Raw genomic sequence first — 57,671 nt, 5'->3', positions numbered from 1 at the left:
TCGTCGACGGGGGTGACCTCGGCCCGCGGGGCGAACTGAGCGATCGCTTCCTCGATGGGCATCTGGGGCTGGAAGGACCCGAGTGCCAGGGTGCGGCCCTGCGGGCCGAGGACGGGCCGGGAGCCGCCGAAGACGTTGCCCGGCAGCCACGTGCGGTTCTCTTCGTCGAGCATCAACTGCCCGTAGATCGACCACAGTCCGGTATCGATGACCTCGGCGTCCGGCACGAGTTGGCCGCGCACCGCCGAATTGATCCCGTCGGCGCCGACGAGAACGTCCGCGATCCAGATGCTTCCGTCCCGGCAGTAGGCCACCACCCGGTCGTCCACCAGCTCGTAGCGCTCGAACTGCTTGTCGAAGAAGATGTGTCCGGCCATCTCGGACATCAGGATCTGGCGGAGCGTGTGGCGGTTGACGACGATGCTGGCCGTCGCCTCGTCCACGGGTCGGGCGGGAACGGCGGAGTGCAGTTCGTTGAGGTTCTCGTCAAGTGTCACGCCGCGGGACTGGTAGGGCTTGTTCGCCGTCGCGGTGACCAGCTGGTAGTGCTCCTCGTCCAGGCAGTCCGCGAGCGCGGCCCGGCCGTGTGCGTCTATCTTCAGCCGGAGGCCCTGGGCCCGGGCGTCCGGGGCGACGTCCCGTTCCAGCACCACGACTCCGATCCCTCGTTTGCGCAGTCCCTGGGCGAGGCACAGCCCGCCCACGCCGGCACCGGCTATCAGTACGTGCATCTCATCCTCCAGAGGGTCGGTCGTGTCGACGCCGGTCGGCGGTTTCTTCTCCTGCGTGCGCTTGGCGACGGCACCCGCACGCCGCAAGGCCCGGTTGCGGCATCACTCCGGGCACTGCTCGGCGCGTCGGGTGGCGAGGGAGGCACCGACCAGCCGAACGGTGCCGGCGGTTCCGTCCACCTCGACCAGGTCGCCGTCGCGCAGGACGGTGGTGGCGTCGCCCGTGGCGACCACCGCGGGGATGCCGTACTCGCGGGCGAGGATCGCCGGATGGGACAACAGGCTGCCGTTGTCGGCGACGAGGGCGCCGAGGCTGGGGAAGAGCACCGCCCACTGCGCGGTGGTCTCCGGGCAGACGAGCACGTCACCCTTGCGCACCCGGCCGAAGTCGCGTGGGCCGCGGACGATACGGGCCGGGCCGGTGGTCCGGCCGGCGGAGGCGCCGAGCCCGCCGAGTCCGTCCGTCTGTGGTGCCTCCCGCGGTGTGCCCTGCATCAGGCGCGCCACCCACATGGCGACATCCGCCACGTGTCGGACGTCTGAGGGAGGTTCGGTCGTCTCCGGCTCCTGGGCCGGCCCGGCGGGCGGGGTGCCGCGGAATCGCGGCCCGGGGTGGGCGAGGGCCCAGTGGTGCTGCGCTCGGCCACACCGTACCTCCTGGCGGAGGTCGGCGGCGTCGCCGAGTGCGGCCAGGGCCCGGTCGAGCGGGACGTGGAAGACGTCCTCCCGCCGGTCCATGCGGCCCGCCGAGACCAGGCGGGCACCGATTTCCAGGGCCGCGTAGCGGAGCAACGCCCATACGGACACGGCGAGATGGGACTTCTCGTCGCGGAGCGGCGCGCTGAGCTCGACGGCGGCAAGCGCCGCGGCGAAGGTCTGCTGTTCGGCAGCCGGCCGGGAGGCGAGCCGGCGTTCCAGCTCGACGCGCGGCGGGCGGCCCCGGCGGGCCAGGGCGGCGCGGTGGTCTTCGAGGTCGAAGGGTTGGTCGAGTTGCGTGGCCACCATGGCGAGTACCGTGGCGGGCCGTTCGGCGAAGGTCGGCTCGGTGAGGTCGAAGCCCGGACTGCGATGGCCGTGTTCGTCCAGATACACCCGGAATGCCGCAGCGAACGAGGGGTTGAGCGCGTCGAGGCGTTCGACGGCGCCCGCCGGGTCGCGTCCCAGTTCTGCGCGGACGACGGGATCCGCGGCGGCCTGCCTGGCCAGGTCACCCAGCGCGATGACGGCGCCCATGTGTACGCCGACCAGCCCGCCGCCTACAGGCAGGAGGTCGCCGGGCGGCCAGTCGACAAGTCGCTCTGCCAGCAGGCCGAGTTCCGCACTGAGGAACATGGAGGCTCCGGCGAGCCGGAAGTAGACGTCGTGGAATTCCGTGAAGAGCGCGGCCACCTCCTCGGTGTGGGCCGTCAGCCCCGGGTCGCGCAGTCCTCGGAGGTCCCGTTGGCGCAGGCCCCTGATGCGCGCCGCGTAGGTCGGCTTCCACTCGGACTCCCAGCGTTCGACCAGGGCGAGGGGCACGCCGTCGGCAACCTGTTCGGCGATGCGGTGAGGGTTCCGGGGATCCGCGGCCCCGGAGTTGAGGTACACCCAGCCGCCGATGTCCGTCGCGGTCAGCGCGGCTCCGGTGGTGAAGGCGAACAGGTGCCGTGCGGAGGACGACAGCACGGGCAGGTACACGGAGGACTCCAGGCGCGGCCTCGGGGCCGGGGATCTCGGATCCCGGACGTGGAAGCCCGGTGGCACCTCTACGGTTCCCGGCGTCGGGTCGCCCGCGAGCGTGGTGACGGGGCGTGCCTGGAGCAGCCACAACGTGCCGTCGGCGAAGGCCCATTCCACGTCCTGGGGCGTGCCGAAATGTTCGGCGGCCCGGTCGGCGAGACGGGCCACCTCACACGCCTGCGCCACGGTGACCGCCTTGCCGGGGCCGGAAGCCAGTCGGGCCGTGCCGTCCCGGACGGACCACTCGTCGGCGACGCTCTCACCCGCCATCAGCCGGTCGCCGAGACCTGTCACGGCGCTCACCAGGGTCTCGTCCCGGTCACCGGTTACGGGGTTGGCGCTGAAGGCCGCGCCCGCCGCGGTGGCGGGGACCATGGCCTGGACGAGGACGCCGACGCGTGCGGAGGCGTCCGCGCCGTCGCGGTAGGCGGCGAGGTGGTCGGAGAACGCCGAGGCCCAGCAGTGCCGGAGCGCCTCGGTCACGGCGTCGGCGCCGACCACGTTGAGCACCGACTCGTATTGCCCGGCGAACGACCGTTCCGGCGAATCCTCCTCGACCCCGGACGACCGGACCGCTACGGGCACGCCGCCGAGTGCGTCCAGCGCCGCCGACAACTCCCCGTACAGGGCCGACGGGAGTGGGGCGGTACGGATGCGCTCCACGGCGGCACGCGGGTCGTCGCCGACGCCGTCGAGCACGTCCGCGAGCACCTGCCAGGGCACCGCGAACCCGTCGGGCACGCGGAAGCCGGCGTGGTGTGCCTCGCCGAGTACCGCGGCCTTCCTTCCGACCTGGTCCGTGTCGTCGAGGCGGATTCGGGCGAGTGGTATGAGGTGGGCCATCGGCATGGTGACTCTCCCGTCGAGAGGTGCCCCGCGCGGGGCGGGAGTGGCGTGTCATGAGCGCATCGCGGCCTTCCCTCCTGGGTACCGCGCTCCGGGCCCCGGTGCGGCCGTTTTGTCCGTTCAGGTGCCGACAGCGCGCACTATGGCGATTTCGCCGTTGATCAGGTCGTCGATGAAGGAACGGACCAGCGGAGGCATGATGTAGCTGCCCGGTCCGATGCCGGCGGCCACGGAGCGCAAAAACCGTAGCTGTTGCAGCTGAGCGAGAACACGGTCGGCCTGGAGACGGCTCCAGCCGCATAGTTCGGCGATCCGCACCGACGTCATCGAGGTCAGATTGGAAATCGCCATCATGGTCAGGGCCTTGCGTCCCTGGCCGTCGAGCAGGCGGTATCCGACGGAGTAGGTCTCGCGGATGTCCCACTCCCCGAAGCGGAGTTCCTCCAGCCGGGATTCCGGTTCGGCCAGCCGCTGCGCGGCTTCCGTCAGCGACGTGTAAACGCCGGTGGTCAGCTTTGCCGCCACGATGCGCAGCGCCACCGGGAGCTGGTCGCACAACCGGGCGATGTCGCGGGCGAGGCCCTCTTCGCCGGCCATGCGTTCGGGGCCGACCATCGAGCTCAGGATTGCCACGCACTCGTTCAGCGAGGGGGCGTCCAGCCGGAACGAGCGCGCCCCTTCCAGGCCGCCGACGGCCAGTTGCGTTCCGGTGATGAGGACCGCGCTGCCCGGTCGCGACGTCAGCAGCGGGCGTACCTGGGCGCGGGAGGCCGCGTTGTCCAGCAGGATGAGGACCTCGTGCTGCCCGGTCCAGCTCCGGAACAGCTGGGAACGCTCGTCGAGATCGGCCGGGATCTCCTCGCCCTTGAAGCCGGCACCGCGCAGGAACCGGCCGAGCACCTGGTACGGCTCGACGGTGCCGCCGCCGAGGTCGGCGTAGAGCTGGCCGTCGGAGAAGCGCTCCCTGATTTCGTGGCACACCCGGACCGCGAGCGCGGACTTTCCGGTGCCCGGGCTGCCTGTCAGGGTCACGACGGTCGGCGCCAAAGTGTTCTGGTCCGGTGTCAGGATGCGGCCCAGTCGCTCTATCTCGGTGGCCCGGCCAGTGAATTCCACTATGTTGCCGGGCAGTTGCGCGGGGACGATCGTCTCCCGCGTCTGCCAAGCGGACTCGATTTCACTGACGGTGCTGGAGTCGGCGTTCAGGATCTTACTCTGGAGTTCCTGCAGGCTGGCTGAGGGGTCGATGCCGAGTTCGTCCTGGAGTTTCCTCCGGATCGTCTGGTAGACGACCAGCGCGTCGGAGCGTCTACCCGTTCTCTGCAGGCTCACCATGAGTTTCGCATGAAGATTCTCGTGGTACGGGTGCTCGGCACAGAGGGATTTCAGTTCGGCGACGATTTCCTGGTGGTATCCCAATCGCAGCTTGGCCTCGATCCTCAGTTCCACCGCCTGGAGCACGGATTCGGCAATCTGACCCACACAGGAATCAATGATCTCGCCTCCGATCACGTCGTTCAGCGGTGGCGTCGGACACATGTCGAGCGCCTTGGTCACGACGTCGAGGGCGGCTTCGTCGGCGCCTTCCTGAAGATGGCCCCTGGCCTGGTCGACCAGGTTACGGAAGATATCCAGGTCCAGTTCGGTGGGCCCGAGCCGAAGCTCGTACCCGACCGGCTTGGTCAGGAGGATCTCCTTGCTGTTGAGGCCACTTTGCGTGATGGTCCGCCGCAACTGGTACATGTAGGTCTGCAGGGTCGCCGTGGCGCTCACCGGCGGGTCCTGCCCCCAGATTTCACTGACCAGCGATTCGATCGCCACCACCCGGTTCCGGCGGAGGGCGAGGTAGGCGATGATCGTCCGCAGTTTCGGCGCGGTCGGTGTGACGTCGACGCCACCGACGGTGAGACTCAAGGGACTGAGCACCGAAATCATCAACGGCGACGCGCCCGCCTTCGCGGTTCCACGGTTTACCCGATGACAGTCCGATTCATTTCTGTTGCCGTCGGCGACAAACTGGTCGCCCGGCGCTTCTCTATACTTCTGCATATCGAACAGTGCTCCCCCGTGCCGCACTTTCTGCTGGTGGTCACTCTCAAACGTTGGGGCAGTAGTGGATTCGGCCATGTATACGTTCGACACCTTCTGGCCGGCGGCCAATGAAAACCAGTTTCCCTATGCATCAAAGATCTCATACGTGCGTGAGTTCCCATACGCACATGGCTCGATAGCTTCCTCCGCAGCCGACAGTCGACCCGTCGGTCAGTGACCCGCGGAGGGCGCATCGTCCGCCTGCACCTGGCGAGTAAATAGGCTTAAATTGGACAAAACGAGGAAGCTCCTGCAAGTCTCGGCGTTTTTCGTGGCCGGGCACCGTCCACCGACTCTCATCGCCATTTGCATGCAGTTACCACGTCTTTGCGAGGATGTTAACTTGGCGTTCAATATCAGCCTTTTGACGTTCAGATCCTGCCGCAGGCCGCGCCGACCCGACTGAGCCCGTTCCCGTCCACACCCGGCGAGGGTCATCGCACCGGGTCACCAAACGCCGTCAGGACCGCGTCCACTTCCGTCCGCCACAGGCCGGCGAGGCGTGCCGCGCGCCGATGGTCGAGGACATCGACGCGGTGTTTGATCCGCGCGGTGGTCCTTGGGCCGAACCACACCTCCAGCGTCACTTCGAACGCGGTCTCCGGCTTGAGCCGCGGTACGTACACACTCGCGGCACCAGCGAGGCACAGGGTGAGATCGGTCTGCTCCTGCGAGACGAACGCCGCCTGGCACAACGGAGTGCGCCGTGCGTCCCGGGCGGCGCCGTCTCCGAGAATGCGTTCCAGCGGGGCGAATTGGAAGCGCAGGGTCTTGGCCAGTCCGGCCACCGTCTGCCCGAGGTCGCGCTCGACGCCGCCGAGGGTCCGGAACCTCAACGGCACCACCGAGACGAAGCATCCGACCGCGGACATGCTCGCCAGCGAGGTGCGCCCGCTGACCGGTAACCCGACGGCGAAGTCGGTACCCCCGGTGAGCGCACGCAGGGCCCGGACCCACGCGGTGAGCAGCAGGGCGTTGGGCGTGGTGGTCGCGGCCCTGGCGGCCCCCTCCAGCAGGCCGGTGTGGCGGGGTGACAGGACGACCAGCTGTTCACCGAGGGCGCCGGGCGTGGCGGGCACGGGGCCCAGCGGCAACGGCAGGTCGGGCACGCCGACGAGGTCCTGGGCCCACTCCATCAGGTCGCCGCGGTCGCGTTCGGTCTCGGTCTCGCTCTGCGCGCGCCATATCCGCGCGTAGTCGCTGGGCGGATCGCCGGGCGGGGCATCTCCGTCACACAACGCGCGGTAGATGGCGCCGAGTTGGGAGAAGAACACGGTCGCCGACCATCCGTCGAAGGCGGTGTGGTGCACGGAGACGATCAGGTGTGCCGGCCCGTCGTCCGTCGTGCCGCCGGTCAGCAGCAGTGCCCGCACCGGCAGGTCCCGGTCGAGACGGAAGGGGCGACAGGCGAACGCGCTCAGAGCCGGCTCGTGCTCCGGCGGCGCCGCGCGGCGGATCTCCAGGACCTCGCCCACGGCGTCGGGGTCGAGGACCGTCGCGACGAGCCTGTGGGACTGCCTGCTGATGAGGGTGCGCAGCGCGGTGTGCCGGCCGACGACGGTGCGCAGGGCCGCCCGCAGCGCCGCCTCGTCGATCGGGCCGGTGATCCGGAACGTGAAGGAGTCCATCGCGTCCGGCGATCCGGGGCTTGCCTTCTCCCCGAACCAGTACCGGGCCTGCGGCGCGGGCAGGCCGCCGAGCCACCGCATGTCGGCGGTCACGACGGCACGACCAACGACGAGAAGCAGGCGACCAGCGCGCGGTCCATGGCGGTCTGGAACGCCGAGAAGGCGGCCGGGTCGAAGCGGTCGACGGCGCCCTTGGTCGCCGACACCACGAGCCGGGCGGCACCGTCGAGTGTGCTGTAGGCGTGGCAGAGGTAGCCGGGGACGCTGCCGAAGTGGCCGATGCCGGTGCGGTCGGGGGCGAACTGCCGGCGGAACAGGCCGGGGCTGATGCCCGGGTCGGGTGGCGGCGGGGTGAACGAGGTGATCTCGGCGAGCGCGCGTGGGGGCAGCAGTCGGCCGTCGAGCAAGGCGGCCAGGAACACGTCAAGGTCCCGGGCGCTGGAAATGATCTCGCCGGCGGCCCCGTACCAGGAGGGGTTGGAGCGGGTGACGTCGGCCACCTGCGGCTGCCCGTCCAGCCGGTAGCCGAGGTAGCCGTGGGCGTGCGGGCCGGGGATGGCGGGGTCCTGCCCCGGCACGGTGGTTTCGGAGAGGCCCAGCGGCCGCACGATCCGCCGGTACACCTGCTGTCCGTACGGCTCCCCGGTGATCTCCTCGATCAGCATCCCGAGCAGGACGTAGTTGGTGTTGGAGTACGCGAAGCCCGCTCCGGGCGCGAAGTACGCGGGCCTGTCCAACGCGAAGCGAACCAGCTCGTCGGGGGTGTAGGAGGTCGTGAGCTGCCGTACGTACTGGTCGCCGCTGGTGGGGAAGATCCCGGGCTCGACCGTACGGTCGAGCTGGTGCTTCCCCGAGTAGTTGTACAGCCCGCTCACGTGGATGAGGAGCATCCTCACGGTGATGCGGCCGTCGAGGCCGAAGCGGGGAAGGTAGCGGTCGACGGGGTCGTCGAGGTCCAGTTCGCCCTCGGCCGCGAGCATCAGCACGACGGCCGCCACGAAGGTCTTGGTGACGCTGCCGATGCGGAACCGGGCATGCTCGGGGACGGGGTCCGGCCGACCGCGCCGGGCGACGCCCGCCGTGGCGGTCCACCCGCCGAGCCGGTCGTGCACCCGCACCAGGACGCCGGTGGCCCCGGCGGCGATCATGTCGTCCATGGCCCTGGTCAGCGCCGCGCGGGGGCCGCCGTCCAGCGCGGCGACCGTGGCCGCCCGGGCCGACTGCGTAGCGTTCAACTCCTCGTCTCCCGTCCGTCGAAGGGCGCTGTCGGTCACCCGCGGCCGGCGGAGATCCAGTGCGGGTCCCGGGATCGGGCCCCCGCCACGGTCTCGGCCACGGCGTCCAGTCGCCGGATGTGGTCCTCGGTGAGCACGGCGCCGGCCGATGCGAGGTTGTCGGCCAGATACCGCCGTTGCCGGGTACCGGGGATCGGCACCACCGGCAGGCCGAACTCCCGGCCCTTGGCCTTCAGCCAGGCAAGGCTGACCTGCGCCGGGGTCAGTTCGGTCTCCTCGGCGACCGCGGCGATGGTCCGGGTCGCGGAGACGTTCACCGCCAGGTTGTCCTCGCTGTAGCGCGGCATCAGCACCCGGCGCAGGTCGTCGGCCGGCAACGAGCATTCACTGACCGTGCCGGCGAGCATCCCGCGGCCGAGCGGCGAGTACGGTACGAACCCGGCCCCGAGCTCGGCCGCCGCCGGGACCACCGCGGCCTCGACGTCACGGCTCCACACGCTCCACTCGGACTGAACGGCCGCGATCGGGTGGACGGCGTGGGCGCGCCGCAGTTCGGCCGCGGTGACTTCGCACAGCCCCAGATGGCGCACCTTCCCGGCGGTGACGAGTTCGGCCATCGCGCCGACGGTCTCCTCGATCGGCACGTCCGGGTCCACCCGGTGCAGGTAGTACAGGTCGATGGTGTCGGTGCCCAGCCGCCGGAGGCTGGCCTCGGCGCAGCGCGCCACGTAGGACCGGTCGCCGCGGGCGCGCCGGGCCCCCTGGAGGTCGCCGGTGATGCCGAACTTCGTCGCCACCGTGACGTCGGCGCGCCGGTCGACCAGCAGTCTGGCGACGAGTTCCTCATTGGCGCCGTTGCCGTACACATCGGCGGTGTCGAGGAAGGTGACGCCGATGTCGACGGCGTGCTGCAGGAGCGCCAGCGCCTCGCGCGGGCTGACGGGTTCGGCGGCCGGGCTGAAGACCGACATCGTCGTGCCGAGGCCGACAGGGCTGACCCGCAGGTCGTCACGGAGAAGAACAGTCATGATGGACGCAGCGTGCCGGGGACGGCTCGGATACCGGTCCAGCATCGCTGTTCCCCCTCTCGACGGGCGCCTCGACGCGGGCACGGATCGTCTTTGACGGGCGCGTACCAGGGTCGGTGGCGGAACCGAGGAGACCGGAGGCCGGCACATGAACGCCCCCAATGGACGCGGAGACCGCCCCGTAGCGGGGGACACGTGCCCGGTGGGAGCCGTGCCCGGGGGCGCGCCGCTGTTCCCGATGCGCCGACCCTGCCCGTTCGGGCTGTCCCCCGCCTACGCCGAGATGCGCGAGCATGCGCCGGTCCGGCGGGCGCGCCTGGCCGACGGTGCCCTGGTGTGGCTGGTGTCCCGCTACGAGGACATCCGGACTCTGCTGGCCGACGCCCGGCTCAGCGCGGACCGGTCGCGGCCCGGTTTTCCCTTCCTCGACAGCGAGACCGCCCAGCTCGCCGACATTCCGGTGTTTCTCAGCATGGACGCGCCGGACCATCTGACGCACCGCCGCATGTTCCTGCCGGAGTTCCGGCCCGGGCAGGTCGACGGGCTGCGGCCGTTCGTGCGGCACTGCGTCGACGAACACCTGGACCGGATGGTCACGCAGGGACCGCCGGCGGACCTGGTGACGTCGCTGGCGATGCCCGTGCCCGCGCTCACGGTCGGCCGGATCCTCGGCGTGCCGGAGGGCGAATTACCCAGGTTGGAGCGGTTGTCGGTGGCCGCGCTCAGCCACCGCGACACCAGGGCGTACGAGGAGCTGTTCACCTTCGTCAAGGAGATCGCCGACGACGCGGCCGGCTCCCCCGCCTCCGCCGGCATGATCGGCAGGGTGCTCCGGGAGCACGTCGCGGCCGGTCGGCTAGACGCGTGGTCCATGCTGGCCAGCGTGTTCGTCATCTTGATGGCGGGCTACGAGACGACCGCGCACATGATCTCGCTGGGTGTCCTGACGCTGCTGCGCCATCCGGAGCAGCTCGCCGCGATCCGCCGGGATCCGGCGTTGGTACCGCAGGCGGTCGAGGAACTGCTGCGGTTCCTGTCGGTCGGTGAGCTCGCCGCCGTACGGATCGCGACCGAGGACATCGAACTGCACGGGACGACGATCCGCGCCGGCGAGGGCGTGGTGCTGTTGGGCGCCGCGGGCAACAGGGACCCGAGGGTCTTCGAGGATCCGGAGCGCTTCGACATCCACCGCTCCCCGGCACGGCACCTGGCCTTCGGTCACGGGCCCCATGCCTGCATCGGGGCGCGGGTGGCGAGGCTCGAGCTGACCGTCGTCCTGACCACTCTGCTGGAGCGCCTGCCCGGTCTGCGGCTCGCGCAACCCGTCACCGACGACGCGGTCGACTACGAGGCCGTGCTCTTCGGGCTGAAGAGGTTGGAGGTCACGTGGTGAACGCACCACAGCAGGCGGTCCTGCGCGGGGAGGCGGCCGAGCCGCCCGCCGACTGGCCGGCCACCCTGAACGCCGCACTGCTGCACGCGGTGGACGGCGGCCGCACCGTCACCACCATCGATGCCCACGGCCACGAACTGGTGCTCACATATGGCGAGTTGGTCCGCGCCGCGAGCCACGTGCGGTCGGCACTGCGCGCGGTGGGCGCCCGTCCCGGTGAGCCTGTCGTGCTCGCGGTACGCGACAACACACGCTTCCTCACCGCGTTCTGGGCGTGCGTGCTGGAGGGAGTGGTACCGACGCCGTTCGCGCCGCCGACGGCGGGCCGGTCCGAGGAGGCCGACCGGCGCCGACTGGCGGGGGTGTGCGAGCTGTTCGGCGGGCCGTTGGTCATCGTCGACGAGGACTGGGCCGGCCAGGACGCCGCCATCCGCCGCCTCGACCTGCGCTCGCTGCCCCCGTCCGGCGGCCAGGCGACCGAACCGCATCCCGGTGAGGCCGTACCGCGGTGCCCGGACGATGTCGCGGTGCACTTGCTGACGTCGGGCAGCACCGGCGTGGCGAAGTGCGTACCGCTGACCCACCGGGCGTTGGCCCACCGCGCCTGGGCCGCGGCCCGGCACAACGGGTTCCGGGCCGACGAAGTCGCGCTGAACTGGATGCCGCTCGACCACGTCGGCGGCCTGGTCATGTGGTGCCTCCAATCCGCCTTCCTGGGATGCCACTACGTCGATGTGGACACCCGCCTCGTCCTCGGCGACCCCCTCGCCTGGCTCGACCTGCTCAGCGCGCACCGCGTGACGATGACCTGGGCACCCAACTTCGCCTACGGCCTGGTCAACGGCGAACTGCGCCAGGGCACCGGGCGCCGCTGGGACCTGCGAGCGCTGCGGCACGTGCTCAACGGCGGTGAGGCTGTCGTCGGCTCGACCGCCCAGGAGTTCGCCGTCCTGTTGGCCGACCACGGGCTTCCGGCGACCGCCGTGCAGCCGAGCTGGGGCATGTCGGAGACGGGTTCCGGAGTGGTCTACTCGTGCCTGGACGCCACCGACACCGCGGTGGGCATGGTGCATGTGGACACGGCCTCCCTCGACGGCGAGTTGGCCTTCGTCCGCCCCGAGCGGACGAGTTCGCTTCCGCTCACCGTCACGGGCGTCCCGCTGCCGGGCGTCACGGTCCGCGTCACCGGCGAGGACGGCGAGGTACTGCCCTGCGACTGGGTGGGCGAACTGGAGATCAGCGGGTCCACGCTGTTCCGCGGCTACGTGGGCGACGAGGAGGCGAATCACCGGGCGTTCACCGCCGACGGCTGGTTCCGCACCGGGGACCGGGCGTTCGTCCACGAGGGCGAGCTGACCATCGTGGGCCGGGGAACCGACGCCATCATCGTCAACGGCGTCAACGTCCCCGTCCATGACATCGAGGCGGCGCTGGAGTCGGTACCCGACCTCAGGCCCGGCTTCGTCGCGGTGTGCGGGGTGCACACGCGCAGCGGACGGTGCGGCACCGTCGTCTTCGCGGCCGGCACCCCCGGCTCCACAGCGACGTCGGAGGAACTCGGCGCGGCGGTACGCGAGGTGACGGGACGCGAGTTCGGTTTCGCACCGGACGACGTGGTCGTGATCCCGGCGGAGTCCTTCCCCAAGACCGCGATCGGCAAGATCCAGCGGAAGCGACTCGCCGAGGAGTACGCCCGCTCCGAGGACCCGGCCTCCTGGATGTGTACGGAGATCTGGGACCCCACCACGGCGCCGCCGGCCGAGGGGACAGCGCCAGGGGGGTTGGAGGGGACCGGGCCAGGGGCGCTGCTGCTGTTCGGCGACGCGGAGGATGCGCGGATCGCGCCGCCCGGCAGCGTCGTCGTCACCCGCGGCCCCGCCTTCCGGGAACTGACCCCCCTGCGGTACGAGATCGACCCGGACGACGCCGCCTGCCACGCGGCTGTCCACGCCGCCCTGGACCGTCACGGCCTGCGTCCCCGGTCGGCGGTCTACACCTGGCTGCCCGGCCCGGAAACCACGCCGCCCGGGACACCGCGGCCCGAGGTCCTCGACGGCGGCGGGCCCGCCTCGCTGCTGGTCGCCCTCCAATCCGCGCAGCGTGCCCCGGCGCCCCCTGAACGGCTTCTCATCGCGACCCGCCACGCCTGCGCGGTCCGTGCCGACGAGCCGGTGAACCCCCTGGCGGCGACCGTGACCGGGCTGGTCAGGACGGTACGGACGGAGGGCATGCGGCTTGACGTGCGGCAGGTGGACTTCGGCACGGCCGAGACCCCCGCCGCCGTCCTGGACGCCCTGCGTCGGGAGGCTCGTAGCGCCGCCGGTGAGGCCGTCACTGCCTATCGGGACGGCATCCGGTATGTACCCCGCAAGGTCCCGGTGAAGGCTCCGGCTCCGGCTGACCGGGGCGCCCCGTCCGCGTTGCGCACCGGCGCCACCGCACTGATCACCGGCGGCCTGGGCGATGTGGGGTACGAGCTCGCCCGTCACCTCCAGGACCATTACGGCATGAACCTGGTGCTCGTGGGACGCACCCCGGCCCGCGTGGGCGGTACCGGGGAGCGCGCGCGACGCCTGACCGCGCTGGCGGAGCGGGGCCGCGTGCACTATGTGTGCTGCGACGCCGGCGACGAGGTGGCCCTCGACCGGGGCGTCGCCGCGGCGGAGGCCCGGTGGGGCGGCACCGTGGGGCTGGTGTTGCATCTCGCGTCGCAGGACGTGGGCGGCAACTGGCTGGAGCCGGAACGGCACGTGGTGGCGAACGAGCCGGTGGACACGTTCCGCTCCGTCCTGCGGAACACGTTTCTGACCGCCTGGGCCGCCGCTCGACTCGCGGCCCGGCGCCCCTCGTGCACGCTGGTGCTGTTCTCCTCGCTCAACGGCGCCTTCGGGGCCTCGCCGTTCGGCTCCTACGCGGCGGCCTGCACGGGCGTCGACGCCTTCGCCCGCGGCCCGCGCCGGCCCGGGTCCGGGGCGGCGCACGCCCTGGCGTGGAGCGTGTGGTCCGGCCTCGGCATGAGCCGCAAGGCCGCCGAGCTCGACGTGGCGGTCCGCCGCCGGGGCTTTCGGACCATGAACCGGGACGAGGCGGTCGACCTGTTCGAGAGCGCGCTCGGCGCGGACGAGCCCTACATGCTGCTGGGATACGTCCCAGGACAGAACGCCGAGCCGCAGGACGCGGACCGGCATGCCCCGCGATCCGCCCTGGCGACCGCCGGGGACGGGCGCCCGCTGACGACATGGCAGGACACCGTCGTCCGGGTGTGGTCGCAAGTGCTGGAGCGGCGGGACGTGGGGGTCGACGACAACTTCTTCTCCCTGGGCGGGACGTCGGTCATGGTGATCCGGGCGGCCGCTCTCCTGTCCGACGGCTGCGGCGCCCGCGTCCGGGTCGCCGACATCTACGAGAACCCGACGGCGCGCGCGCTCGCCACCGTTGCCGAGCGTGCCGCTGACGGGCCCGTCCCATCGTGACCGCCCAGGGGCCGTGACGGCAGGGGAACGCCCGCCCGCCACGCCGCCCTGACGCCGTCGGTCAGGGACGTCCGCGCCTGCCAGCCGATGGCTTCACGGGCACGCCGGACGTCCAGCCGGACATGGGCGCGGTCGAGGCCTCGGGACGGTACGTGTTCAAAGGCCAGGGGGCGGTCCACCACCGTCCGTACCACGTCGGCCAGTTCGGCGAGCGAGGTGGACCTCCCCGAGCCGACGTTGAGGACCAGTGGGTTTCCCCAGGCGGCCAGCAGCTCGCTCCGGTCGGCGTACAGAAGCCGGTGCATGCAGTCGACGACGTCGTCGATGTACACGTAGTCCCGGGTGGAGGCCGGGTCACCGATGATCCTCAGCGGCGTACCTTCGTGCACCGCGCGCAGCCAGTGGGCCAGCACGCCCTGCCCGGCGGTGGCGCGCTGCCCGGGACCGTAGACATTCGACAGGCGCAGGATGATGCCCGGGATGGTGCCGGAGTACGCGGCCAATTCCTCCTCCAGGGCCAGTTTGGCGGCGCCGTAGGAGGACGTGGCGCGGGTGGACGAGACTTCCGACAACGGCGGGCGGACGTCCGGGTCGTAGACCGTGCCGCCGGAGCTGGACAGCATCACCGCGGGCGGATCCGGCATCTGTGCCAGCCGGCGGAGCAGTTCCGCGAACAACCGGTGGTCCGCCCGAGCCCGTTCGGGGTGCCGTTCGCCGAGCAGCGGGTTGATGCTGCTGGCGAGGTAGAAGACGACGTCCGCGGTGCGCAGGCAGTACGCGAGCCCTATCGGCGATATGAAGCCGGCCTTCCTGGTGAAACACGCGGTGTCGATGCCGGTCCGACGCAGTACCTCGCTGAGCTCCTTGCCGATGAATCCGCCCGCTCCGATCACCACTGCCCGGCGTACGGTGCTGTGCTCCGTGCGGGATGCGTGTCCGGGCATCTCGTACGCCCCCTTTTTTTGTGTTTGGCGCAAGCTCGGTCATACCGGAAGGCCAGTACAGAGGGCGTCGCTCCAGCGCCGCTGGACGGGTGTCGGCGTCCGCTCCTGCACGTGGGTTCTACCGGTTCCCGAGACGTCCTGGTTAAGTCCCCGGAGTGATCAGGCGGCCCGGCGCAGGCAACGGGTGATCTCGTGGCCCCGCTCCACCGCGAACCGGATGATCGCGCACACCGCGGTGATGTCGGCGGCGGTGACGCACTCCCCGGTGGGGAGCGCCATGACGCGGGCGGCGATGCTGTCGGTGCCCGGGAACAGGCGGGGAGTGCGGTAGGGGGCCATGCGGTGGCATCCCGGGTAGAAGTAGCGGCGGGCGACGACGTTCTCCGCCGCCAGGACCGCCAGCAGGTCGTCGCGGTCCAGTCCGGTGACCGCGGCGTCCACATCGAGGACGACGTACTGGTAGTTGTTGGCTTCGCGCTCGTCGATCTCCAGCACCCGCAGTCCCGGCGTGTCGGCGAGCTCGTCCCGATAGCGCCGGTAGTTCTCCCGGTTGCGGCGCACGAAGTAGTCCATGCCGTCGAGGGATGTGAGTCCCATGGCGGCGCTGGCCTCGTGCAGCTTGGCGTTGGTGCCCACCGAGACGACGTCGTCATGTCCGGAGATGCCGAAGTTTCGCATCTGGCGGGCCCGACGGGCCAGTTCCGCGTCGGAGGTCACCAGCGCGCCGCCCTCGAAGGAGTTGATGAACTTCGTGGCGTGGAAGCTGAATACCTCGGCGTCGCCGAAGCCGCCGATGCGCCGGCCGTTCCAGCCGCATCCGAAGGCGTGCGCGGAGTCGAAGACCAGGGCGAGACCGTGGCGCCGCGCCAGCGAGGTCAGCTCGTCCAGCCGGCTGGCTCGGCCCCAGATGTGGACGCCCAGGATAGCCGTGGTGTCCGGGCCGATGAGGGCTTCGGCCTCCGACAGCAGCAGCGAGCCGTCCTCGGGGTCGACGTCGCACAGGACGGGAGTCAGCCCGATCCATGACAGGGCATGTGCGGTGGCCGCGAAGGTGAAAGCCGGCATGATCACCTCTCCCGTCACGCCCCGTGCCCGCAAGGCGAGCTGAAGCGCGGAGGTGGCGTTGCACGTGGCGACGCAGTACGGGGTGCCGGCCTCTTGGGCGACGCGCCGTTCGAACTCCTCGCACAGGACGCCGCCGTTGGAGAGCCATCGGCTGTCGAGAACCTTCTCCAGCCGGTCGTAGAACGCCTTGCGTGAACCTATGTTGGGCCGCCCGAAGGTCACGGGAGTGCCGAACGCCGGCGCGCCCCCCAGAACGGCCAGGCTCCCGAGCGTCCGTTTCACCGCCGCTCCCACACGAGCCCCGGGGAGCGGGCGGCCCGGCTCAGCGGGACCGGCGACACGACATGCGGCCTCCATGCCCATGTGGTGACGAGCACACGCATGAAAGGAACCCCTTCTCTCAGGTCCCTCACGATGGATCGCACCGGTCGAGGACTGGTGAAGGACCGCGCGAGTGCCTCCCGCTACAACCAGCCGCGGTCGCGCGCGATCCGGATGGCCTGGCCCCTGTTGCGGGACGCGGTCTTCGCGATCGCCGCGGTGATGTAGTTGCTGACGGTGCTCACCGACAGGTGCAGGTGTTCCGCGATGTCGGCAAGGGTGTCGTGGAACTGCCCGGCACGCAGCACGTCACGTTCCCGCCTGCTCAGCGGGCAGTCGCCCGACTCCATGGCCAGCCGCACCTGCTGGCCCGAGAAGAGGAGTTCGCCCGCGGCCACCCGTCGGATGGCGGCGGCGATCTCGCCCACCGGCGAGTCCTTGGTGATGTAGGCCCGCGCCCCCGCCTCCAGCGCCCGCCGCACGTACCCCGGCCGCTGGAATGTGGTCAGCATCATCACCAGCGGTGGGTCGGGATGCCGCTTGAGCGCCTCGGCGACGTCCAGGCCACTGACACCGGGCATCTCGACATCCAGCAGGAGGACGTCGCATCCGGTGCCCGCGAGGGTCTCCACGGCCGTGTCCCCCCGGCCGAGCTGGGCCACGACCGTGATATCGGGCTCCAGTTCCAGCAGGGCCACGATGGCCGAGCGCAGCATCGCCTGGTCCTCGACAATCGCCACATTGATCACGAACTCCCACTCTCCCTCACGTCGGTGCCCTCAACGGATCTGCCCTATCACGAGATCTGCACCTCGCTGTGGTCGCCGAGGATCAGCCGGTTGCCGAACGGCTTCCGCGCGGCGGGGGTCACCCGCGCATTGCGGCCGATGAGGGATTCCCGGAGCCGGCGCACGCCGTCCAGGCGGGCCTCGCGCAGTACGACGGAATACTCGATCTCGGTGTCCCGCACCCGGCAGCCCTCCGCTATGGAGGTGTACGGGCCGACGTACGAGTCGCTGATGACCGTGTTGCAGCCGATCACGGCCGGGCCGACGATACGGGAGGCGCGCACCTGTGCGCCGGCCTCGATCCTGACCCGGCCGATCACCTCGCTGTCCGCGTCCACCGTGCCCTCGGTCCGGGACTCGACGTTCTCCAGTACCGACCGGTTGGCCTCGAGTACGCCGGTGGCGTCGCCCGTGTCCTGCCAGTAGCCGGGAAAGCGTGTCGACCGGACCTCGTGTCCGGTGTCGAGCAACCACTGGATGGCGTCTGTGATCTCCAGCTCGCCACGTCCGGACGGAGCGATGGCCCGCACCGCCTCGTGCACGACCGGCGTGAAGACGTACACGCCGACCAGGGCCAGGTCGCTCTTGGGCCGCGCCGGTTTCTCCTCCAGACCCAGGACCCGCCCGCCGTCGGCCACTTCGGCCACGCCGAAGGCGGTCGGATCCGGCACCTGGGTGAGCAGGACCCTGGCGTCGGTCCGGTCGGCACAGAACTCGCGCACCAGGCACGCGGCCCCGCCGATGGCGAAACTGTCACCCAGGTACATCACGAAGTCGTCGTCGCCGAGGTAGTCCCGGGCGACGAGGACGGCGTGCGCGAGTCCCAGCGGCCTTTCCTGGGGCAGGTAGGTCACCTGCAGACCGAACTTGGAACCGTCGCCCACCGCTTCCTGGATCTCGAAGCCGGTCGTGCCCACCACGATCCCCACCTCGGTGATCCCGGCTCGTGCGATGTCCTCGAGGGCATAGTGGAGGACCGGTTTGTTGGCCACCGGTACCAGTTGTTTGGGCGAGGTGTGGGTCAGGGGCCACAGGCGCGTGCCCGAGCCACCGGCCAAAACGAGTGCCTTCATGCGGCGGGACGTTAAGACGGCCTTCTCGGATACCGCTGATGGCCCGGTCGACATGACGTCTCCCCACAGGCGCGCGGCAAGAACACATCCGGTGGTGTGACGCTCGCCCGGCACACTGTCGGGTGCTTCTCGAGTGGTCTTCGACCGGTTCGATCCATGGTCGAGGGAACTACTCGTAGAGGAAGGCGACCGCTTGTGCGCGTTCTCGTTGCTACATGGGCATGGCCCTCGCATCTGCAGCCCATGGTTCCGCTGAGTTGGGCGCTGCGGGCCGCCGGGCACGAACTGGTCGTCGCAAGTACCGAGGGCCTGGTGCCGGCCATCCGGGACGCCGGACTGCCTGCCGTGGTGCTCGGAAGGGAACGTCCCGACACCATTCGCCAGATGACCGGGTACTACTTCGACTGGCTTGCCGGGTTGCCGGGACCCGCGACGGTCGAGGATGTCCGGGAGCTGGGCCCCCATGCCGTGGCGATGTACCGGGCGATGGCCGAGACGACGATCGACGACACCTTGCGATTCGCCCGGAGGTGGCGACCTGATCTGGTGGTCTACGATCCCACCACCTTCGTCGGACCACTGACCGCCGCCGCCGTGAACGTGCCCTCGGCACGACATATCTGGGGGATGGACTACACCTCGGTGACCAGAGAATCCGAGCCGGAGGCACTCGCGGAACTGTGTGCGCGCATCGGGGTCGCTCCCATGGACACCCTGGGCACGGTCACCGTCGACCCATGTCCGCCGTCGTTGCAAACCAAGCTCGATGTGACACGTCTGCCGATGCGTTTCGTGCCCTACAACGGCCCGGGCGTCCTCCGGCCCTGGCACCTGGACACGCCCACGCGACCGCGCATCGTCCTGCTGGCCAGCAGCATCACCGGGCTCAACGGCGATACGGACACGGCCGGGGAGTTCTTCGCCGCGGTGTTGCGGGGCCTGGCCGGGCTGAACGTCGAGGTACTGGCGATCGCCGGCAAGCGCACACACGCGGTCCTCGATCCGCTGCCGGCCAACGTGCGGGTGATCGACCCGACCCCCCTGCACCTGCTGCTGCCGACCTGCGAGCTGGTGATCCATCAGGGTGGCGGCGGGACCGTCATGACCTCGCTGGCCTACGGTGTGCCGCAATTGCTGCTGCCGATGTCGGTCGACCACGTCTGGAATGCCCGGCGGCTCACCCGTAGCGGCGCGGGAAGGTGGCTGTCCGCGGAATCGGTCACCGCCGAGGCCGTCCGCGACCACGTCGAGCGGCTACTGGCCGACCGAGGCCATCGCGAACAGGCACTGCGGCTGCGGGCCGAGATGGCGGCCCAGCCCTCCGCGGCCCGGGTGGTGGACTCGCTCGAGCGCCTCGTGGCAGAGCGGGGCGTCGGGTAGCGGAGCGGGCGGGGCCGCACCCTGGCGGTTGTCGGAACGGTAGTACCTGTCAGCCAAGCGGTTTGCGCAGCGCGACAAACTGGCTGAGTACCGGATAGTTCCAGCCGATGAAGAATTCGTCGATCCGGTCCGCGATGCGCTGCGGGTCGAACTCCGGAAATCCGCACAGCTCGGCCGGGTCGCCGACCTCGAGCGTCAGATCGTTTCGCGACAACAGGGCATGCACGTCGGTATTGCGTCCCCATATGTTCTTCTCAACCAGCCCGAAGGGCTTGACGTCGAGGAAGAGGTCGATGCTCAGCACGATCAGGCCACCGGGTGCCAGTAGCCGGCACATGGTGTCCACCATCAGCTCGGCCTCGTTCTGATCCACGTGCTCGAGAACCGAGATGGCGAAGATCCGGTCGAACGAATGCGCCTCGAGGTCGGCGTCCTGCAGGCGTTTGCCGACCAGCTTGACGTCCACGTCGAACATCGAGGTGAACCAGCGGTGGATCTCCCCATGCGCGTCGTTGGTCTTCTCGACGCCGATCGACCACTTCTCGTCCTCCGACGGATCGACGTTGACGACCTCGCACCCCTGCTTCGCCAGAACGACCTGGAGCCCGCTGAGCCAGCCGCCGACGTCCAACACCCGCATTCCCGGCCGCGGGTCGGCGGTGAAGAAGGCCCAGGGATACTCCATGGTCCTGGTGTGGCTCGTCGGCTGAAAACCGAAGGGCCCATAGCGCTCCGGGTTCTCGACGCTGAACCTCTGCAGGTTCACCTGCGAGTTGTCGACGTGGAAACCGTAGGGTGCCCCCCAGCGCTTGTTCCACTCCCGGTATTCGCGCGGGATGTCCTTTTTCGCGAGCATGCCGAATTCCTCTCCTGCCGTTCGGGGCAGCATTACCGTGCTGCCTCGAGGACCGGTGGGAATGCGGTGGGGCGGGGCTCCGGCAGGGGTCCGGCGGTGCTCCCCAGTCGTTTGCGAGCAGCCCGGCCAACCATTGGGGGATGCGCGCCTTGTTCATCACCTGGGCTTGGAACACCCACTTCTACCCCATGGTCCCGCTCGGTCAGGCACTGCGGGCTGCCGGCCACGAGGTCATGGTGGTCAGCCAGCCCTCTTTCACCGGCACCATCACCGACGCGGGCCTGCCCGCCCTGCCGGTCGGCCATGACATCGACATGCAGGGTCGGGTCACCGCGGCGTACCGAAACTGGCGCCCACGCGTGCCTACGCACGGTTCGGAGGGCACGCCCAAGGGCCCTCGGGGTCGGCGAACCTACCAACTTGCCGCCGACTGTGCCGCGGCGATGGCCGACGAGACCTTGGCCTTCGCGCACTCGTGGCAACCGGATGTCGTCGTGTACGAGCCGATGGCGCTGCTGGGGCCGCTGATCGCCGCCCACCTGGGCGTCCCCGCGATGCGGCTGCTGTGGGGAATGGACTTCTCGCGCGCGATCACCCTGCTCGGCGACGAACTCTTCGGCGGCCTGGCCGAACGGCTGGGCGTGGACGAGTTCGCTCCGCTCGGCGGTGTGACGCTGGATTCGTGCCCACCGCGGCTGCAGGTCCCCGCCGACGACGTCACCCGCCAGCCGATGCGCTACGTCCCCTACAACGGCCCGGCCCAGCTGCCCGCCGTGCTGCGCCGCCGGCCCGACCGGCCACGCATCGCTGTCACCTGGGGGAAGACCCTCCTTCCCATCGGCCTGCACGACGGCACCCTGGGTCCGCGTATCGTCCGCGCGCTCGGCCGCTACGACGTCGACGTCATCGTCGCCACCTCCGCCGACCAACGTCAGCACTACACGGAGCTGCCCGACAACGTGATCCACGTCGGGCCCGTTCCCCTGGACCTCCTGCTGCCCAGCTGCGCCGCCATCGTCCACCACGGCGGCGGCGGTACCACCATGACCGCCATGAGCCACGGTGTCCCTCAGCTGGTCCTCCCCTGGATCCCCGATGGTGTCCTCACCGCCCGGCAGCTCCAGACCACCGGCGCAGGACGCCACCTCGAACCGTACGACCTCGACGACACCGCACTCACCGCCGCACTCGACGCGTTCCTGGGTGACCTGCCCGCCTACCAGGTCCACGCCGACCGACTGCACCGGGAGAACCGCGCGCTGCCCACCCCCGCCGACGTCGCGGCCCTGCTCGCCGGCCAGCTCGGCGACCGCACCGGTCCCTGGGCCCAGGTCCGTCCCCAGCCGGGTACCAGTCGTTCCCCAGCTCGCTGCCCGAACATGACCACGGACCGAATAAGTGGAGGCACACGCTGATGCGCGCACTGTTCATCACCTGGCCGTGGAGTTCTCATTTCTACCCGATGGCGCCGCTGGGCTGGGCACTGCGCGCCGCGGGTCATGAGGTGATGGTGGCCAGCCAGCCGTCGTTCGCTCCCACCATCACAGGATCCGGGCTGCCCGCACTGCCCGCGGGGCCGGACCTCGACATCGTCGACCAGCTGTCAGAGATGTACCGGGACTGGCGCCCGGAGAACGACCGCGCCACCGTGGAGAACAGCCCACACAGGCAGAACGGCATCGTCTCGCTGTACCGGATCGCGAAGTCCGCCGAGGCAATGGCCGAGGAGGCAACGGAATTCGCCCGTCAGTGGCGGCCGGACTTCGTCGTCTTCGAGCCGATGGCCTTCCTGGGCCCGATTCTCGCCGGTGCGCTCGGGGTTCCCTCGATGCGCCTGCTGTGGGCCACCGACTCGGCCGCGAAAATCGCCCGCATCGAGGACGAGATGCTGGGTGGGCTCGCCCAACGGCTCAAGGCGGACCGGGTGAACCTGCTCGGCGACCTGACGCTGGACCCGTGCCCACCACGGCTGCGTCGGGTGCACCCCAAGGTGAACAGCGCGCCCATGCGCTACATCCCCTACAACGGTGCCGCCGAGCTTCCGCCGTGGTTGCGCACCCCGCCCACCCGGCCGCGGATCGTCGTCTCCTGGGGCGGGTCGTTGTACAGGTTCGGGTGGAACGAGGGCATTCTCGCTCCCCGCGTCGTGCGGGCCCTCGCGGACCAGGACGTGGAGGTCGTCGTCGCGGTACACGAGGAGTACCGCGAGATGTTCACCGACCTGCCCGAGAACGTCGTACACGTCGGCCCGGTCGCGTTGCATCTGCTGCTGCCGAGCTGCGCGGCCATCGTGCACCAGGGCGGCGCGGGCACCACGATGACGGCCATGAGCTGCGGTACCCCGCAGTTCGTCGTGCCCTGGTGGCCCGATGCCATCGTCAACGCCCGGCAGGTCGAAGCCACCGGCAGCGGACGTCACCTGTGGCCGGTCGGCCTGGAGGACGCCACCCTCAAAGAGGCGCTCAGCCGGTTCGTCGCCGATCTACCCAGCTATCAGAGGGCCGCCATGCGACTACGGGACGAGCATGTGGCCCTGCCTACGCCGGCCGAGGTCGTCGCCGGGTTCGAGCGGGACTCAGCGGCAGGCACGGGCGCGTGGGCCGCCAGGAAACCGACGTTCTCCTCATCCAGAGGGTCCTCATCCAGAGGGTGAAAGGGAGGTCAGATGAAGGCTCGTCCGCTGACTCTGCAGGGTGCGTTCGAGGTGATACCCGACCGGCATCGCGACAAGCGGGGCGTCTTCCTCGAAGGGTTTCGCGCCGACTGGCTGCGCGCGGCCACGGGGCACACGTTGGACGTCGCACAGGTCAACCTGTCGGTCTCCCGGCTCGGGGCGATCCGTGGTCTACACATGACAAAAACCCCACCGGGACAGGCCAAGTACGTCACCTGCATGACCGGCGCGATCGTCGATGTCCTGGTGGACCTGCGGCTCGGCTCGCCGACGTTCGGACAGCACGAGACCGTGCGACTGGACGCGGCGGAACACCACAGCGTGTATGTGCCCGAAGGCTTCGCGCACGGGTTCTGCGCCCTCACCGAGGACACCACCGTCGCCTACCTGTGTTCCACTTCGTACGCTCCGGCCATCGAGTACGTGCTGAACCCGCTCGATCCCGAACTCGGCATCACCTGGCCGGTCCCCCACCCGATCCCCTCGGATATCGCGACCGAGGGCCGCGGGCTGCGCGACTGCCTGGATGAAGGGCTGTTGCCGACGTATGACGAGTGCCGGACTCTTGCCGAGCCGGACCCGGGCAGGCCGACATGACCGCTTCGCAGCCCAGCGCCCTCGTGCTGGGCGGCACCGGCTACCTGGGTCATCGGCTGTGTGCGGAACTGACCGCGGCAGGCTGGTCGGTGGTCGCCGTAGGGCGCCGACCGGCACCAGTCACCGCAGCCCGGTTGCTGGTGGCCGATCTGACCAGTGACAACATTTCCGACGTGCTGGCCGAGGCACAGCCGAGCCTGGTGGTCAACGCAGCCGGTGGCGTATGGCAACTGAGCGAATCGGAGGTGATCGATTCAAATGCCGTACTGGTCGACCGGCTGGTGGCCGCGCTTGCCAAACACCCCCGGCGGACCCGTCTCATTCAGTTGGGTTCTGCCAAGGAGTACGGCGACGTGCCTGCCGGCATGGCGGTCGCCGAAGACGCCATCGCACGGCCTGGGAGCGTCTACGGCAGAAGCAAGCTGTCGGCCACCCGAGCGGTGCTCGCGGCCACCCGGCGAGGCGAGGTGGACGGTGTGGTCCTCCGCCTGCCCACCACCATCGGACCGGGCAGCCCGCAGGTGAGCCTGCTGGGTATGGTTTCGGCGGCGCTGGCGACGGCGGTACGGGACAACCGGACCGCCGTACTGCGGCTGTTCCGCCTGACGGCCCAACAGGACTTCTTGTCGGTGGCCGATCTGGCCCGTGGCGTCCTGGCGGCGGCGCGGACCAGGCAGGCGGTCGGCCGGATCATCAACCTCGGTTACGGGGAGGCGATCTCTGTGCGATCACTGGTCGAGACGCTCGTGGCGGTCAGCGGTTGGCCGACGGAGATCCTCGACGACGCGCCGCCGACGGGAACCGACCGGGTGGAATGGCAGCGACTCGACATCTCGACGGCCGCCGAGCTGCTCGGCTGGAGGCCTCGGCAACAGCTGCGCGACGCGCTCACCGAAGTGTGGGCCGCGGTGAATCCTCAGGGCGGTGCCAGCTGCACTGACTGCCGGCCGACGCATTCCAAGTAGTCGCCGTGGATGTGCGCAACCGGCTCGTACGAGACGTCGAGCGTGGAAGGGTACGGAACCGACGTAGCCCCGCCGTCGGTGTCATGAGTGGAACCACGACACCGACGGCGGGTGCTTCGGTATGCCACCACCGACCCACCTGACCTGCAACGCCACCCCAAGAGGCGGGATGGAAGAGGCTCACTGAGCGGCTTCGGCTTTCAGCTGTTCGACATTGTCGAGCACGATCCGCCGGGCCGGCATGACCATGGCCCGCGCGACGAAACCGATCAGCACGAACATCACGATGCCGGCGCCGTTCGACAGCAGGAGCGAGAGATCGATCCGCGTGGCGGGGAAGACGTAGATCACTACGATCCGCAGCACAGAGTCGACGACCATGATGGAGCCGATCGCGGTGGTCATGGCTCGTTGCGCACGCCGATAGTCGGGGCTCTCCTGCCATGCCATCTCGAAGGCCTTGGCCCGGACCGGATCTCCGAAGGTCGCCGCCGACCCGATGAAGGTCGCCGTCAGCGGTCGGGCCGCGAGCAGTGTGCACAGACAGAAGACTCCGCCGATCAGCACGTACAACGGCTGGCGGCATGCCGCGATCCGCACGTCGCCGGTGGTGAGCGACAGCCCCAGCGTCGCAGCCAGTTCGAGCAGTACGAGTATCCCCATCGCGTCGAGTCTTCTGCGACGAATCGTGCTGCCCAGCGCGATGAGGCCGACCACGATGCCGGGAATCGCCAGCGACCAGATCACGCCGATGCCAACCGCACGCAGGCAGTAGTACCCGGCGATGGACACGACCAGCTCGAGGATGATCGTCAGCAGACCGCCGACTTGTGGCCGAGACTGCGTTGCGTTTGCCATATGCCCTTCCCAGTGCTGTTCTCTCACGCCGGGCCGTTGTGCCCGCCCGTCATTGATCGTTTCACTCGCACCGAGTGCCAGGCAGAGGCGGAACTACGGAGTTCTTCAGGAGTTTTCTCCTGTGCCTGTTCCGGTGCGGCTCACGCACCGGTCGACTGGTGCGGCCGGTCGGTGGGCCCCGGATCAGGACGGCTTGTCCGCATCGATCGGCAATTCCATCGTCAACCGGAATCCGCCGCCCTGCCGGACTCCCGCGGTCAGGTCGCCACCGAGTTCCCGCGCACGTTCCCGCAGGCCCATCAACCCGTGGCCACCCGAGCCGCCGGTCTCGACGCTTCGGCCGCCCAGATCGTCGTTCACGACGTCGAGCCGGACCGATCGTCCGGTCGACTCGACGGTGATCGCGCATTCGCTGGCGTCGGCGTGCCGGAGAATGTTCGTCACTGCTTCCCGCACGCCCCAAGCCAGCACCGAGTCGACCGGGGATGGCCATATCCGATCCGGCATGGTGACGACGACGCTGTTGAGCAGGGGATCAAGACTCCGGCTTGCCCGGTCGATCTCGTCAGCCAATGAAGTCGACCGGTAGCCGGTGATTGCCTGCTGCACTTCGAGCATGGCGGTCCGTCCCACTGCCTGCACGTCCTTGGTGGCCGCCGCTGACGCTGCCGCATCCACGCCTGCCAGCCGTTCCGCCAATTCCGCCTTCGCCATCATGGTGACCAGGCTGTGCCCGAGCAGATCGTGCAGATCTCTGGCGAACCGCAGCCGCTCATTATCGACCGCTGCTGTGGCGTAAGCCTTTCTGCTGGCCCGGGACCGGGCGATCTCCAGTAGCAGACGGCCACGCAGGATGGCGATGGCTCCGGAGGCCACAACCAGCGCTGCCGCTGAAAGCGGCACACCCGAGAGAAGGCTCAGCAGCGTGACAGCTGCTATGCCAAGGACCGAGCCACGCATGTGGACCAGCAGATTCGCGCACGCAACCGCCGTCAATACGGCGGCTGCCCACCAGCCCGGTGCAAGCGCCCACTCCCCCCAGGCTGTCATCGCGGTCAACCCCGCATAGCACGACAGTCGAAGAGCGAGCGGATACTTGGGGGTGATCCACTGGCTCACGGCGAACAGCGCCGCGAAGATGCCGAGGGCACCGGAATTGAGCACCGCGAGCCCAGTCGGAAGGCCCATCGCCGTATAAGCGGGACCGATCAACAGGGGGAGCAGGATGAAAAGCCCGCCAGGGTAAGGATCACCGGCGGTAATCATCGGGCCGTACCAGGGTCGTGGACGTTCCGAGGGGAGCACCACCTCATTTTGCGGGTGCGTCAGGCTGCTCACGCCAACCTCCTAGCTGCGTCCGCCTGCTGGTATCGGTGATCAAGTCGGAGCCGGGCATGGCCCGTAGTGTGGATACGGCAGCCGTAAGTCGTCATTCGACTGCGTGGGGGCCGCCCGTCAGACGCCGGAGCGTTGAGGGGATTGCGCACATCGCCGTGCGCCTGGCGTCTGGGCGCGCGTGACGACGACCGTGACTACGAATGGGCGATGTGCGTCGTCCGCTCGGAGGATCCCCTGCTGGCGATGAGGTAGCGCACCCGGCGGGCGAGTCGGTGCTGCCGCGTCCCGCCTGTCCACCGGTCGCAAAGCACAGCCCCACCCCCCATGGTCGCCTCCGCGATCTCTTCGCCGGGCCCTTCTGGCCACCGCTCACGCGCAATCGAGCACCTGAACATGGTGTGCCGCCGACAAGCTGCTCAGCTGCGTCGGCGCAACAGCATGATGAACACGGTGTAGGCGATCCCGGCCACTATCACCATCCAGTAGTAGGGATTGCCGCTGCGGCCAGACGCGAGTTCGCCGATGAAGGCGCTCATGTTTCCCACCGTGACGATCACGCCCACGCCGGCCAGGGCGCGCACGTTGATCGAGCGGGAGCGTTCGTCGGGATGATCGACGGCCTCGCGGTAGCTCTGACTGCGGTGTGCCAGCACGAGCAACGTCAGGCCGCACACCGCCATGACTCCGAACACCACAAGTCCGATGCCAACATGGCCGCCAACGGACGCAGTCACCAAGCAGACAACACCGAAGCCGAGGAAGAACGCCGGTAAGGACCACTTGGCCGGGGTCCTAGTCATGCGCTTTGTCCCCGTCGGCATAGAACATCTCCTCTACGTTGCTCTGAAAGAACCTGGCCAAGGACAAGGCAAGCGGCAAGGACGGCGTATACCGCTCGGCCTCGATGGAGTTGATCGTCTGCCGCGAGACCCTGACGGCCGCCCCGAGTTGTGCCTGGGAGAGCCCGCGCGCCAAGCGCAGCTCCCTGACCTTATTCCTCACATGGAAAGTGTGCTTTCCTTCCTCGCCGGATGTCAAGTGAGCTTTCCACCAGCCGCGTAACGTCCAGTGCGGACAGCTCGAGCGCCCGGACCTCATGGCCAATCAGGTCATCGGTGAGGGCGCCGGCGAGCCGCAGCCCGGGGCGGTTCTGAGGTCACCCTGACCGACCTGAGAAACATCCCCGAAGACGGCCTCGAAGAGACGATGGCCATCCTGTGCAAGGGCTGCCCTGCATCGAGAACCTCCTGACAGGAGCGGCGGCATGGGGGTAGTACCGACAACCGGGTCGTCATCGACGCGCCGCTGGATCATCAGAGCAGGTGCACCTGGTCCGGCGAGTGCGTCGTCGCCCAGCCGACGGTGTTCCGCCAGGACGGCGAGGAGGACTTCGCGATGCTGCGGGGGCCCGCAGCGGAGCTGGCGGCCACCGTGCGGGCCGCCGTCGAGGGCTGCCCGGGGCAGGCCACCCGACGTGAAGGCGGACTTGCGGGCGAGCTCGAACGCGAGTCGAACGAAACCTGATCGCCACGGGATGGACTCAGCCCGGGCGACCGGGCCCGCACGCACTGGTGAGGAGGCGCACGATGCATGCACGTCCTGCCGCTGTCTGGCCTACGCCGCGGAGCACCTAGGGAACCCGTGGCGGCCGTCGCCGCGTACGAGGACGCCATGCGCGGCTACGCCCACGAAGGGGCGCAGGGCTCGATGCGCGGCGTCGAGACCGTATTCCGCGCTGAGCGGCTCACCGGGGTCTGAACCCGACGGATGCTGCCCGGTCCTGAAAGGAATAACTCGTGAAGTTGTTGACTGTCCTGCGCGGGCCCGCCGCGCGTACCGCGTATCCACTGCTGCTCGACATGGCGGCGCCCGCGGTCAGTTTCTTCGTCCTGCACTTCGTCTTCGGGGCGGGGCCGGTGCTCGCGCTGAGCGTCGGCGCGGCCGCGGCGGGGCTGCGTACCGTCGTCGGCTGCGTCCGTACGCGCCGGCTGAGCGCTTTCCCGCTGATGATGATGGTGACGCTGGTCGGCAGCCTGGTGCTGACCTTCATCACCGGGGACGCCCGGCTGGTGCTGGCCAAGTCGGCCGTGGTGCCCGCGCTGGGCGGCGTCTACGGCCTGGTCACGACGTTCTTCGGACGCACCGTGATCAACGATGTGGTGACGCCCTTCATCACCAAGGGTGACCCGCGGCTGATCGCCGCCTGGGACGCCGCCTGGGCCGAGGACCCGGCTTTCGTGCGCCGGTTCCGGCTGCTCAATGTGCTCTGGGGTGTCGGCTTCGTGGTGGCGGCCGTGCTCCGCGTGGTGATCGTCTACACCACGCCGCTGAACGTGGCGGTGGTGGTCTCCCCGCTGCCGACCCTGGCCGCACTGATCGGCCTCGCGCTGGCCAGCCGGGTGCTGGGCAGGCCGTTGCTGGCCACGATGCGGGCGCGGGCGGCCGCCGCGGCGCGGGCCCGCCGGACCGGGCTGCTCAAGGCGGCGCCCGCCAGGGCGGAGGGCGCGGTCAGTAGCTGAGGGGAAGTCCGCCCGGCGCGGTTGGTGGGTACGCCGGCTGTGGCGATTCCTCGGCCGGCACCGCTTGGACTTGGCGCTGGTCTTCCTGGCCGCCTGCGGGGCTCCCCACTGTCAGCGGTGGGCGGTTTCGGCGCGCTGCTGCCCCGGTGCTGGTCTTTCTTGTCCACCGGGGCGGCCGGGAGCTGACCAAGGCGGCCGCGCACGCGCAGCAGTGGCAGGGTGAGCTGACCCAGGCGGTCTCGCAGGCGCTCGCCGGGGTCCGCGTGGTCAAGGCCTACCGGCAGGATCCGGGCGGGCCGGGTCTTCTAGGTGCTCGACCACGGTTGGCACCGGCTGGTGCTGCGTCCCACCACCTCGGTTGGCCCGGGCGTCCACGGGCACCACCTGCTCGGCAAGGTGGACGAGGCGCTCTGCCCGGGAGGCGGCGACACGGGTCGACCTCTGGGTGCAGCCGGGCACCGGGGAGTCGACTGAACTACGGGATCCGTCAATCGTGGGTAGAGCTGAGGAAGGGCGCCCGAAGCGCGCCCTTCCTCCATGAGCCGTTGTGCGCTGGTCAGGCTGTAAGCGCCTTGCGGAGGCGGCCACGGTCCGCGTCGCTGACGCCCAGGCCCTTGGCGAGATAGCCGTCGAACGAGCCGAAGGACTCGCCGATCTGCTCGAAGGCGGTGTCCAGGTACTCGGTCCAGGCGTAGGTGGCGCCGAAGGCCAGGTTGCTCAGCAGGAACTCCTCATTCACCTGGTCACGGTCGACGCCCAGGATCGTCATCAGCACGGCAGTAGCCCAACCGGTGCGGTAGGTACCGGAGCTGCAGTGCAGATAGAAGGGCCTTCCGCCGAGCGCCGCTATCTCGCGGACGGCGAGACCGAAGGACACGTGCGCCTCTTTGAGTGTGACGTAGTCACGGAACTTGGCCAGCACGGCCGGGTCGGGCTTGGAGGCGTCAATGCCGCCGGAGTGGCTGTTGCTGCCCCCGGGGTGCTCGACGGGCGCCGAAATGGTCCGCACACCCTTGGGGAGCCGGTCGGGCTTGGACTTCTCCATCTCGCCGCGGCTGAGGAAGTTCACGTTCACGGCCAGCTTGAGGGCGGAGAGCTGGGTCAGACCGGCGTCGCTGACCCAGCCGAGCGCGCCGCCGCGGTAGAAGACGCGCGGGGCGATCGTGCCGCCGGAGGCATTCCAGCCGCCGACATCCCTTATGTTGAAGGCGCCGTCCACGTCGACGAAGCGATTGTGCGGATCGCCCGGCGGGAAGTCGACGGCGTGCGCGGCGGGAACGCGGCTCACGGCGATACCGAGAACGGCCGCGCCGATGCCGGCCAACGCACCTCGGCGGCTGATGCGGCGGCTGGTGCGGAACGCGCTGGTATGAGCTGGCACTTGGACTCCTCGTGGGTTCGGTGGGCCCGCCGTCCGGCGGGCCCCTCATCAGCGACAGCCGATGATCAGGGTGTTGGTGTGGCCGAGTGGCCAGGTGGGGACTTCTTGCAGCCCGCGTCGGACATCCACTGCCGGCACTCTCGGCGGCGGTGTACTCCGGGCCGCCCTTGGTGACCAGCAGCGTGTTGAGGCTGACCAGGGGTCCGCGCCGGGTCCGCCGGCTCCTCGGCCAGGACGGCGTTGTAGAGGAGCAGCGCACCGTTGGGCCGGGCCGCCGGCGGTGACCGACAGCGGCTCGTCGGCGACGAAGTCACCGCCGTGGAAGGCGGCCCGGCCGGCCATGCCCAGGCGTTCGGTGCGCCCCGCGAACGCGTCGGCCAGCGGAGCCAGGTCGTACACCGCCGCGCGCAGGTGGGGGAATCGGAGCAGGAGCGGTGATACCAGATTGCCCGGGCAGCCGCCGATATCGAGCACCTCGCCGCGCCGGCCGGTCGTATGCCTCCGCCAGGTGCGGGGCGACCAGCCCGTTGGCCGAGTCCATCATCTTCAGGTATTGGGCATGCTGGGCCGGGCCGCCCAGCATGCGCAGGAACGCGCCGGCGTCCTGCCCGTCCGTGGTCTGCGACCGGTCGGTGGTGCCGGCGTCGGTGAGCATCGCGCCTGTGGGCGGGTTCCAGTGTGCCCCTGTCTGTCGTGATGGGCGGAGGCCGTATGCGGGTACAGATCCGACTAGAGGACGCCGGCGCAGGCGTTGGCGGGCGCGGCTAGTACCGCCAGGGCGGTGCGCAGCGACGGACGTTCCGCCAGCGCGTTCGGGACCCTGCGGTTGATCGGGACGTTGCCGAACTGGGAGATCACCGACACCCTGGCCAGCAGCAGCGCGCCGGCGAGACGCCGGCCCCGCGTCCCGGGGCCGGCCGGCCACGCTGCACAGCACGAGGGGCGGCATTTCCTTGTCGAAGTGCCGGCCCACCAGCTGGTGCACCCGCGCATTGTCCGCGGGCGGCATGGCGAGGAACGCCGGGACGACGCTGAGCGCGACCGAGAACAGCACTCCGGCTACGCCGCCGCAGCAGACCAGGACGGCGATGCTGATCAGAGGTGTCATGGCAGCAGCCTTGGGGCACGTGTTAGAGGCGGGTTCGAGATCCGCTGGCGGGTCGCCCGGTCGGTCCGGGCTTGATCGTCGCTCCAAAGGAGACCGGCGTCTCAGCCGACTCCTGGCAGCGCTCGGCTTCCGGCCACGGGCTGTCAGCGGCCCGTTCGTCCGTCTCTTCGAGACGGTGGGCTTACCCGCCAACATCTTCGTCACCACGCGCACTGTGTACGGCATGGCTCTGTCCGGGAAGGCGCCAAGGGCCCTAGAAGACTGATGAAGATCTTGGGGTCCGGTGGTGAGGGGCCCGCGATGTCTTGCTCCGTGGCCCTTGCCTGAGTTCAGAGTTGCGGGCGTGATGGGTCGGTCGTGGAATGAGCCGGTGGGGCCGGATGTGTGGGCGACGTGCAGGGAGTTGATCCCGGCCGGGAGTGTGTTCGCGTTCCTGGCCGAGCATCGCGAGGCACTATCGAGCCGGCCGGCGGCTCCGACCTTGGGTGATCAGGTCGTGGACAGCGACGTGCTGTCGACGGACCCGCGTCGAGAGCGTGATGTTCTCGATTCCGACCTCCGAGCGGCACGTACGGCTGGAACCGGCCTCGTCGAGTGCCAAGTCACTGCCCGGGCCTGTGCGGCGATCTACACGGCCAAGGAACGACGCCTGCACGTCACCTTCAGCGGCGAGGACGGCGCTCGCACCCCCGAGCAGAGGCTCATTCCCCACATCACCACGCGGCAGCACCGGCACGAGCCGGCGGCGACACGTCGGCTCGCGTCACGATGTGTATCCCTGGCGCAGACTGGAACTGCGGTCGCCCCAGGCCTTGCCGCTGTTACCTCGGTCCATTGCTGACCTTTTGCTGACCTGCCCACCTTGCCTGAGTGGCTGACCTGCGGGAACGCCGATTTCCGGCACCTTGATGAGCATTTTCACGGGGGCTCCTCGGGCGAATGGCTCAGCAATCTCGGTTGAGATCGGCCCAGCTATCAGAGACATTACGTCGTTGGGCCGGAGGCATGACGAAGACCCGAGTCGACTTCTACTCGGGTCCGCCTGCCCCTTCGCCTGAACCACCGCACAGTCACTGAACAGGAGCCATTCGTGGCCAACACTTGGCAGACCACCCCCGACGCCCGTGTCGAGGATCGCAGCAGGCAGGACCATCCGGATCACCCCGCGGCCTTCGACGACGCGGCGATACGCCAGGCCCGCAACTCCGCCGCGTTCTGGGCCGCGATCGGAAACTCCCGCGGCCACGAGGTGATCCGCCGACGCAGCTTCCTCGCCGTGCTCGGCGGCGAGCGCGCCGGGACACGTATCTTGCTGCAGGAACCCGACCTCGAGGCGCACGAGCTCGCCGAGCTGACCGAGCTGGCCGGCCGGTCGACCGGACCGGTGGATGTCGAGGATCCGTTCAGTTCCACCGACTTGAGTCACCTGGGCATGCGCAACTGGCAGATGCCGATCATGGTGCGCCCGCCCGGCCCTGTCGCCGCCCCCGCGATGGAGGTGAGCCAGGCCCAGCGGGCGTGCGAGCTGCAGACTGCCGAGCAGATCGTGATCGAGGGCTTCGAGCTGACCAGGTTCACCCCCTACCGTCCTGGCGAGATGTTCCCCACGACACTGACCGAGCAGCCAGGCGTGGACGTCTTCCTCGCCGTCCTCGACGGCGAGGCGGTCGGAGCCGGTGTCACCGTTGTCCACGACGGGGTCGGCAGCCACTATTGGGTCGGCACGGCGTCGGCGCACCGCTCCCGCGGCGCCGGGCGGGCCGTCATGCTCGGCTCGCTCGCGCCCATGGCGCACCTTCCGGTGACACTCACCGCCTCACGGCTCGGACGGCCGCTGTACGAGTCCCTGGGCTACACCGCCGCCACCTCGTCGACCTGGTGGTCCTCACAATGACCACCACCGAGGTGCCGGCGTTCACGTCGTTCCGCGCACCGCAGCGACCGGGATGCGGTCGACTGCCCCTGCCCAGGGATGCCGGAGTCGTGTACTACCTATTCCTGTGGTGCCGAACGCCCAATGATTCCCTGGAGGTACGGTGAACGATCTCGCGGAGTCCATCGAGTCGGTGGAGCAGCTGGCTGTGGTCTGGCGGGCCATGGTGCTCGACCGCGATGCGGGTGCGGATGTGCGCGATCTTCCGGGCATCGCCGTTCGCTGGGCCGACTGCCGGTTCGCCTTCTGGAACTGCCTCACCTTGACGGATGTGGGTGCGGACGCGGAGCTCATCGGGCGTCGGCTGCGCCGGGCAGCGGAGATCATGCGCGCGAAGAAGTACCCGGGCTTCCTGTGGCTCTTCGAGGACCTCCTCGACGAGGAGGCTCGTTCGGCGCTGGGGACGGCGGTGGAGGAGGCGGGACTTCAGTACGCCTTTCCCGCCACGGGCATGGCCGGAGATCTGCTCCCCGTCCCCGAGCCGGTCCACCCCGACCTGACGTTCGTGCGGGTGTCGACCGACGAACAGCTGCGAGCGTATGCGGACCTCAACTCGCGCGCTTACGACTTCACCTTGGACGAGGGCCGTGACGGGCTCGTCGGATCCAGGCTCTGGAAGAACGAGGTGTTCGCCTACCTGGCCATGCGAGGAGACGTTCCCGTGGCGTGCGCCGGTGCGGTCGAAGCGGAAGGCCGCCTCTTCGTCGCGCTTGTCGCCACAGATCCGCGGTGGCAGCGCAGGGGCTACGGCGAGGCGGTCACGCGCAAGGCGCTGTACGAGGGCGCCCGGGCCACCGGGCTGACCCGCGCCGTTCTGCACGCGACCGCCGCAGGGGCCCCTGTGTACCCGCGCATCGGGTTCAAGCCGAACTCACCGATCCACTTCTACGCCCTGAAAGGCTGACCGGCTCAGCCGCTCCGGGTGCCGGCGCCGCACCACCAGCAGCACGCCCACCCCCAGCGACAGCCATGCGCCCACGGCCGCGCCCGCGTACGAGACCGGTGGCTGGAGCGGGGTGACGAAGGAGAACACCGGCAGCCCGGCGGCGGTGAGCAGGGCCGGTACGAGGGCGGTGCTCGCCAGGGCGGGGACGAGGAGGTGGCGTACCGGGCGGAGCCCCGGACGGCGCAGGAAGTACCCCGCACAGGCCAGGTTGGCCGTGATGTACACGCCGACGACCACGATGACGACCCCCGTGGCGATCAGATAGAAGGCGGTGACAGGGCCGTACGCGAAGCCCAGTGCCAGGGCCACCGCGACGGTCACGACGGTCTGTGCCGCGAGGGCCGTCACCGGGGAACGGTGCCGGGGGTGGACGGTGGCCAGGGGCCGTGGGAAGAGTCCGGCACGGCCGAACGCGTAGGCCGTGCGCGTCGCCGCGTTGGCGCCCGCGTTGGCGTTGGCGACGCAGGAGTTGACCACCGCCAGGAACACGGGCAGCCACATCAGGCCGAACGCTCCGCGGGCCACCCCGTCCCACGACGCGTCGCCGTCCGCGCCGAAGCCCGCGAACCGGCCGGGTCCGTAGTAGACGGTCATGGCGTAGGTGGTCAGGACGTAGAAGGCCCCCACGCCCAGGGCCGCGCCGACCACGGCTCGCCGGATCGTCCGCCGGGGCCGGCGGGCCTCCTCGGCCAGCGGGGCGGCGGCCTCGAACCCCGCGAAGGCGAGCATGCAGTAGACCGATCCGGCGAGGACCCCTCCGGCGGCGGACTGGCCGGGGGCGGTGTGCGAAGGGGTGAAGACGGACAGGGTGTTGGCCTTCCCCGCCTGGACGATCAGCAGCGCCGCGAACACGACGAGGGCGGCGATCTCGAAGACGCCGAGAACGGTGCCGAGCCGTGCGGAGGCCCGAATGCCCCGGTATCCGGCCGCGGCGACAGCCGCCGCACCGGCCAGGACCCACGGCCACCACAGGTCCGCCGGGTACGCGGCCCACTGGCGGTGCAGCGTGCCCGCCATGGTGAAGCCGAGCTGGAGCAGCACCAGCGGTGGGACGAGCGCTTCGGCGAAGACGTACCCCCAGGCGACCAGGAAGCCGGCCGCGGGATGCAGTCCCCGGGCGGCGTAGGTCGCCACCGAGCCGGCGGCCGGCAGGTGCCGGGCGAGTTCGCCCAGCGCGGACGCCGTGAGCAGCGACGCGGCCAGGGCGAGGAGGACGGACAGTGGCAGGCTGCCTCCGGCGAAAGCAGCCCCGCCCGGAATCGAGGCCACCACGGCCGCCGCGGGCGCCATGGCCGTCACGCTCTGGAACAGCACCGCGGTCCCGCCCACGGCATCCCGCCGCAGCTCGGCTCCCGTACCACTGCCTTCTGCGTCCGCCATGCCCGCCTCCCCAGCAGTGCAACTGTTGGCGCGGGGGGTCACGGTAGTGGGGTGGTTGTGGGGCGGGGAAGGAGGCGTGCGTCGAGCCATTCCCTGATCGCCCGCGCCGTCGTGTGGGCGTGCTCCTCGGTCATGCTCCAGTGGTTGCCGGGGACGTCCACGGCAATGTGCGGCATGGGCCAGGAAGTTCGCGGCAGCGCGTCGGTGGCGCGGAGCAGGAGGGTGGGGACGTCGGCCGGTTCCGGCTGCCAGCCGCGGGCGATGCGGGTGTAGGCGCCGAGGGCGGCCATGGCCATGTCGTCCACGGCGGTGTCGAAGCGCTCGCCCATGCGCAGGGGGAGACGGGCCGGCAGGGCGAGCAGCCACGGCTCGTCCTCGAGGTCGGGGGTGACGTGGTAGGTGTCGATGAGGACGAGGCCGATCGGTGGTGTGCCGGTCGCCGCGAGGCGTGCGGCCACCGAGTGCGCCGGGCAGCCGCCCATCGAGGAGCCGAGGACGGCGTACGGGCGGTCGCCGAGGTGCTCGCGCACGGTGCCGGCGTGCAGGTCCACGAGGGTCTCCCAGTCGCGTGGCACGGCGTCGCCGTGGACGATGCCGGGGTGCTGGATCTCGAGGACGTCCCGCTCGCCGCCGAAGGAAGCGGCCAGCGTGGCGTGCCAGGGCCTGCCGAGAGTGGGGGAGAAGCCGGGCAGACACACCAGAGCGGGACCGGTGGCGCCTTCCGCGAGCTTGAGGGGCGCGAGCTCGTGCGGGGCGCTGTCGGCGCCTCCGAAGACAGGCACGGCGAGCGAGGCGGTCACCAGCAAGTGCATTGCCGACACCACGTCGCCCGCCTCGCACACGCGCCGGTAGAGGGAGGCGAGGCGCTGCGCCGGCCGTGCCGTTCCCGGTGGGGAGGCGGGCGCGGTGGTGGCCTCTTCGAGCAGGGCTCCGGCCAGTTCGTCGTGGAGATGGCCGGCCAGCTCCGCGGCGCTGGGCCGCTCGAACACGACAGAGGCGGGCAGCGGCAGGCCGGTGAGCGCGCTGAGACGGTTGCGCAGCAGTACCCCGGTCAGGGAGTCGAAGCCCAGCTCGGCGAAGGGGCGGCCGGGGGGCACAGCGGCCGCGCCGGTATGGCCGAGCACCGTGGCGACTTCCTCGCGGACCAGTTCCAGCAGGGCCGGTGCCCGCTCGGACGCGGGCAGTGCGGCGAGCCGTTCCCGCCAGGCCCGGGCCGCGATCGTAGGGTCGTCGCCGGCTCCGGCCTCGGCCCGGGCCGCTGACTGACGGGTCGTGCGCAGCAGCCCGCGCAGGGGCGGCGGCACCGGCCGCCCGGCGGTCCCCGACGGCCGGGAACGGTCCAGCAGCAGCGGGGCGAGCACCGTTTCGTCGCTGCCCAGCGCCGCGTCGAACATCGCCAGCCCCTGTGCGGGGGAGACGGCGCGCAGCACGCCGTCCAGGGCCTGGTTGTGGCCGGTGGTGCGCGCCGCCATTCCCTCCCCGCCCGCCCACGGGCCCCATGCGAGGGAGAGGGCCGGCAGACCGAGCGAGGCGCGGTGGTGCGCGAGCGCGTCCAGGAAGGCGTTCGCGGAGGCGTAGTTGGCCTGGCCGGCGGTGCCCAGCAGTCCGGCCGCCGAGGAGAACAGGACGAAGTGCGACAGGGGCAGATGCCTCGTCAGCTCGTGGAGGTTCCAGGCGGCGTCCGCCTTCGGCCGCAGCACCGCGGCGAGCCGCCCGGGTGTCAGGGACTCCAGCACGCCGTCGTCCAGGACACCGGCGGCATGCACGACGGCGCTCAGTTCGTGCGCGTACGTCGTCATGACGTCGGTCAGGCGGGGGCGGTCGGCGGCATCGCACGCGATCACGTCCACGTGGGCGCCGGACTCCTCCAGCTCTGCCGCCAGCCGCCGCGCGGCAGCCGACCGAAGGCCATGACGGCTGAGGAGGACGAGGCGGCGGACGTGGTGCCGGGTGACGAGGTGCCGGGCCAGCAGGCCGCCCAGGGCTCCGGTGCCGCCCGTCACCAGGACCGTGCCTTCTGCCGGAAGACTGCCCGGCCGGTTGTCCGAGCCGGCCAGTCGGGGGACGCGCACGGCTCCCTCTGCGAGGGAGAGCTGGGGTTCGCCGGTGGCGACGGCGGCGGGCAGCAGGCGCAGGGACTCGGGCCGGCCGTCGGTGTCCACGACCGTGAGGCGCCCGGGATGCTCCGCCTGCGCCGAACGCACCAGGCCCCACACCGCCGCGGCCGACAGGTCCGGCTCCGTCGAGGTGGCGCCGCGGGTCACCACGACGAGGCGCGACCCGGGCGCGGCCGGGGCGGACAGGCGCCCTCGCAGCACGGCCAGGGCACGTGCGGTCAAGGCATGGGTGTCCGCGACGGGGCCGGCACCCGAGGAGGGGGAGGACAGGGAGATCACCACCGTCCCGGGGGCGGTCCCCCGTCCGGCCGGCGGCGAGGGGAGCACGGAGCGCACGCCGATGTCGTCGGGTTCCGTCACGGACACGGACGGCCCGTCGCCGTCGGCCGGAATGCCCACCCACCGCAGGCTGTACAGGGCCCCGCTCGCTTCCGCGGCCGCGGTGGATTCCGGTAGCGGCCGGGTGGTCAAGGACTCCACCCCGGCCACCGGCCTCCCCGCGGGGTCGGCGAGGTCCACGGCGACCGTGTCCGTGCCCGTGGTGCGTATGCGTACGCGCAGCGCCGTGGCACCGACGGCGTACACGCTCATGCCGCGCCAGGCGAACGGCATCCGGACGGGACCGGCGAGCGGCACGGCGAGCAGTGACGCGTGCAGGGAGGCGTCCAGCAGCGCGGGGTGAATGCCGTACCGGCCGGCGTCGGTGCTCGTCGCCTCGGGCAGCCGCACTTCCGCGAACACCTCTTCATCCGGCCCGCGCCAGACGGCCGTGACGCCCCTGAAGGCAGGGCCGTACGCGTAACCGGCGTCGGCCAGGCGCTCGTACGCACCCGTGAGGTCCACGGGCACCGCACCCGCGGGCGGCCACGCGGAGGCGCCGGAATCATGACCTCCGCGCCCGGTGGCCGGGCCGAGCCGTCCGGTCGCGTGGTGCGTCCAGGCGCCGAGCGGGCCCGACTCCCGTGGGCGGGAGTGGACATCCGCGATGCGGCGGCCCGAGGCGTCCGGTTCACCGAGCACCACCTGCACCTGGACCCCTTCCCCGGATCCGGACAGGGGCAGCGGCGCCAGCAGCACGAAGTCCTCGACGACCTCCAGCCCGCACGCGTCGCCCGCGTGGACCACCATGTCGGCGAACGCGGCGGAGGGTACGAGCACCTGCCCGGCGACGACATGGTCGCGCAGCCACGGCTGGGCCGTGACGGAGAGGTGACCGGTGCACAGCAGGCGTTCCGTGCCGGGCACGGTGGTCGTCCCGGTCAGCAGGGGATGTTCGCCGCCGGCCGGGACGTGGGCGGCGGTGTCGTCCAGCCAGTAGCGCTGCCGCTGGAAGGGGTAGGTCGGCAGGTCCACCCGCCGGGCGCCGCTGCCCGTGAACACCCGGGGCCAGTCCACCGGCACGGCGTGTGTGTGCAGCCGGCCGAGCGCGGCCAGGACCGTCTCCGCCTCCGGCACGCCGGCCCGTGCGGTGGCCGTGCACACCAGCCCCTCGCGCTGCCCGGCGGCGCTGCTCATGGCAGCCGCCGTGAGCTGCGCGTCGGGGCCCACCTCCGCGCAGGCGGTCACCTGCTCGTCGTGCACGAGACGGTGCAGGGCGTCGCCGAACCGTACGGTTTCGCGGGCGTGGCGCACCCAGTACGACGCCGAGCGCAGGTCGTCCCCGTCCGCCCGGCGTCCCGTCAAGGACGAGATCACCGGGATGCGCGGCGTCCCGTAGGTCACCGCGGACGCGACGCGGCCGAACTCGGCGAGCATCGGTTCCACCAGCGGCGAGTGGAAGGCATGGCCGGCGCGCAGCCGCGTGGCGCGGCGCCCGCGCCCGGCGAACCGGGACGCGACGGTGAGCACGGCTTCCTCCTCCCCGGAGACGACGACCGACCGTGGACCGTTCACCGCCGCGATCGCCACGCGGTGCGTCAGATCCGCCAGCTCTCGCGCCACCTCGTCCTCGGAGGCTTCCAGGGCCACCATGGCGCCGGTACCGGGCAGTTGACGCATCAGCCGCCCCCGGGCCGCGACCAGCTCCACCGCTTCCGGCTCCGACAGGACGCCCGCGACGTGAGCCGCCGCCAGCTCGCCCACGGAGTGCCCGACCACAGCGTCCGGCCGTACCCCCCAGGTCTCCAGCAGCCGGAACAGCGCCACTTCGAAGACGAACAGACCCGCCTGCGCGAAGTCCGCCCTGTCCAGCAGAGCGCCATCGCCGGAGTCTCGGTCCGCCCACAGCACGGAGCACAGGGGCCGCTCCAGGCTGCCGGTGCTGTCGAACCGTTCACACAGGGCGTCGAAGGCAGCCGCGAATACGGGGAAGGCACGGTGCAGTTCCCGTCCCATGCCGGGCCGTTGCGCGCCCTGGCCGGAGAACAGCAGGGCCAGCCGTCCGGCATGCGGGACCGGCCCCGCCCCGGCGCCGCCAGGTCCGGCACCGGTCGCCGCCCACATGTCCAGAGCCTTCAGCAGCGCCTCGCGGTCCCCTGCGGTCACGGCTGCCCGGTGCGTGAGTGCCGCCCGGGTCGTGGCCAGGGAAAAGGCGACATCCAGCAAGGACAGCTCGGGCCGTTCCCGCAGCAGGGACGCCACCTGCCCGGCCTGCGCGCGCAGGGCCCGCGGATCCGCGCCCGACAGCAGCAGCGGTGGCACCGTACTCCAGGGCCCTTCCGGAGGGGGCTTCTCAGCGGTCCCCTCAGCAAGCTCCTCAAGGGCCTCTTCCAGGATGACGTGGGCGTTGGTCCCGCCGATACCGAACGCGGACACTCCGGCCCGGCGCGGGCAGCCGGGCGCCGGGTGCCACACCTCCTCCCGCGTCGGAAGCCGTACGGCGCCCGACGACCAGTCCACATGCGGTGACGGCTCCTCGCAGTGCAGAACGCGTGGCAGCCGTCCGTGACGCATCGCCATGACGGTCTTGATGACACCGCCGACACCGGCCGCGGCCTGAGTGTGCCCGATGTTGGACTTGAGCGCACCGAGCCACAGCGGCCGGTCGGCGGGCCGTTCCCTCCCGTACGCGGCCTGCAGCGCCCGGGCCTCCACCGGGTCGCCGAGCGCGGTACCGGTGCCGTGCGTCTCGACCGTGTCGACGTCGGCCGGGGACAGCCCGGCGTCGGCCAGGGCCCGGCGGATCACCTCCTGCTGGGCCGGGCCGCTCGGCGCGGTCAGGCCGTTGGACGCGCCGTCGGAAGCGACGGCCGAACCGCGGAGCACGGCCAGCACCGGATGGCCGTTGCGCCGCGCGTCGGACAGGCGCTCCAGCAGGATCACCGCGGCGCCCTCGGCCCAGGCGGTGCCGTCGGCGGTGGCCGAGAACGGCTTGCACCGGCCGTCCGGCGCCAGACCGCGCAGCCTGCTGAACGCGACGAACGAGGCCGGAGTGGCCATGACGGTCACGCCCCCGGCCACGGCCAGTGAGCACTCGCCGGACCGCAGGGCCTGTGCCGCCGCGTGCACGGCCACCAGCGACGACGAGCAGGCGGTGTCCACGGTCACGGCGGGCCCGCGCAGGTCCAGGGCGTAGGCGATACGGCCCGAGGCCACGCTGCCCGCCGAGCCCAGGGCGAGGTGCGCCTCCAGCTCGTGCGGGCCGCGGTGCAGGAGACGGCCGGCGTAGTCGTCGTGCATCACGCCGACGAAGACGCCGGTGTCACTGCCGCGCAGGGCCGTCGGGTCGATGCCGGCCCGCTCACAGAGCTCCCAGGTGGTCTCCAGGAGCAGCCGCTGCTGCGGATCGGTGGCCAGCGCCTCCCGTGGCGACATCCCGAAGAAGGCCGCATCGAAGTCGGCCGCCCCGCGCAGGAACCCGCCGCGGAGGGTGACGGACCTGCCGAGCCGGTCGGGATCGGGGTCGTGGAGGGCGGACAGGTCCCAGCCCCGGTCGTCGGGGACGTCCGAGGTCGCGTCACCCCCATCCGCGACCAGCTTCCACAGGTCCTCGGGCGAGGCCACGCCGCCCGGATACCGGCAGGCCATCGCGACGACGGCCACCGGCTCCGCCGAGGGCGTACGCGCCCCGCCGCCGTCCGGGGCCGGGCCACCGAGCAGCGCGGCCTCCAGGAACGCCGCCGCCGCGGCGGGCGTCGGGTGGTCGAACACCAAGGTGGCGGGCAGCTCCAGGCCGGTGGCCGCGCCGAGCCGGTCACGCAGCAGCACACCCCCGAGAGAGGTGATCCCGAAAGCGGTGAAGGGCCGGTCCGGTGCCAGGTCCCGCTCCGGCACGCCGCTGGCGTGCGCCGTCGCGGCGAGGACGAGGCGCAGCACGGTGTCGGACCGCCCGGACGGGGTCAGCGCCGGCAGGCGCCCGCGCAGGGCGGACGCCGTGGCCTCGCGCGCCGACTCGAGCCGTTCGGCCAGCTGCCGGGCCAGCGCGGGACGATCGGTCTTGCCGGAGGGGGTACGGGGCACGGTGCCGGTCTCGTACACCTCGTCGGGCACCTTGAAGTCCGACAGCCGCTCCCGGCACAGGGCACGTACGCGGGCGGTGTCGACGCCGCGCCCCGCATCGGTGACCACGAACGCCACCGGCACCTCGCCCAGCACGTCGTGCGGCCTGCCGACGACGGCCGCGTCCACGACGCCGGGGCAGGTGAGCAGCACGTGCTCGACCTCGACCGGGTTGATGTTCTCCCCGCCACGGATGATCAGTTCCCTGACCCGGCCCGTGACGCGCAGACCGCCGTGCCGCCCGCGGCGACCGAGATCGCCTGTGCGGTACCAGCCGTCCTTGAACGCCCGCGCGGTGTCCTCCGGGCGGTTGTGATACCCGAGCATCAGGTTCGGACCGCGGACCCAGATCTCCCCCTCGTCCCCGTCGGCGACGTCGTCACCACGGGCGGGACCGGCCAGCCGCACCTCGACGCCGGGCACCGGCAGACCGCCGGCGCCGACGCCCCCGGAACCACCGAGCCGGTCGACCGTGATCTTCCCGCAGGTCTCGGTACTGCCGTAGCCGTCGAGCAACGGCGCACCCAGCAACTCCTCGACGTCCGCCCGCAGATCCTGGGGACACGGTGCGCCCGCGGTGACACACAGACGCAGACCCGTCGGCGGCCGGGAGGCCTCGCGGACCGCGCTCGTCAGCAGACGGTAGGTGGCGGGCACACCGGCCACGATGGTGAACCGCTGCCCGGTGAGCGCCTGCGTGACGCTCGCGCCCCGGTCGAGGAGGTACGCGCTCGCGCCCACGGCCACCACTCCCAGCACGCACAACGAGTGCGCGTAGGCGTGGAACATCGGCAGCGGCCACAGCAGCCGGTCCCGCGGCCCCAGGCCCCACAGCGGGACGTAGGCCGCCGCAACGGACCACAGCGCGGCGCGCTGGCTGGAGACCACGCCCTTGCTCCGTCCCGTGGTCCCCGAGGTGTAGAGGATCCAGGCCGGCTCGTCCAGACCGAGGTCGTCCCGGGGCGCGCACCCCGGATCCGACCCGGCGAACTCTTCGAAGGAGTGGGTGGCCGCGGCTGCTCCGTCCGGTACGGCGCTCGTGCCCGCCACCAGAATCCGCGACCGTAACCCCGGCCGCACCGCCGCCCATCGCGAGACCCGCGCCAGCAGCGTCTCCTCGGTGATCACCGCGACGGCCCCGCTGTCGTCGAGGAAGTGGGCGAGCTCCGCGTCCGCGGCCCCGGAATCGAGCGGGACCCCCACCGCTCCCGCCCGCAGAACCGCGAGGAAACCCTCCACCATCTCCACCCGGTTGCCCAGAAGGAGCGCCACCCGGTCGCCCCTCCGTACCCCCAGCCGCATCAGGTGGCCCGCCAGCCGGCGGGTCCGCTCCTCCAGCTCCTTGTACGTGACGCCCCGCCGTGCATCGCGGAACGCGGTCTTCCCGCCCACCCGGGCCGCGTGGGCCTCCAGTACCCCCGGCAGCGCACGGATCAATTCGCCGCGGATCTCCGTCATTTCATCCCCACCCCTCCGCCTCGAGGCGCGCGAGAGCGCCCCACGCGGACCACACCACAGTCCTCACCCGCGATGCCAGGGGAACTCGGCGGTCCCGGCCCGCCGGGCCGGTGCGTGCACTCACCTGATCGGGTGAGCTCGATTCCCCCTGCGGGTAGCGGGGAACGCGCCGGGCAGCTTCTTCCCAGAAGCTTCCCTAGCGGGAGGAGTCGCTGTCGTGGCACCAGGACCTACCCGAGCCGGCCGGACCGATGTCGTGCGGTTGCTCGTCATCGGCGTGCTCCCCACCCTCGTCCAGGGAGCCTGTCTCCGTCGCCCCCTGGGGGTCAGGCTGACGGCCGCACTGGACACCCACGCTTGGGGCTGCCGGCTTCTGGACGACTTGCGCGAGCGTCACGGTCCGGGGCCGGTGCTCGTCAACGCCTTCGGCAGAACAGGTCTCATCCTCCTCTCGGCCGACGACGCCCGCCGCATGCTCGCCGAGACCGGTGTGTCGTTCACGACTGCCAACCGCGAGAAAATGGCCGCCCTGTCACATTTCGAGCCGGACGCCGTGTTGATCACTCCGGGCGCCCTCAAGGCGGATCGGCGCAGGTTCAACGAGGCCGCAATCGACCGTTGCGTGGCCGGGCAGTGGTTCCGCGAAGCCTGCCGGGCAGCCGTCGAGGAGGAGGCGCGGCCACTGCTCGCCGGGGGCCCGCTCACGTGGAAGCGGTTCCGCGACGCTTACCAACGCATCGTGCGCCGGATCGTCTTCGGTGACGCCGCCCGGGACGACGAGCGCATCACCGAGCTACGGGACAAGCTGCGCGGCGACGGCAATTGGTTCATGCTGCACCGCAAACGCCACCGTCTGCGCGATGAGTTGTTCGTCCGCTGCCAGCGCTACATCGACCTGCCCGAGCCGGGCGGCCTGGCCCGGGCGGTGAGTGCCACCCCAGCCACAGCGGAGATCAAGCCCGTGGCCCAGATGCAGCACTGGTTCTTCGCCTTCGATGCCGCACCTGTCTCCGACTACCTCACGCTCGGCCTCCTGGCCGGCCGCCCGGAGCATTCGGCCAGGGCCCGCGCGGACCGTGCGTACCTCAGGGCCTGCGTCCTGGAGGCCCAGCGGCTGTGGCCCACGACCCTGGCCCTCGTGCGCGACACCACTGCCGAGACGCACTGGCCGGGCGGCTGGACCCTTCCGGCGGGCGCGGCGGTGATCGCCTGCACCCCGTTCTTCCACCGGGACGCCCGGCGCCTTCCGTACGCCGACCGGTTCGAACCCGAAGTGTGGCTCGACGGGCGGGCCGAGGCGGACTGGTCGGTCGCACCGTTCAGCCGTGGCCCCGCCCAGTGCCTCGGCAAGGAGATCGTCCTCTCCACCAGTGCCACGCTCCTCACCGAACTCCTCACGCGTGACTGGCGCATCACCTCGCCGCACCGCCTGGGTCCCGAACGTCCTCTCCCGCGCACCGCCGATCACATGTCGCTGCGGTTCGCGGCGGGCAACCGCGCCGTCCACGGCTGACGTCGTGATGGCGTCTCCTCGGCCGGCTGCCCCTCCGGCCCTCGCCGCACCCGTTCTGTGGTACCCGGGCGAGCGCCCGGCCGCCTTCACACCGGCGGAGATCCTGAGCACGGCGGTCGTCATCAGAGAGGCCGTCCATCTCGTGACCGCCCCTGCGGGACGGGGGACCGGGATCGCCGTCGGCGGTTCCACGGGACCGGTCGTCCCCGGCCGGCGGGGGCTGCCCCTGCTGGGCACCCTGCCGCCGCTCTACCCGGAGTGGCTCGGGGACCGCTCCTTCGGCGAGGCGCACGGGGTGCGGTTCCCCTACGTCGCCGGAGAGATGGCGGGCGGCATCGCGACCGTGGGCATGGTCTCCGCCATGGCCCGGGCGGGCATGCTCGGCTTCTTCGGCGCCGCCGGACTGGACCTGGAGCGTGTCGAACGGGCGGTGGCCGAGCTGGCCTCCGGGCTCGGGGGGAGACCGAACTGGGGCGTGAACCTCATCCATTCGCCCGGTGAGCCGATGCTGGAGGACCGGGTCGCCGAGATCGCCCTGCGCCACCGCGTACCGGCCGTCTCCGCCTCCGCGTTCATGGCCCTCACCCCCGCGGTGGTCAAGGTCGCCGCCCGCGGACTGCGCCGCGGACCACAGGGGCGGATCCTGCGCGGCACGCGACTGTTCGCCAAAGTGTCCCGGCCCGAGGTCGCGGGGCCCTTCATGACGCCGGCTCCCGAGCCCTTGGTGCGCGCTCTCGTGGAGCGGGGGCAGCTGACCGAGGACGAGGCCGAGCTGGCCGCCCGGGTGCCCGTCGCGGAGGACGTCACCGTCGAGGCGGACAGCGGCGGGCACACCGACAACCGTCCGCTCACGGTCCTGCTGCCGGCCATGCTGGCCCTGCGGGACGAACTGACCGCCGTGCACGGCTACGACCGCGGCATCAGGATCGGGGCGGCGGGCGGCCTGGGCACGCCCGCCGCGGTGGCCGGCGCCTTCGCCCTGGGCGCGGCGTACGTGCTGACCGGTTCCGTCAATCAGGCCGCCCGGGAGTCAGGGCTGTCGGACGACGCGAAGGCGATGCTGGCGCGGGCCGACGTCGCCGACGTGACCATGGCGCCCGCGGCCGACATGTTCGAGCTGGGCGTGAAACTCCAAGTGCTGCGCCGGGGGACACTCTTCGCCGGGCGCGCCGCCCTGCTCTACGAGCTCTACCGCGACCACGAGAGCTGGGAGGACATCCCGCCCGGGCAGCGAGCCCGGGTCGAACAGGACATCCTCAGGACGTCGTTCGACGCCGTCTGGGCCGAGACCGTGCGCTTCTGGGAGCAGCGGGACCCGTCCCGGCTCCGCAAGGCCGAGGAGGATCCCCGGGACCGGATGGCGCTGGCCTTCCGCTGGTACCTGGGCATGTCCAGCCGCTGGGCGGTCTCCGGTCACACCGAGCGCCGCGCGGACTACCAGGTCTGGTGCGGGCCGGCCATGGGAGCGTTCAACCGCTGGGCGGCGGACAGCTTCCTCGCCGATCCGGGCCGGCGCGACGTGGTCCAGATCGCCCTGAACCTCCTCGAGGGCGCGGCCGTCCTCACCCGAGCCCATCAACTGCGCAGTCACGGCGTCGCCGTGCCCGCCGCCGCCTTCGCCTTCCGGCCCCGGCGGCTCGCCTAGCCCCTGTCGGCGACCACCGGTCCGGCCGCACCGACCACCGCCCCGCCCCGTTCCGTCCCGCCCCGTTCCGCGACATGAGGACAACACCATGCCGGATGAGCCGCTCCCACGCCGCGTACCCGTCGCCGTCGTCGGTCTCGGCGCCCTGCTGCCGGACGCCCGTGACGTCGAGCAGAGCTGGCGGCTGATCCTCGGCCGCCGGAACCTCATGCGGGACGTCCCGCCGACCCGCTGGCTGATCGACGACTACTACCACCCCGTACCCGGCACTCCGCAGAAGATCTACACGCGCCGCGGCGCTTTCCTGCCCACCGTCGACTTCGACCCCATGGCCTACGGCATCCCGCCGCAGAGCCTCGCGTCGACGGACACCGCGCAGCTGCTCGCCCTGATGATCGCCGACCAGGTCCTGCGGGACGCCGCGGACGGCGGTGTCGCCCGGCCGGACGGCGACCGCGTGTCCGTCGTGCTCGGCACGGCCGCGCTGGGACTGCTCGTGGAGTCCAACGCCCCGACCCAGCGGCCGGTCTGGCTGAAGGCCCTGCGCGAGCACGGCCTGCCCGAGGCGGAGGCGCAAGCCGTCTGCGACCGCATCCTCGACCACTACCCTCCACCGACCGAGGACACCTTTCCCGGCCTGCTCAGCAACGTCGTCGCCGGACGCATCGCCGCCCGGTTCGACCTGCACGGTACGAACCACACGACCGACGCGGCGTGCGCGAGCTCGTTCGCCGCCTTGTCCACCGCCCTCGACGAACTCTCCTTGGGCCGTGCCGACCTGGTCATCAGCGGAGGCGTCGACGCGTCGAACGACATCGGCATGTTCTGCTGCTTCACCACCACCCCGGCGCTCTCCCCGACGCAGGAGTGCCGGCCGTTCGCGGAGGACGCCGACGGGACCATGCTCGGCGAGGCCGTGGTGATGTTCGCCCTCAAGCGCCTGGCAGACGCCGAACGCGACGGGGACGGCGTGTACGCGGTCATCCGCGGCCTGGGCAGTTCCTCGGACGGGCGCGGTACGGCCATCTACGCGCCCAGGGCCCAGGGTCAGGCACTCGCCCTGCGCCGGGCCTACGAGGAAGCGGGCTACGCACCCGGCACCGTGGAACTCGTCGAGGCCCACGGCACCGGCACCAAGGCCGGTGACCAGGCCGAATTCGCCTCTCTGACGGACGTGTTCGATTCGCCCGGCCGTGCCGACCGGCAGTGGTGCGCCCTGGGATCGGTCAAGTCCCAGATCGGCCACACCAAGAGCGCGGCGGGAGCGGCCGGCCTGCTCAAGGCCGTCCTCGCCCTGCACCACAAGGTGCTTCCCCCGACCATCAACGCCGAACGTCCGCACCCCGGCCTGGGCATGGAGACCAGCCCGTTCTACCTCAACACCCTGACCCGGCCGTGGATCCGGGCCGGTGACATCCCGCGCCGCGCGTCCGTCTCCAGCTTCGGGTTCGGCGGCAGCAACTTCCACGCCACGCTGGAGGAATACCGCGCCCCGGCGGGTACCGCCGCCGGCTCCCGGCCCCGCCTGCGCACCGCACCGACGGAACTCCTGCTGCTCTGTGCGGAATCAGCCGAAGAGCTCGGCGAGCGGGTGGCGGAGCTCCGGCGGGCCGCGGTGGAGGCCGGCGCGCGGCCGGCGCACGGTCTCGCCGACCTGGCCCGGCGCAGCCAGGAGGACTTCCGGCCCGACGCGGGCCGGCGGCTCGCGGTACTGGCCACCGACACCGCCCACCTCGTCGAGCGGCTCGACCGGGCCGCCGCGGCCCTGCACGCGGGGGAGACCCCCTCCCGGCCGCTCGCCCTGCACTGGGGGACAGGACCGTGCGAGCCAGGCCGCCTCGCCTGGCTGTTCCCCGGCCAGGGATCCCAGTACGTCGGCATGGGGGCCGACCTGGCGGCCCACCACCCCGGAGCGCTGGCCGTCTGGGACGCGGTGGGTGGAACGGGCGGGACGGACCCCGGAGGAACGCCACTGCACCGCGTGGTCTTCCCCCCGCCCCTGCCGGACGGCCAGCGCGCCGCACAGCAGGAGCTGCTCACGGCCACCGAGTGGGCGCAGCCCGCCCTGTCCGCGCACAGCCTGGCCCTGCTGGCCCTGCTGGACGAGTTCGGTCTCCGGCCGGACGCGGTCGCGGGCCACAGCCTCGGCGAACTCATCGCCCTGCACGCGGCGGGCGCGTACGACGGTGGAACGCTCATGCGCCTGTCCCGCGCCCGGGGCGAGGCGATGCGCGATGCCGCGGCCGCGACCCCGGGGGCGATGCTGGCGGTCCTCGCCGGCCACCCCGAGACCAGGGACGCGCTGGCGCGGACCGGCGCGGCGGACGTGTGGATCGCCAACCACAACGGCCCCCGGCAGACGGTCGTTTCGGGCACTCCCGAGGCGATCGCGACGGTGACGGAACAGATGAAGGCCGCCGGCATCGCCACCATGCCGCTGGCCACCTCCGCCGCCTTCCACAGCCCGCTCGTCGCGGCCGCCCGCGCCCCCTTCTCCGCCGCCTTGACGGGTGCCGCGCTCTCGCCCCCGGGGCCGGAGGTCTTCTCCACCACCGATGCCGCGCCCTACCCTGCCGACGCCGAGGAGATCCGCGCCCGCCTGGCGAGCCAACTGACCGAACCCGTGCGCTTCACGGAACAGGTCGAGGCCATGTACCGGGCCGGGGTGAGGACCTTCGTCGAGGCCGGACCGGGCACGACCCTCACCACGCTGGTGGATCGGATCCTCGGCGACAGGGCCCACCTGACCGTGCCCCTCGACCGGCGCGGGACGCACGGCGTGACCGCCTTCCAGGACGCGCTGGCCCGGCTCTCCGTCCACGGGATCGCCCTGGACTTCGCCTCCTACTGGCAGCACTACGCCGTGCCGTACTCCGCCGGCCAGGGGCGCGCGCCCAGGATGTCCGTACCGATCGACGGCGGCAATCACGGTCGACGATATCCACCGCAGGAGGGGGAGAACCCGGGGGACAGGGACCGGTGGGGGAGCGCGGTGCAGGGAAAGGAGGCGAACACGTCCGCTCCGTCCTCGGCGGGGTCGCCCGCGGTTCCCGTAGCGCCCGCCGAGCCCGTACCGCCCGGTGTGTTCGTCATGCCCGAGGCGCCCGCGCTGCCCGGCGCTCCCGCTCCCGCCGCGACACCGCCCGGGCCCGAGCCGGTTCCGGCGGCGCTCCCCGTACCGCCGGACGTGGAGGCGGACGTGGCCCCGCCGTCGGGCGAGGACGACGCCCGGGTCGCGCTGATCGAGGACGCCCAGCGTCAGACAGCCGACGCCCACGCCGTCTTCCTGCGGTCCATGAGCGAGGCACATCAGGCATTCCTGCGGATGTCCGAGACGTCCTTCGCGGCACTGGTGGGAGCAGCGCCCGGGGAGCCGGGGTTCCCGCTCCCGGAACGGGCTTCCGACCTGCCCCCGGCACCCGCGGTCATGCCCCCGGCCGCCCGGCCGGACAGCCCGGCGGCCCCCCAGCCCGCCGCCCCGGCCCTCGCGCCGTCTCCTGCGGTGCCGCAGGCCGTCGAAGCCGTCACCGGGCTCGGCCCGGCGGAGTTCGACCCCGCGCGGCTGGAAGAGGAACTGCTGGCCGTGGTGGCCGAGCGGACGGGCTACCCGCCCGAGATGCTCGACCTGGACATGGAGCTGGAGTCGGAGCTGGGCATCGACTCCATCAAGCGCGTGGAGATCCTCTCCGTACTGCGGCAACGGATGGGGGAGTTGCCCGAAATGCAGGGCGACCCGACGGATCTGGTGTCCCTGCGGACGCTCCGGGAGGTCGTCGGTAAGTTGCGGGAGGCGACCGGCGGCACGGCAGTGCCTGCGGGCGCACCGGCGCTCGCTGCCGGTCCCGCCCCGGCGCCGGAGCTTCTTCCCGGTCCTGCCCCGGGGCTGGTCCGGGCCCCGGCCGTCCTGGGGCGCTACGCGCTGCGCACCGTCCCCGCCCCGCCCACCGGCCTGGCGGTGCCCGGGCTGGGGGAGCACGTCGTCCACGTGGTCGACGGGGGCTCCGGCCTCGCCGCCCTCGTGGCCGGGCGCCTGGCCGAGCGGGGAGTGCCCGCCGAAGCCGTCACGGAGTTGCCGCCGGAGAGCCGGGCGGTGCTGCTGCTGGGCGGCCTGGCCGAGGACCTGACGGTCGACGCCATGCTGGAGGTGCAGCGGGATGCCTTCCGGGCGGCGCGCACGGTGGCACCGCGGTTCGCCGAGGAGGGCGGGGTGTTCGTCACCGCGCAGGACACCGGCGGGGACTTCGGAGCGGGGGGCGCGCAGGGCGACCGGGCCTGGCTGGGAGGTCTCGCCGGACTCGTGCGGACGCTCGCCGGGGAATGGCCGGAGGCCGTGGTCAAGGCCGTCGACTGCGCGCGATCGGGCCGTTCACCCGAGGCCGTGGCCGACGCGGTCGTCGGGGAACTGCTCCACGGAGGGCCGTTGCTGGAAGCGGGCCTCCCCGCGGACGGGAGCCGTGTGACGGCAGTGACCGTCGCCGCCCCGCCGGGAGCGGAGGACGGCGGCCCGGGCCCCGACGACGTCATCGTCGTCACCGGTGGCGCCCGAGGGGTGACCGCCGCCGCGGTGACGGCGCTCGCCAGGTCCAGGCGGCCGCGGCTGGCCCTGCTGGGCCGCACCGAACTGGCCGACGAGCCCCCGGGGCTGCCGTCAGGGGCCGACGAACCCGTCCTCGTACGGGCACTCGCCGCGCAGCGGCCGGGCGCCTCCCCGGCCGGTCTCGCTCAGGAGGCCCGCCGCATCCTCGCCGTCCGCGAGATCCGGGCGACCCTCTCCGCGATCGAGGAAGCGGGCGCGCCCGTGCGTTACCTCCCGGCCGACACACGCGACCCCGACGCCGTGCGAGCCGCTCTGCACGCCGTGCGCACCGAGTGGGGACCGGTGACCGGCATCGTCCACGGCGCCGGGGTACTGGCGGACAAGCGGATCGCGGACAAGACCGACCGGCAGTTCGACGACGTCTTCGGCACCAAGGTCTCGGGTCTGCGCGTCCTTCTGGACGCGACGGCCGCCGACCCGCTGCGGACCCTGTGCCTGTTCTCGTCCGTCGCCGGCTGTTTCGGGAACCCGGGGCAGAGCGACTACGCGATGGCCAACGAGACCCTCCACCAGGTGGCGACCACCGAGGCGGCCGCCCGCCCCGGCTGCCGGGTGCGCGCCCTGGCCTGGGGCCCCTGGCAGGGCGGCATGGTCACCCCCGCACTGGCGGACCACTTCGCGGCGGCAGGAGTGCCCCTGCTGGACATCCCGGCCGGAGCACAGGCGTTCGTCGAGGAACTGACCCGCCCGGGCGAGGACGACCGGGTGCTCCTCATGGCACTGCCCTCCGGCGCCCCGGCGCAGGGAGAACTCCCCGCCGTCCTGCCGCCGACCGGGCTGCGCCACCCGCAGGCCGCCGCGGCGCGCGTCACCCCGGCCACGCACCCGTACCTGGCCCACCACGTCATCCGGGGCCGGACGGTTCTGCCCCTTGCCCAGTTGCTGGAATGGATCCTCGCGGCCGCACGCGCCTGGAACCCGGCTGCCACCGCCCTGACGCTGCGCGACGTCCGCGTCCTGCTGCCGGCCACCTGGGAAGAGACGGACGTCCAGAACAGGGAGTTCACCCTTCACGGCACGAACGGGACCTCGGATGCCGGTTCGCTGACCGTAGAGCTACGCGGTGACGGGGGCCGCGTGCACTGCAGGGCGCTCGTGGCAACCGATGACGGTACGGCAGGCGCGATCCCACCCGTACCGGCGGAGACGGATGACCCCGGCCTGTCGCCCTGGGAGCGTGGGGAGATCTACGACGGGGACCTGCTCTTCCACGGCCCGTTGCTGCACGCGGTGACGAGCGTCGAGGGGACGGGGCCGGCCGGAGCCCGGGGTACCCTCGCGGGCCTGACCGCACTGGGCTGGCCCGGCGTCACGTGGCAGACCGACCCGGCCGCCCTCGACGGCGCTCTGCAACTCGCCCTGATCTGGGCGCGCGAGGCCCTCGGGCACGCCACGCTCCCGATGTCCGTGGGCACGTTCCTGCCCCACCACCGTGGCCCCGCACAGGGCCCGGTCACCTGCACCCTCCTGCCGGGTCGGGCCGACAGCGGCCCGGCCCGGTGCCACCTGCGGCTGACCGGCCAGGACGGCACCCCCTTCGCCGACCTGCTCGATGTCGAGCTGGTCCGACGGCCGGACATCCCCCCGGCGTCCGAAGGCGCTCCGAACGAGGAGAGGCGGAACACCGGTGGCCTTTGAACCCATCGCCGTCGTGGGGCGCGGCTGCGTGCTGCCGGACGCGCTGAGCCCGGAGGCGTTCTGGCGGAACGTCCTCGACCGCCGGGTCAGCCTCGGCCCGGCCCCGCAGGACCGCTGGGGCTTGCCGCACGGCGCCGTGCCCGCCGTCCCCGGGGACTCGGCCCATGCCGTCCGCGGCACCGGTGGATTCGTCCACGGTTTCGAAGACGTCTTCGACCCCGCCGCGTACGCCCTCGCCGAGGTCCAGAGCCTCGACCCGCTCTTCCAATGGGTCCTTCACGCCGGGCGCCGGGCCCTTGCCGAAGCCGGCGACCCGGCTGTCGCGCCGTCGCGCGCCGGCCTCGTCCTCGGCAACCTGTCGTACCCCTCCACAGCCTCCGTCCGGCACACCGAGCACGTATGGCTCGCTCAGCAGGAACCCCCGGTGCGGGACGCCCTGCTGGCAGCGGTGCCGCCCCGGCCCCATGCCTTCAACCGCTTCTCCTCCGGCCTCCCGGCCCTGCTCGCGGCCCGCGCGCTGGGGCTGGAAGCCGGCGCCCACGCCCTGGACGCCGCCTGCGCCACATCGCTGTACGCGGTCAAACTCGCCTGCGACCGACTGCAGGACGGGGCGGCGGACCTGATGGTGGCGGGCGCGGTGAGCCGTTGCGACCCCCTGCTCATCCATGGCGGATTCACGGTCATGGGTGCGCGCAGTCCGACGGGGCGAAGCCGGCCGTTCCACCGGGAGGCCGACGGCCTGGTGCCGTCCGAGGGCGCCGTCATGTTCGCCCTCATGCGCTTGAGCGACGCCCTGGCCCAGGACCGGCAGGTGCTCGCCGTGGTCCGGGGCGCGGGGCTCGGCAACGACGGACGCGCCTCCGGACTGATCGCCCCCGATGCCGCGGGCCAGGAGCGCGCGATGCGCGCGGGCTACGCGTCGGCCGGGGTGCCCCCCGAGTCCGTGGGGCTGCTGGAATGTCACGCCACCGGGACGACCGTGGGCGACGCCGTCGAGGTCCGGTCGACGGGCCGGGTCTTCGCCGCCCACCGCGGCCTGCCGGCCGGATCCGTGAAGGCCAACGTGGGCCACCTGCTGACCGCCGCGGGCGGGGCGTCGCTGCTCAAGGTGATCGCCGCGCTGGGGGCCGGGGTCCTGCCGGCCTGCCCGCACGACGGCACCCCCACGACACTCGAGGGGCAGCCGATCCGGTTCCTCACGGAACACGAGGACTGGTCCGGCCCCCGCCGGGCGGCGGTGAGCGCGTTCGGCTTCGGCGGCTCCAACGCCCACCTCGTTCTCGACGCCGGGGACACGCACGACACGCCCTTGCCGCTCCCCGCCTCCGTGCCCCGGCCGGACGGCGTTCCCCTGGCGGTCGTCGCGCTCGCCGCCCGGGTGGGAAGCGACGGCGGCACCGAGGACCTCGCCGTCGCGCTGTGCACGGGGCGGCCCGTCCGGGAGCCGCGCGAGAGCGTCGAGATCGCTCTGCAGGGCCTGCGGTTCCCTCCCGTGGACCTACGGGAGGCCCTGCCCCAGCAACTGCTGGTCCTCGACGCCGCGCGGGAGGCCGCCGGCGGCGTGTCCCTTCCGTCGTCGCGCACGGCCGTCGTCGTCGGGGCGGGCGTCGACCCGCAGGTGGGCCGGCATGTCGCCCGCCGCCGGATCGACGGCCTCTGGCAGCGTGCCGGGCTTCCTCTGCCACCCGGTGCGCCGACCGGGCTCCAGGACGCGTTCACACCTCCTGGCACCGCCGCCGGAGTTCTGGGCGCCATGATGAACATCGTCGCCAACCGCATCAACAGCCAGCTCGATCTGACCGGGCCCGGCCTCACCGTCTCGGCCGAGGAGGACTCCGGGACCACCGCCCTCGCCCTGGCCGCCCGCTTCCTGCGGGCGGACGAGGCGGACGCCGCGATCGTCGGAGCGGTCGACCTCGCGCACGACCCCGTACACCGGGCGGCCCTGCGCGACCTGGGCGTGGACAGGGAACCGGGGGACGCCGCGGTCGTCCTCGTCCTCAAACGGCTGCCGGACGCCGAGCGGGCCGGGGAACCGGTCCTCGCGGTCCTGGACGACGAGCCCGACGGCGGCCCGCCCGACCTGCGGGTGAGCACCGTCCCCCTGAACGGTACGGAGGACTGCTGCGACAACTCCGCACTGTTCGGCACGCCGCACGCCGCCGCCGGCCTGCTCGCCGTCGCGACCGCCGTCACCGCCCTGCACCTCGGATTCAGGCCCCGACCGGGCCGGTTCGCCGACACCGGAACGCCGTTGCGTACGGCCGAGGCCGTCGTCCCGGTCCTGGAGGGCCCGCGACGGCGGGTGCGGCTACGCGCCGCGCCCACGACCGCCGCGCCCGCCCGGCGCCACGGACAGGTCGCCTTCGTGTACACGAACGGTTCCGCCGCCTACCCCCACATGGGCCGGGAACTGACCCTCGCCCTGCCGGACCTCGCCGAGGCCGTCCGGCACCGCTGCGACACCGGGGACGGGGACGACCCCTGGCCGCCCACGGACTTCGCCGGCACGGGCGTGCTCGGCAGGATCTGGGCCACCACCCGGCTCGCCGCCCTGCACACCCTGATCACCCGGTACGTGCTCGGCCTGCGGCCCGACGCGGCCATCGGCTACTCCTCGGGCGAGACCTCCGCGCTGGTCGCTCTGGAGGCGTGGCCCGACGCCGCCGCCCTGGCCGAGGACGCCCGGCGCGGCGACCTGTTCACCCGTGACGTCACGGGCGAGTACCGGGCGGTCCGCCGCGCCTGGCAGGCCCGGGGCATCACCGGGCTCCGCTGGCGGAACTACCTCCTCACCGCACCGCTGGAAGAGGTCCGGGAGGCCGTTGCCGCCGAGCCGGCCGTGCACCTGATGGCGGTCAACGCCCCCGGCGTCTGCGTCATCGGAGGTGAGGAGAGAGCCTGCGCCGCCCTGGTACGGGACCGCTTCGCCCACCGGGCGGTCCGGCTCGACTACGACATCTCCGCCCACGCCCCCGAACTGGAGACGGTCCGCGACGCCTGGTACCGGCTGCACCGCCGGCGTACCGTGCCCGTCCCGGGCGTCCGTTTCTACCGGGGCGACACCGCCGAACCGTACGTGCCCACCGAGGAGAGCGCCGCCGACGCCATCACGGCCCAGTCCACCACGACGGTGGACTTCCCGGCGGTGATCGAGCGGGCCTACGCCGACGGCGTCCGCGTCTTCGTCGAACACGGCCCCCTCTCCCTGTGCACCGACTGGATCGGCCGCATCCTGCACGGACGGGAGCATCTGGCGGTCGCTCTCGACGAACCCGGCGGCCGGGCCCTGCACCGCTTGCGCCGGTCGGTGGAGCGCCTGGCGGCCGCCGGACTGTGCGACCCGGCACCGCTGCTGCGGCTGCTCGGGCCGGGCGACGCCGGCCCCTTCGGACCGGGGGCGGACCGGATGCTGCGCGTACCGGCCCATCCCCCTGCCGTCAGGCTGCCCGCACCGCACGCACCCGTCGCCGTCATGCTCCCCGCACCGGCCCTGCCCCCGGTGCTCCCCGCTGCCCCGACGAGCGGGGAGCGGACCGCGGGGCCGCCCTTCCCGCCCGGTCTTGAGGCCGTCGCACGGCACCGTGCCCGGGTCACCGCCCTGCACCGGCAGTACCTGACGGAGCAGGCCGCCCTGCACCAGCGGTTCCTGCAGGGGCAGCGGCTGATGAAGGGTCAGCGACCGGCGAAGGACACCCTGCCCCGCGCGGCGGCCCCACCGCAGGCCGGTCCGCTTCCGGACCCCGGTCCGCCGGTCGCCCTGCCGCAGCGACCGGCCCTGCCCGGACCGAAGTTCGACCGCGCGCAATTGGAACGGCTGGCGGACGGCCCGGTCTCCGAGCTGCTCGGTCCGCTGTTCGCCCCTCAGGACGGCTACCGGCGCCAGACGCGCCTGCCGGGGCCGCCCCTGCTGCTGGTGGACCGCGTCACGGGCATCGACGCGGAACCGGCCTCCATGGGAACGGGCACCATCTGGACCGAGACCGACATCCGGCT

Annotated in this window: 36 protein-coding genes (2 of these 36 cut by a window edge); 15 read left to right on the top strand and 21 right to left on the bottom strand. The window is 71.6% G+C overall.

Annotated elements, in window-relative coordinates; translation table 11 throughout:
- The 6 genes from AB0G59_RS10925 to AB0G59_RS10900 form a co-directional block, all read right to left on the bottom strand.
- A protein-coding gene (locus AB0G59_RS10925; protein WP_360910190.1) for an NAD(P)/FAD-dependent oxidoreductase crosses the window boundary here: on the bottom strand, positions 1–731 show its 5' portion. The gene continues 478 nt to the left of window position 1, outside the view; only the first 731 of its 1,209 coding nucleotides appear in the window; its start codon is at positions 729–731; its stop codon lies beyond the left edge, outside the window.
- Between the two features lie 102 nt (positions 732–833).
- On the bottom strand, positions 834–3,299 hold the full coding sequence (locus tag AB0G59_RS10920; protein WP_360910188.1) for a PEP/pyruvate-binding domain-containing protein: 2,466 nt from the start codon (positions 3,297–3,299) through the stop codon (positions 834–836).
- Between the two features lie 117 nt (positions 3,300–3,416).
- A complete protein-coding gene (locus tag AB0G59_RS10915; RefSeq protein WP_360910186.1) occupies positions 3,417–5,423 on the bottom strand; it encodes a BTAD domain-containing putative transcriptional regulator in 2,007 nt (668 codons plus the stop codon).
- 398 nt (positions 5,424–5,821) lie between these two features.
- The gene (locus AB0G59_RS10910) at positions 5,822–7,108 is read right to left on the bottom strand and encodes a condensation domain-containing protein (RefSeq protein ID WP_360910184.1); all 1,287 of its coding nucleotides are present in this window, start codon (positions 7,106–7,108) and stop codon (positions 5,822–5,824) included.
- Entirely contained in the window at positions 7,105–8,250 is a 1,146-nt protein-coding gene (locus AB0G59_RS10905; RefSeq protein ID WP_360910182.1) for a serine hydrolase domain-containing protein, read from the bottom strand. The genes AB0G59_RS10910 and AB0G59_RS10905 overlap by 4 nt, the downstream gene beginning before the upstream one ends.
- Before the next feature lie 35 nt (positions 8,251–8,285).
- Positions 8,286–9,278, bottom strand: coding sequence for an aldo/keto reductase (locus tag AB0G59_RS10900; RefSeq protein WP_360910180.1), 993 nt, complete (start codon positions 9,276–9,278; stop codon positions 8,286–8,288).
- Positions 9,279–9,516: 238 nt separating this feature from the next.
- Between AB0G59_RS10900 and AB0G59_RS10895 the strand changes: the two genes are divergently transcribed.
- Complete coding sequence (locus AB0G59_RS10895) at positions 9,517–10,671, top strand: cytochrome P450 (RefSeq protein ID WP_360910178.1); 1,155 nt, start codon at positions 9,517–9,519, stop codon at positions 10,669–10,671.
- On the top strand, positions 10,665–14,144 hold the full coding sequence (locus AB0G59_RS10890) for an SDR family NAD(P)-dependent oxidoreductase (RefSeq protein WP_360910176.1): 3,480 nt from the start codon (positions 10,665–10,667) through the stop codon (positions 14,142–14,144). The genes AB0G59_RS10895 and AB0G59_RS10890 overlap by 7 nt, the downstream gene beginning before the upstream one ends.
- Here AB0G59_RS10890 and AB0G59_RS10885 read toward each other — a convergent pair.
- The 4 genes from AB0G59_RS10885 to AB0G59_RS10870 all read right to left on the bottom strand — a co-directional run bounded on the left by AB0G59_RS10885 (position 14,072) and on the right by AB0G59_RS10870 (position 18,335).
- Positions 14,072–15,088, bottom strand: coding sequence for an NAD-dependent epimerase/dehydratase family protein (locus AB0G59_RS10885; RefSeq protein WP_360910174.1), 1,017 nt, complete (start codon positions 15,086–15,088; stop codon positions 14,072–14,074). The two genes, AB0G59_RS10890 and AB0G59_RS10885, sit on opposite strands and share 73 nt — an antisense overlap.
- A gap of 159 nt (positions 15,089–15,247) precedes the next feature.
- The gene (locus AB0G59_RS10880; protein ID WP_360910172.1) at positions 15,248–16,435 is read right to left on the bottom strand and encodes a DegT/DnrJ/EryC1/StrS family aminotransferase; all 1,188 of its coding nucleotides are present in this window, start codon (positions 16,433–16,435) and stop codon (positions 15,248–15,250) included.
- Between the two features lie 182 nt (positions 16,436–16,617).
- Complete coding sequence (locus AB0G59_RS10875; RefSeq protein WP_360910169.1) at positions 16,618–17,223, bottom strand: response regulator transcription factor; 606 nt, start codon at positions 17,221–17,223, stop codon at positions 16,618–16,620.
- 47 nt (positions 17,224–17,270) lie between these two features.
- On the bottom strand, positions 17,271–18,335 hold the full coding sequence (locus tag AB0G59_RS10870; RefSeq protein ID WP_360910167.1) for a glucose-1-phosphate thymidylyltransferase: 1,065 nt from the start codon (positions 18,333–18,335) through the stop codon (positions 17,271–17,273).
- A 243-nt stretch (positions 18,336–18,578) separates the two neighbouring features.
- Here AB0G59_RS10870 and AB0G59_RS10865 point away from each other — a divergent pair, with 243 nt between their 5' ends.
- On the top strand, positions 18,579–19,715 hold the full coding sequence (locus AB0G59_RS10865) for a nucleotide disphospho-sugar-binding domain-containing protein (RefSeq protein WP_360910165.1): 1,137 nt from the start codon (positions 18,579–18,581) through the stop codon (positions 19,713–19,715).
- A 49-nt stretch (positions 19,716–19,764) separates the two neighbouring features.
- On the opposite strand, the gene AB0G59_RS10860 is transcribed toward AB0G59_RS10865, so the two are convergent.
- Positions 19,765–20,571 carry a class I SAM-dependent methyltransferase gene (locus AB0G59_RS10860; RefSeq protein WP_360910163.1) on the bottom strand — a complete coding sequence of 269 codons (807 nt, stop codon included), beginning with the start codon at positions 20,569–20,571 and terminating at the stop codon, positions 19,765–19,767.
- Positions 20,572–20,711: 140 nt separating this feature from the next.
- On the opposite strand from AB0G59_RS10860, the gene AB0G59_RS10855 reads away from it, so the two are divergent.
- The 4 genes from AB0G59_RS10855 to AB0G59_RS10840 are packed head-to-tail and all read left to right on the top strand — an operon-like array spanning position 20,712 to position 24,807.
- Positions 20,712–21,986, top strand: a complete 1,275-nt coding sequence (locus tag AB0G59_RS10855; RefSeq protein ID WP_360910161.1) for a nucleotide disphospho-sugar-binding domain-containing protein — start codon at positions 20,712–20,714, stop codon at positions 21,984–21,986.
- Positions 21,986–23,224 (top strand): nucleotide disphospho-sugar-binding domain-containing protein, encoded by a 1,239-nt coding sequence (locus AB0G59_RS10850; protein WP_360910159.1) that lies wholly within the window; start codon positions 21,986–21,988, stop codon positions 23,222–23,224. The genes AB0G59_RS10855 and AB0G59_RS10850 overlap by 1 nt, the downstream gene beginning before the upstream one ends.
- A gap of 12 nt (positions 23,225–23,236) precedes the next feature.
- Complete coding sequence (locus AB0G59_RS10845) at positions 23,237–23,842, top strand: dTDP-4-dehydrorhamnose 3,5-epimerase family protein (RefSeq protein WP_360910157.1); 606 nt, start codon at positions 23,237–23,239, stop codon at positions 23,840–23,842.
- The gene (locus tag AB0G59_RS10840) at positions 23,839–24,807 is read left to right on the top strand and encodes an NAD(P)-dependent oxidoreductase (protein ID WP_360910155.1); all 969 of its coding nucleotides are present in this window, start codon (positions 23,839–23,841) and stop codon (positions 24,805–24,807) included. The genes AB0G59_RS10845 and AB0G59_RS10840 overlap by 4 nt, the downstream gene beginning before the upstream one ends.
- A 180-nt stretch (positions 24,808–24,987) precedes the next feature.
- Here the strand turns inward: AB0G59_RS10840 and AB0G59_RS10835 are convergent, their stop codons facing one another.
- From AB0G59_RS10835 to AB0G59_RS10820, 4 genes are all read right to left on the bottom strand, one after another.
- Positions 24,988–25,665 (bottom strand): VC0807 family protein, encoded by a 678-nt coding sequence (locus AB0G59_RS10835; RefSeq protein ID WP_360910153.1) that lies wholly within the window; start codon positions 25,663–25,665, stop codon positions 24,988–24,990.
- A gap of 183 nt (positions 25,666–25,848) precedes the next feature.
- On the bottom strand, positions 25,849–27,003 hold the full coding sequence (locus tag AB0G59_RS10830) for a histidine kinase (protein WP_360910151.1): 1,155 nt from the start codon (positions 27,001–27,003) through the stop codon (positions 25,849–25,851).
- 416 nt (positions 27,004–27,419) lie between these two features.
- Positions 27,420–27,803, bottom strand: coding sequence for a hypothetical protein (locus AB0G59_RS10825; protein ID WP_360910149.1), 384 nt, complete (start codon positions 27,801–27,803; stop codon positions 27,420–27,422).
- Positions 27,796–28,005, bottom strand: a complete 210-nt coding sequence (locus tag AB0G59_RS10820) for a helix-turn-helix transcriptional regulator (protein WP_360910147.1) — start codon at positions 28,003–28,005, stop codon at positions 27,796–27,798. Before AB0G59_RS10820 ends, AB0G59_RS10825 begins: the two co-directional genes overlap by 8 nt.
- Positions 28,006–28,365: 360 nt before the next feature.
- Here AB0G59_RS10820 and AB0G59_RS10815 point away from each other — a divergent pair, with 360 nt between their 5' ends.
- Together AB0G59_RS10815 and AB0G59_RS10810 are read left to right on the top strand one after the other, a co-directional pair.
- Complete coding sequence (locus AB0G59_RS10815) at positions 28,366–28,527, top strand: hypothetical protein (protein WP_360910145.1); 162 nt, start codon at positions 28,366–28,368, stop codon at positions 28,525–28,527.
- A gap of 272 nt (positions 28,528–28,799) precedes the next feature.
- Positions 28,800–29,522, top strand: coding sequence for a VC0807 family protein (locus AB0G59_RS10810; protein WP_360910143.1), 723 nt, complete (start codon positions 28,800–28,802; stop codon positions 29,520–29,522).
- 556 nt (positions 29,523–30,078) lie between these two features.
- Here the strand turns inward: AB0G59_RS10810 and AB0G59_RS10805 are convergent.
- The 4 genes from AB0G59_RS10805 to AB0G59_RS10790 form a co-directional block, all read right to left on the bottom strand.
- Positions 30,079–30,903, bottom strand: a complete 825-nt coding sequence (locus AB0G59_RS10805; protein WP_360910141.1) for a tyrosine-protein phosphatase — start codon at positions 30,901–30,903, stop codon at positions 30,079–30,081.
- 48 nt (positions 30,904–30,951) lie between these two features.
- Positions 30,952–31,377: a methyltransferase gene (locus AB0G59_RS10800; protein ID WP_360910139.1), complete on the bottom strand. Its 426-nt coding sequence runs from the start codon at positions 31,375–31,377 to the stop codon at positions 30,952–30,954.
- A 255-nt stretch (positions 31,378–31,632) separates the two neighbouring features.
- Entirely contained in the window at positions 31,633–31,761 is a 129-nt protein-coding gene (locus AB0G59_RS10795) for a hypothetical protein (RefSeq protein ID WP_360910137.1), read from the bottom strand.
- Between the two features lie 1,013 nt (positions 31,762–32,774).
- Positions 32,775–32,933 carry a hypothetical protein gene (locus tag AB0G59_RS10790; protein ID WP_360910135.1) on the bottom strand — a complete coding sequence of 53 codons (159 nt, stop codon included), beginning with the start codon at positions 32,931–32,933 and terminating at the stop codon, positions 32,775–32,777.
- Positions 32,934–33,101: 168 nt separating this feature from the next.
- Here AB0G59_RS10790 and AB0G59_RS10785 point away from each other — a divergent pair, with 168 nt between their 5' ends.
- Together AB0G59_RS10785 and AB0G59_RS10780 are read left to right on the top strand one after the other, a co-directional pair.
- Positions 33,102–33,905 carry a GNAT family N-acetyltransferase gene (locus AB0G59_RS10785; protein ID WP_360910133.1) on the top strand — a complete coding sequence of 268 codons (804 nt, stop codon included), beginning with the start codon at positions 33,102–33,104 and terminating at the stop codon, positions 33,903–33,905.
- A gap of 142 nt (positions 33,906–34,047) precedes the next feature.
- Positions 34,048–34,848, top strand: a complete 801-nt coding sequence (locus tag AB0G59_RS10780; RefSeq protein WP_360910131.1) for a GNAT family N-acetyltransferase — start codon at positions 34,048–34,050, stop codon at positions 34,846–34,848.
- Here the strand turns inward: AB0G59_RS10780 and AB0G59_RS10775 are convergent.
- Both AB0G59_RS10775 and AB0G59_RS10770 read right to left on the bottom strand, forming a co-directional pair.
- On the bottom strand, positions 34,816–36,270 hold the full coding sequence (locus tag AB0G59_RS10775) for an APC family permease (protein ID WP_360910129.1): 1,455 nt from the start codon (positions 36,268–36,270) through the stop codon (positions 34,816–34,818). The two genes, AB0G59_RS10780 and AB0G59_RS10775, sit on opposite strands and share 33 nt — an antisense overlap.
- 38 nt (positions 36,271–36,308) lie before the next feature.
- On the bottom strand, positions 36,309–44,282 hold the full coding sequence (locus tag AB0G59_RS10770) for a type I polyketide synthase (RefSeq protein ID WP_360910127.1): 7,974 nt from the start codon (positions 44,280–44,282) through the stop codon (positions 36,309–36,311).
- A 217-nt stretch (positions 44,283–44,499) separates the two neighbouring features.
- Between AB0G59_RS10770 and AB0G59_RS10765 the strand changes: the two genes are divergently transcribed.
- The 4 genes from AB0G59_RS10765 to AB0G59_RS10750 all read left to right on the top strand — a co-directional run.
- A complete protein-coding gene (locus AB0G59_RS10765; protein ID WP_360910125.1) occupies positions 44,500–45,795 on the top strand; it encodes a cytochrome P450 in 1,296 nt (431 codons plus the stop codon).
- A gap of 7 nt (positions 45,796–45,802) precedes the next feature.
- Positions 45,803–47,440 (top strand): PfaD family polyunsaturated fatty acid/polyketide biosynthesis protein, encoded by a 1,638-nt coding sequence (locus AB0G59_RS10760; RefSeq protein ID WP_360910479.1) that lies wholly within the window; start codon positions 45,803–45,805, stop codon positions 47,438–47,440.
- Between the two features lie 88 nt (positions 47,441–47,528).
- Positions 47,529–53,675: an SDR family NAD(P)-dependent oxidoreductase gene (locus tag AB0G59_RS10755; RefSeq protein WP_360910123.1), complete on the top strand. Its 6,147-nt coding sequence runs from the start codon at positions 47,529–47,531 to the stop codon at positions 53,673–53,675.
- A protein-coding gene (locus tag AB0G59_RS10750) for a beta-ketoacyl synthase N-terminal-like domain-containing protein (RefSeq protein ID WP_360910121.1) crosses the window boundary here: on the top strand, positions 53,665–57,671 show its 5' portion. Its footprint extends 2,197 nt past the window's final position; only the first 4,007 of its 6,204 coding nucleotides appear in the window; the start codon lies at positions 53,665–53,667; its stop codon lies beyond the right edge, outside the window. The genes AB0G59_RS10755 and AB0G59_RS10750 overlap by 11 nt, the downstream gene beginning before the upstream one ends.

The sequence above is a fragment of the Streptomyces sp. NPDC021096 genome (assembly GCF_040641275.1).
GTDB lineage: Bacteria > Actinomycetota > Actinomycetes > Streptomycetales > Streptomycetaceae > Streptomyces.
Note: the sequence above shows the minus strand (reverse complement) of the source record. Positions and strands in the feature narration are given on the sequence as shown.

Excerpts from the sequence above, each read along its gene's own strand:
- AB0G59_RS10825 (WP_360910149.1), bottom strand. The coding sequence starts at position 27,803 with ATGACTAGGACCCCGGCCAAGTGGTCCTTACCGGCGTTCTTCCTCGGC.
- AB0G59_RS10755 (WP_360910123.1), top strand. The coding sequence starts at position 47,529 with ATGCCGGATGAGCCGCTCCCACGCCGCGTACCCGTCGCCGTCGTCGGT.
- AB0G59_RS10775 (WP_360910129.1), bottom strand. The coding sequence starts at position 36,270 with ATGGCGGACGCAGAAGGCAGTGGTACGGGAGCCGAGCTGCGGCGGGAT.
- AB0G59_RS10870 (WP_360910167.1), bottom strand. The coding sequence starts at position 18,335 with ATGAAGGCACTCGTTTTGGCCGGTGGCTCGGGCACGCGCCTGTGGCCC.
- AB0G59_RS10845 (WP_360910157.1), top strand. The coding sequence starts at position 23,237 with ATGAAGGCTCGTCCGCTGACTCTGCAGGGTGCGTTCGAGGTGATACCC.
- AB0G59_RS10855 (WP_360910161.1), top strand. The coding sequence starts at position 20,712 with ATGCGCGCCTTGTTCATCACCTGGGCTTGGAACACCCACTTCTACCCC.
- AB0G59_RS10850 (WP_360910159.1), top strand. The coding sequence starts at position 21,986 with ATGCGCGCACTGTTCATCACCTGGCCGTGGAGTTCTCATTTCTACCCG.
- AB0G59_RS10770 (WP_360910127.1), bottom strand. The coding sequence starts at position 44,282 with ATGACGGAGATCCGCGGCGAATTGATCCGTGCGCTGCCGGGGGTACTG.
- AB0G59_RS10835 (WP_360910153.1), bottom strand. The coding sequence starts at position 25,665 with ATGGCAAACGCAACGCAGTCTCGGCCACAAGTCGGCGGTCTGCTGACG.
- AB0G59_RS10860 (WP_360910163.1), bottom strand. The coding sequence starts at position 20,571 with ATGCTCGCGAAAAAGGACATCCCGCGCGAATACCGGGAGTGGAACAAG.
- AB0G59_RS10895 (WP_360910178.1), top strand. The coding sequence starts at position 9,517 with ATGCGCCGACCCTGCCCGTTCGGGCTGTCCCCCGCCTACGCCGAGATG.
- AB0G59_RS10840 (WP_360910155.1), top strand. The coding sequence starts at position 23,839 with ATGACCGCTTCGCAGCCCAGCGCCCTCGTGCTGGGCGGCACCGGCTAC.
- AB0G59_RS10900 (WP_360910180.1), bottom strand. The coding sequence starts at position 9,278 with ATGACTGTTCTTCTCCGTGACGACCTGCGGGTCAGCCCTGTCGGCCTC.
- AB0G59_RS10915 (WP_360910186.1), bottom strand. The coding sequence starts at position 5,423 with ATGGCCGAATCCACTACTGCCCCAACGTTTGAGAGTGACCACCAGCAG.
- AB0G59_RS10920 (WP_360910188.1), bottom strand. The coding sequence starts at position 3,299 with ATGCCGATGGCCCACCTCATACCACTCGCCCGAATCCGCCTCGACGAC.
- AB0G59_RS10760 (WP_360910479.1), top strand. The coding sequence starts at position 45,803 with ATGGCGTCTCCTCGGCCGGCTGCCCCTCCGGCCCTCGCCGCACCCGTT.
- AB0G59_RS10885 (WP_360910174.1), bottom strand. The coding sequence starts at position 15,088 with ATGCCCGGACACGCATCCCGCACGGAGCACAGCACCGTACGCCGGGCA.
- AB0G59_RS10865 (WP_360910165.1), top strand. The coding sequence starts at position 18,579 with ATGGTTCCGCTGAGTTGGGCGCTGCGGGCCGCCGGGCACGAACTGGTC.